Source organism: Streptomyces sp. NPDC032940, from assembly GCF_040636935.1.
In the GTDB taxonomy this organism is placed as follows: Bacteria; Actinomycetota; Actinomycetes; order Streptomycetales; family Streptomycetaceae; genus Streptomyces.
In genome coordinates this window covers 103,122-160,792 of sequence record NZ_JBEZVJ010000009.1, presented here as the reverse complement: position 1 = coordinate 160,792, position 57,671 = coordinate 103,122, and the positions used below count along the sequence as shown (strand labels likewise).

The 57,671-nt window shown below is 70.7% G+C and carries 48 protein-coding genes (1 of these 48 only partly in view); 23 read left to right on the top strand and 25 right to left on the bottom strand.

The window, feature by feature from the left end; all coding sequences use genetic code 11:
* Together AB0E77_RS14860 and AB0E77_RS14855 are read right to left on the bottom strand one after the other, a co-directional pair.
* Positions 1–372: the beginning of a hypothetical protein gene (locus tag AB0E77_RS14860; RefSeq protein WP_361569860.1), read on the bottom strand. It extends 1,797 nt beyond the left edge of the window; only the first 372 of its 2,169 coding nucleotides appear in the window; it begins with the start codon at positions 370–372; the stop codon falls past the left edge of the window.
* 64 nt (positions 373–436) lie between these two features.
* Positions 437–862 (bottom strand): hypothetical protein, encoded by a 426-nt coding sequence (locus tag AB0E77_RS14855; RefSeq protein WP_361569858.1) that lies wholly within the window; start codon positions 860–862, stop codon positions 437–439.
* Between the two features lie 461 nt (positions 863–1,323).
* On the opposite strand from AB0E77_RS14855, the gene AB0E77_RS14850 reads away from it, so the two are divergent.
* Positions 1,324–1,923 (top strand): N-acetyltransferase, encoded by a 600-nt coding sequence (locus AB0E77_RS14850; RefSeq protein WP_361569856.1) that lies wholly within the window; start codon positions 1,324–1,326, stop codon positions 1,921–1,923.
* Between the two features lie 12 nt (positions 1,924–1,935).
* Here AB0E77_RS14850 and AB0E77_RS14845 read toward each other — a convergent pair whose 3' ends face one another.
* Positions 1,936–2,622, bottom strand: a complete 687-nt coding sequence (locus AB0E77_RS14845; protein WP_361569854.1) for a hypothetical protein — start codon at positions 2,620–2,622, stop codon at positions 1,936–1,938.
* Between the two features lie 208 nt (positions 2,623–2,830).
* Here AB0E77_RS14845 and gcl point away from each other — a divergent pair, with 208 nt between their 5' ends.
* Positions 2,831–4,615, top strand: a complete 1,785-nt coding sequence (gene gcl / locus AB0E77_RS14840; protein WP_361569852.1) for a glyoxylate carboligase — start codon at positions 2,831–2,833, stop codon at positions 4,613–4,615.
* 93 nt (positions 4,616–4,708) lie between these two features.
* Here gcl and AB0E77_RS14835 read toward each other — a convergent pair whose 3' ends face one another.
* The 5 genes from AB0E77_RS14835 to AB0E77_RS14815 form a co-directional block, all read right to left on the bottom strand.
* Complete coding sequence (locus tag AB0E77_RS14835; RefSeq protein ID WP_361569850.1) at positions 4,709–5,308, bottom strand: TIGR04222 domain-containing membrane protein; 600 nt, start codon at positions 5,306–5,308, stop codon at positions 4,709–4,711.
* A 56-nt stretch (positions 5,309–5,364) separates the two neighbouring features.
* Complete coding sequence (locus AB0E77_RS14830; protein WP_361569848.1) at positions 5,365–5,655, bottom strand: hypothetical protein; 291 nt, start codon at positions 5,653–5,655, stop codon at positions 5,365–5,367.
* A gap of 493 nt (positions 5,656–6,148) precedes the next feature.
* Complete coding sequence (locus tag AB0E77_RS14825; protein WP_361569847.1) at positions 6,149–7,627, bottom strand: catalase; 1,479 nt, start codon at positions 7,625–7,627, stop codon at positions 6,149–6,151.
* A gap of 176 nt (positions 7,628–7,803) precedes the next feature.
* A complete protein-coding gene (locus AB0E77_RS14820; RefSeq protein WP_361569845.1) occupies positions 7,804–8,694 on the bottom strand; it encodes a 2-hydroxy-3-oxopropionate reductase in 891 nt (296 codons plus the stop codon).
* Positions 8,695–8,724: 30 nt separating this feature from the next.
* Positions 8,725–9,564 (bottom strand): TIM barrel protein, encoded by an 840-nt coding sequence (locus AB0E77_RS14815; protein WP_361569843.1) that lies wholly within the window; start codon positions 9,562–9,564, stop codon positions 8,725–8,727.
* A 141-nt stretch (positions 9,565–9,705) separates the two neighbouring features.
* Here AB0E77_RS14815 and AB0E77_RS14810 point away from each other — a divergent pair, with 141 nt between their 5' ends.
* The 8 genes from AB0E77_RS14810 to AB0E77_RS14775 all read left to right on the top strand — a co-directional run bounded on the left by AB0E77_RS14810 (position 9,706) and on the right by AB0E77_RS14775 (position 16,935).
* Entirely contained in the window at positions 9,706–9,957 is a 252-nt protein-coding gene (locus AB0E77_RS14810; protein ID WP_361569841.1) for a hypothetical protein, read from the top strand.
* Positions 9,954–10,322 carry a helix-turn-helix domain-containing protein gene (locus AB0E77_RS14805; RefSeq protein ID WP_361569840.1) on the top strand — a complete coding sequence of 123 codons (369 nt, stop codon included), beginning with the start codon at positions 9,954–9,956 and terminating at the stop codon, positions 10,320–10,322. The genes AB0E77_RS14810 and AB0E77_RS14805 overlap by 4 nt, the downstream gene beginning before the upstream one ends.
* Positions 10,323–10,471: 149 nt before the next feature.
* Complete coding sequence (gene uraD, locus AB0E77_RS14800; RefSeq protein WP_361569838.1) at positions 10,472–10,978, top strand: 2-oxo-4-hydroxy-4-carboxy-5-ureidoimidazoline decarboxylase; 507 nt, start codon at positions 10,472–10,474, stop codon at positions 10,976–10,978.
* Between the two features lie 48 nt (positions 10,979–11,026).
* Positions 11,027–11,428 carry a hydroxyisourate hydrolase gene (gene uraH / locus AB0E77_RS14795; RefSeq protein WP_361569836.1) on the top strand — a complete coding sequence of 134 codons (402 nt, stop codon included), beginning with the start codon at positions 11,027–11,029 and terminating at the stop codon, positions 11,426–11,428.
* A 7-nt stretch (positions 11,429–11,435) separates the two neighbouring features.
* On the top strand, positions 11,436–12,371 hold the full coding sequence (pucL, locus tag AB0E77_RS14790) for a factor-independent urate hydroxylase (protein ID WP_361569835.1): 936 nt from the start codon (positions 11,436–11,438) through the stop codon (positions 12,369–12,371).
* A gap of 65 nt (positions 12,372–12,436) precedes the next feature.
* Entirely contained in the window at positions 12,437–13,849 is a 1,413-nt protein-coding gene (locus AB0E77_RS14785; RefSeq protein ID WP_361569833.1) for a nucleobase:cation symporter-2 family protein, read from the top strand.
* 68 nt (positions 13,850–13,917) lie between these two features.
* The gene (locus AB0E77_RS14780; protein ID WP_361569831.1) at positions 13,918–15,306 is read left to right on the top strand and encodes an 8-oxoguanine deaminase; all 1,389 of its coding nucleotides are present in this window, start codon (positions 13,918–13,920) and stop codon (positions 15,304–15,306) included.
* A gap of 240 nt (positions 15,307–15,546) precedes the next feature.
* The gene (locus AB0E77_RS14775; RefSeq protein ID WP_361569829.1) at positions 15,547–16,935 is read left to right on the top strand and encodes a nucleobase:cation symporter-2 family protein; all 1,389 of its coding nucleotides are present in this window, start codon (positions 15,547–15,549) and stop codon (positions 16,933–16,935) included.
* 80 nt (positions 16,936–17,015) lie between these two features.
* Here the strand turns inward: AB0E77_RS14775 and AB0E77_RS14770 are convergent, their stop codons facing one another.
* From AB0E77_RS14770 to AB0E77_RS14760, 3 genes are all read right to left on the bottom strand, one after another.
* Positions 17,016–17,438, bottom strand: coding sequence for an acyl-CoA thioesterase (locus tag AB0E77_RS14770; protein WP_361569827.1), 423 nt, complete (start codon positions 17,436–17,438; stop codon positions 17,016–17,018).
* Between the two features lie 79 nt (positions 17,439–17,517).
* Positions 17,518–18,162 (bottom strand): hypothetical protein, encoded by a 645-nt coding sequence (locus AB0E77_RS14765; protein WP_361569825.1) that lies wholly within the window; start codon positions 18,160–18,162, stop codon positions 17,518–17,520.
* A 62-nt stretch (positions 18,163–18,224) separates the two neighbouring features.
* Positions 18,225–18,824, bottom strand: coding sequence for a histidine phosphatase family protein (locus AB0E77_RS14760; protein ID WP_361569823.1), 600 nt, complete (start codon positions 18,822–18,824; stop codon positions 18,225–18,227).
* A 253-nt stretch (positions 18,825–19,077) separates the two neighbouring features.
* On the opposite strand from AB0E77_RS14760, the gene AB0E77_RS14755 reads away from it, so the two are divergent.
* From AB0E77_RS14755 to AB0E77_RS14745, 3 genes are all read left to right on the top strand, one after another.
* The gene (locus AB0E77_RS14755) at positions 19,078–22,872 is read left to right on the top strand and encodes a LamG domain-containing protein (RefSeq protein ID WP_361569821.1); all 3,795 of its coding nucleotides are present in this window, start codon (positions 19,078–19,080) and stop codon (positions 22,870–22,872) included.
* A 147-nt stretch (positions 22,873–23,019) separates the two neighbouring features.
* Positions 23,020–29,577, top strand: a complete 6,558-nt coding sequence (locus AB0E77_RS14750) for an RHS repeat-associated core domain-containing protein (protein WP_361569820.1) — start codon at positions 23,020–23,022, stop codon at positions 29,575–29,577.
* A gap of 92 nt (positions 29,578–29,669) precedes the next feature.
* Positions 29,670–30,122: a hypothetical protein gene (locus AB0E77_RS14745; protein ID WP_361569819.1), complete on the top strand. Its 453-nt coding sequence runs from the start codon at positions 29,670–29,672 to the stop codon at positions 30,120–30,122.
* 22 nt (positions 30,123–30,144) lie between these two features.
* Here the strand turns inward: AB0E77_RS14745 and AB0E77_RS14740 are convergent, their stop codons facing one another.
* On the bottom strand, positions 30,145–31,353 hold the full coding sequence (locus AB0E77_RS14740; protein WP_361569818.1) for a pyridoxal phosphate-dependent aminotransferase: 1,209 nt from the start codon (positions 31,351–31,353) through the stop codon (positions 30,145–30,147).
* An 87-nt stretch (positions 31,354–31,440) separates the two neighbouring features.
* On the opposite strand from AB0E77_RS14740, the gene AB0E77_RS14735 reads away from it, so the two are divergent.
* On the top strand, positions 31,441–32,079 hold the full coding sequence (locus AB0E77_RS14735) for a helix-turn-helix domain-containing protein (RefSeq protein WP_361569816.1): 639 nt from the start codon (positions 31,441–31,443) through the stop codon (positions 32,077–32,079).
* Between the two features lie 62 nt (positions 32,080–32,141).
* On the opposite strand, the gene AB0E77_RS14730 is transcribed toward AB0E77_RS14735, so the two are convergent.
* From AB0E77_RS14730 to AB0E77_RS14720, 3 genes are all read right to left on the bottom strand, one after another.
* Positions 32,142–32,942 carry a hypothetical protein gene (locus AB0E77_RS14730; RefSeq protein WP_361569815.1) on the bottom strand — a complete coding sequence of 267 codons (801 nt, stop codon included), beginning with the start codon at positions 32,940–32,942 and terminating at the stop codon, positions 32,142–32,144.
* The gene (locus AB0E77_RS14725) at positions 32,942–34,216 is read right to left on the bottom strand and encodes a VWA domain-containing protein (protein ID WP_361569813.1); all 1,275 of its coding nucleotides are present in this window, start codon (positions 34,214–34,216) and stop codon (positions 32,942–32,944) included. The genes AB0E77_RS14730 and AB0E77_RS14725 overlap by 1 nt, the downstream gene beginning before the upstream one ends.
* 62 nt (positions 34,217–34,278) lie before the next feature.
* Positions 34,279–35,778, bottom strand: coding sequence for an IucA/IucC family protein (locus AB0E77_RS14720; protein ID WP_361569811.1), 1,500 nt, complete (start codon positions 35,776–35,778; stop codon positions 34,279–34,281).
* A 104-nt stretch (positions 35,779–35,882) separates the two neighbouring features.
* Here AB0E77_RS14720 and AB0E77_RS14715 point away from each other — a divergent pair, with 104 nt between their 5' ends.
* Positions 35,883–37,421, top strand: coding sequence for an IucA/IucC family protein (locus AB0E77_RS14715; protein ID WP_361569810.1), 1,539 nt, complete (start codon positions 35,883–35,885; stop codon positions 37,419–37,421).
* Here the strand turns inward: AB0E77_RS14715 and AB0E77_RS14710 are convergent.
* The gene (locus tag AB0E77_RS14710) at positions 37,407–37,658 is read right to left on the bottom strand and encodes a DUF397 domain-containing protein (protein ID WP_361569809.1); all 252 of its coding nucleotides are present in this window, start codon (positions 37,656–37,658) and stop codon (positions 37,407–37,409) included. The two genes, AB0E77_RS14715 and AB0E77_RS14710, sit on opposite strands and share 15 nt — an antisense overlap.
* Positions 37,655–38,497: a helix-turn-helix transcriptional regulator gene (locus tag AB0E77_RS14705; protein ID WP_361569807.1), complete on the bottom strand. Its 843-nt coding sequence runs from the start codon at positions 38,495–38,497 to the stop codon at positions 37,655–37,657. Before AB0E77_RS14705 ends, AB0E77_RS14710 begins: the two co-directional genes overlap by 4 nt.
* Before the next feature lie 150 nt (positions 38,498–38,647).
* Between AB0E77_RS14705 and AB0E77_RS14700 the strand changes: the two genes are divergently transcribed.
* The 5 genes from AB0E77_RS14700 to AB0E77_RS14680 all read left to right on the top strand — a co-directional run bounded on the left by AB0E77_RS14700 (position 38,648) and on the right by AB0E77_RS14680 (position 43,467).
* On the top strand, positions 38,648–39,115 hold the full coding sequence (locus tag AB0E77_RS14700; RefSeq protein WP_361569805.1) for an ATP-binding protein: 468 nt from the start codon (positions 38,648–38,650) through the stop codon (positions 39,113–39,115).
* Between the two features lie 73 nt (positions 39,116–39,188).
* Complete coding sequence (locus tag AB0E77_RS14695) at positions 39,189–39,884, top strand: response regulator transcription factor (RefSeq protein WP_361569804.1); 696 nt, start codon at positions 39,189–39,191, stop codon at positions 39,882–39,884.
* A gap of 96 nt (positions 39,885–39,980) precedes the next feature.
* Complete coding sequence (locus AB0E77_RS14690; RefSeq protein WP_361569802.1) at positions 39,981–41,741, top strand: GAF domain-containing protein; 1,761 nt, start codon at positions 39,981–39,983, stop codon at positions 41,739–41,741.
* A 168-nt stretch (positions 41,742–41,909) separates the two neighbouring features.
* Positions 41,910–42,980: a zinc-dependent alcohol dehydrogenase family protein gene (locus AB0E77_RS14685; protein ID WP_361569800.1), complete on the top strand. Its 1,071-nt coding sequence runs from the start codon at positions 41,910–41,912 to the stop codon at positions 42,978–42,980.
* A 46-nt stretch (positions 42,981–43,026) separates the two neighbouring features.
* Positions 43,027–43,467 (top strand): pyridoxamine 5'-phosphate oxidase family protein, encoded by a 441-nt coding sequence (locus tag AB0E77_RS14680; protein ID WP_361569799.1) that lies wholly within the window; start codon positions 43,027–43,029, stop codon positions 43,465–43,467.
* Between the two features lie 82 nt (positions 43,468–43,549).
* Here AB0E77_RS14680 and AB0E77_RS14675 read toward each other — a convergent pair whose 3' ends face one another.
* Together AB0E77_RS14675 and ppdK are read right to left on the bottom strand one after the other, a co-directional pair.
* Positions 43,550–44,008 (bottom strand): cyclic nucleotide-binding domain-containing protein, encoded by a 459-nt coding sequence (locus tag AB0E77_RS14675; protein WP_361569797.1) that lies wholly within the window; start codon positions 44,006–44,008, stop codon positions 43,550–43,552.
* Between the two features lie 159 nt (positions 44,009–44,167).
* Positions 44,168–46,879: a pyruvate, phosphate dikinase gene (gene ppdK / locus AB0E77_RS14670; RefSeq protein ID WP_361569796.1), complete on the bottom strand. Its 2,712-nt coding sequence runs from the start codon at positions 46,877–46,879 to the stop codon at positions 44,168–44,170.
* Positions 46,880–47,054: 175 nt separating this feature from the next.
* On the opposite strand from ppdK, the gene AB0E77_RS14665 reads away from it, so the two are divergent.
* Together AB0E77_RS14665 and AB0E77_RS14660 are read left to right on the top strand one after the other, a co-directional pair.
* A complete protein-coding gene (locus tag AB0E77_RS14665; protein WP_361569794.1) occupies positions 47,055–47,753 on the top strand; it encodes a CBS domain-containing protein in 699 nt (232 codons plus the stop codon).
* A gap of 78 nt (positions 47,754–47,831) precedes the next feature.
* Positions 47,832–48,824 (top strand): nitroreductase family protein, encoded by a 993-nt coding sequence (locus AB0E77_RS14660; protein WP_361569792.1) that lies wholly within the window; start codon positions 47,832–47,834, stop codon positions 48,822–48,824.
* A gap of 327 nt (positions 48,825–49,151) precedes the next feature.
* On the opposite strand, the gene AB0E77_RS14655 is transcribed toward AB0E77_RS14660, so the two are convergent.
* From AB0E77_RS14655 to AB0E77_RS14645, 3 genes are all read right to left on the bottom strand, one after another.
* Complete coding sequence (locus AB0E77_RS14655; protein ID WP_361569790.1) at positions 49,152–49,622, bottom strand: SMI1/KNR4 family protein; 471 nt, start codon at positions 49,620–49,622, stop codon at positions 49,152–49,154.
* Between the two features lie 140 nt (positions 49,623–49,762).
* A complete protein-coding gene (locus AB0E77_RS14650; RefSeq protein WP_361569789.1) occupies positions 49,763–50,146 on the bottom strand; it encodes a hypothetical protein in 384 nt (127 codons plus the stop codon).
* Positions 50,147–50,218: 72 nt separating this feature from the next.
* Entirely contained in the window at positions 50,219–50,521 is a 303-nt protein-coding gene (locus AB0E77_RS14645) for a hypothetical protein (RefSeq protein WP_361569787.1), read from the bottom strand.
* A gap of 138 nt (positions 50,522–50,659) precedes the next feature.
* Here AB0E77_RS14645 and AB0E77_RS14640 point away from each other — a divergent pair, with 138 nt between their 5' ends.
* Entirely contained in the window at positions 50,660–51,748 is a 1,089-nt protein-coding gene (locus AB0E77_RS14640; protein WP_361569785.1) for an IS630 family transposase, read from the top strand.
* A 96-nt stretch (positions 51,749–51,844) separates the two neighbouring features.
* Here the strand turns inward: AB0E77_RS14640 and AB0E77_RS14635 are convergent, their stop codons facing one another.
* The 3 genes from AB0E77_RS14635 to AB0E77_RS14625 form a co-directional block, all read right to left on the bottom strand.
* On the bottom strand, positions 51,845–52,204 hold the full coding sequence (locus AB0E77_RS14635; RefSeq protein WP_361569783.1) for a DNA/RNA non-specific endonuclease: 360 nt from the start codon (positions 52,202–52,204) through the stop codon (positions 51,845–51,847).
* 303 nt (positions 52,205–52,507) lie between these two features.
* Positions 52,508–53,026: an SMI1/KNR4 family protein gene (locus AB0E77_RS14630; RefSeq protein WP_361569938.1), complete on the bottom strand. Its 519-nt coding sequence runs from the start codon at positions 53,024–53,026 to the stop codon at positions 52,508–52,510.
* Positions 53,027–53,260: 234 nt separating this feature from the next.
* On the bottom strand, positions 53,261–57,433 hold the full coding sequence (locus tag AB0E77_RS14625) for a LamG-like jellyroll fold domain-containing protein (protein WP_361569782.1): 4,173 nt from the start codon (positions 57,431–57,433) through the stop codon (positions 53,261–53,263).
* Between the last annotated feature and the right edge of the window lie 238 nt (positions 57,434–57,671).

Here is a 57,671-nt window from a genome sequence, read left to right as displayed (position 1 = left end):
CTTCGCCTTGCTGGTATCGAGGTGTGCCTGCCCCTTGGCGTCTATATGTATATGTGCTTCCTTGGCCGACTCGACCAGGTTCTTGACTGCCTGTATGCGCTCGGTGAACTGTGCATGGATGTCTCGAAGGATGCCCCCGATGGCTCGTGCCTCGACGGCACCGGCGTCGAACTGCTTCCGCGTCGCGGAGAAGCGCGTCTCGGCGGTTCCTGCGCTGATCCCTACCCAGCCACCGTCCGAGGCAACGGCTTGAACATTGTCCCCGTATAGTTCGCCCAGGTCCTCGAAGCCGTCCGCCATCTGCTCCCATGAGACGGCTGCCGTGGTGAGAGGGGCCAGTCGGATCGTCATCACGTCTTGATACGTCAGCATGTCTGTCTCCCCGTAGTCTCGGTGCTGAAGCCGCTCCGTGTGTGCGAGCAGCGGGATGTCGAGATCAGACGTCCCTGCGTGGATCTGGCCCAAGCGGGTTTATGCGTGCGAGGGAACTCTCCACGTCGTGTTCGACGAACTGGAAGCCTTTCTTCGTCTTGCTCAGAGCGGCCTGGTCGTGGGCGAGGCGTTCTTGAAGCCCCTTCACCTGGAGGGCCCATTCGTCGTGTGCGTCCTTGAGGCCGGATCCGGTCGCCCAGCCGTTGAACGTTCGCTCTGCCGCGTCGGTGTCCTCGTCGGCATGGGTTCCCGTCTTGTCCAGACCGGGGCGGATCGCTTCTACAAGGGCCTTGATCGCCTTCTGCTTGCCCTGGGAGTTCGTCTTGAGGTCGGGCCGGCCGGTGGCGCCTTGCGCGCTGTTCAACTGCGTGTGACGGTCCTGACGTTGTGCTACCGCAGCCTTGATCTGCTCCCATTCATCCCAAGCCATCGGATCCTCCGTACTCATCGAGGTATGTGATCGCGTCGCCAGTCCGACCACTGGCAAGGCAGGAGCATGCGAAGCCACGGATGGGAGCGGCGGTGAATGGGGCACGCCGCGATCCTGCCGGCAGCACCGGATAACCCTGTCGTCCTGATGGCGACGGCATCGTGCGAACGGCTCGGGCCGGTGCCTCGTCGGGCCCGTGTGTCCACTGCACGACACGTGCCGGACGACGCCTCCGTGGTCGTGACGAACCCGTCTCCCCCCTCCGCCACAGCAGCCCCTCCCGTTGGCCTGGCGTGAACGAACATCCTAGCGAGAGGCGTGTTCGTCCGGCGTTGCAGTGTCTCGGGGCGTGCCGGCGGACGGAGCAGGAGGGGTACCGGGGCGCGGCCGGCCGTGATGCGGTACTCCCACGGTGCGTAATTGCCTCGCACCGTGCCGGCTCCCGGTCTACCCTCTCGGCCATGACGTCAGACGAGGCGCTCGTGGCATCCCGTATCGCTTCCGCCGGCGCGGGGCTCGCGGTCCGCGACGAAACCGCTGACGATCAGCGAGACGTGCGCGATCTGCATACGCGGGCCTTCGGTGACGGTGAGCGGGTTCCCGGGCTCGTGGAGGCGCTGCGCGTCGCCGAGGCCGAGCTCGCGCCGATGTCCTTTGTCGCCGTCCTCGGCGGCCGGGTCGTCGGGCACGTCCTGATGAGCGCGGCGCGGCTGGACGCTCCGCGCCGGATCGTGGACGTCCTGACGCTGTCACCGCTGGGGGTGCTTCCGGAGCACCAGGGGCGGGGGATCGGGACGCGGCTCGTCGCCCACGCCCTCGCGGCGGCCGACAGCCGGGGTGTGCCGCTGGTGTTTGTGGAGGGTTCGCCGCACTACTACGGCGCGCGCGGCTTCGAGGGGGCTCGCGCGCTCGGTTTCCGGTCGCCGTCGCTGCGTATCCCGGACGCCGCGTTCCAGGTCGCCCGGCTGTCCGCGCACGAGCCGTGGATGACGGGCACCTTCGTCTACTCGGACGTCTTCTGGACCCTCGACTGCGTCGGCCTGCGCGACCCCGAGGACTGACCGGCGCGCAGCTCAGCCGGCCCTCGCGTCCAGTGCGACCGCCGGCGCGTTGACCGGGCGGACCGTGCCCGAGGGGTCGAGGAGGAACAGCGGGACCTCCAGCCGCCCGGCGCGGGTGCGGGCCTCCTCGGTGTACCCGGCGAGGGAGAAGTAGAGGCCCTGCGCGGGTTCCGCCATGGCCGTCAGCCACAGGCACTCCACGTCCCGCACCGTGGCCGGGCCCGCCGTCGCGTCCACGTGGACCACGACGCCCGGTGCCGCCAGTCCGATCCCCGCCGGGGGACGCTGGTCGGCGCGGCGTACGTCCCGGTGGCCGAGGCCCCGCAGGTACAGCACGGCGGCGGTGACCGCGTCGCGGGCCGTGCGGATCGGGACCGCCCGGTGGGCCGGCACCCGTGAGCCGGGAGGCCGGCCGGTGCGGCCCGCGGCCGTCGGGTCCACCGGCACGCACAGCACCGTGCCGCACGGACACCCCAGTTCCGGACGCGGCCACCGGCTCTCCGCCCCGCAGGCCGTGCAGCGCACCCCGATCCACTCCTCCTCCCAGACCCGCCGGGTGACCACCGTCGGGGTCCCCCGGGGATCCAGCGGCGGGGCGACGGGCGTGCCGCACGCGCACGGATACGTCGGTGCCGTGTAGCGGTGCCGGCGCCCGCAGGCGGCGCAGCACACCGGGATGGTCTCGGCCATGGCCCCCATCGTCCTCCGGACACCCTCGTCCTGTCCGTGTCTTGGCGGCATGCGTTCCGGCTGTCCCGGACGCCCGTGTCTCTTGACTGCCCCCTGCCGTCCACTTACATTACTTCCAGATCGTAGAAAGCAAATTTCGCTATACGGAAAAGCTAAGGATCTGCTCACCGCGGGGCGCGCCGGGAGTGAAATCCGACAGCCGAAGCAGGAGTACTCGATGGCTCGTATGACCGCTGCCCGAGCGGCAGTTGAGATCCTCAAGCGCGAGGGCGTCACCGACGCGTTCGGTGTGCCGGGCGCGGCGATCAACCCCTTCTACGCGGCGCTCAAGGCCTCCGGCGGCGTCAACCACACCCTCGCCCGGCACGTCGAGGGCGCCTCGCACATGGCCGAGGGCTACACCCGGACCCACGCCGGCAACATCGGCGTCTGCATCGGCACCTCCGGGCCGGCCGGCACCGACATGATCACCGGTCTGTACTCGGCGATCGGCGACTCGATCCCGATCCTCTGCATCACCGGCCAGGCGCCGACCGCGGTGATCCACAAGGAGGACTTCCAGGCCGTCGACATCGCCTCCATCGCCAAGCCGGTGACGAAGATGGCCGTCACCGTCCTGGAGGCCGCGCAGGTCCCGGGCGTCTTCCAGCAGGCCTTCCACCTCATGCGCTCCGGCCGCCCCGGCCCGGTCCTGATCGACCTGCCGATCGACGTCCAGATGACGGAGATCGAGTTCGACCCCGAGACCTACGAGCCGCTCCCGGTCTACCGGCCGGCCGCCAGCCGTGCCCAGATCGAGAAGGCCATCGGCCTGCTCAACGCCTCCGAGCGCCCCCTGATCGTGGCCGGCGGCGGTGTCATCAACGCCGACGCCGCCGACCTCCTCGTGGAGTTCGCCGAGCTGACCGGCACCCCCGTCGTGCCGACCCTGATGGGCTGGGGCCTGCTGCCCGACGACCACGAGCTGAACGCCGGCATGGTCGGCCTCCAGACCTCGCACCGCTACGGCAACGCGACCTTCCTGGAGTCCGACTTCGTCCTCGGCATCGGCAACCGCTGGGCCAACCGCCACACCGGCAAGCTGGACGTCTACACCGCCGGACGGAAGTTCGTCCACGTCGACGTCGAGCCCACCCAGATCGGCAAGATCTTCGCCCCGGACTACGGCATCGCCTCCGACGCCAAGGTCGCGCTCGAGCTGTTCGTCGAGGTCGCCAAGGAGCTGAAGGCGGCCGGCAAGCTGCCCGACCGCTCCGCGTGGGCCGCCTCCGCGCAGGAGCGCAAGGCCACGCTCCAGCGCCGTACGCACTTCGACGACATCCCGATCAAGCCGCAGCGCGTCTACGAGGAGATGAACAAGGCCTTCGGCCCGGAGACCCGGTACGTCTCCACCATCGGCCTCTCCCAGATCGCCGGCGCCCAGATGCTGCACGTCTACCGTCCGCGGCACTGGATCAACTGCGGCCAGGCCGGCCCCCTCGGCTGGACGGTCCCGGCCGCGCTCGGCGTCGCCAAGGCCGACCCGGATGCCCAGGTCGTGGCGCTCTCCGGCGACTACGACTTCCAGTTCATGATCGAGGAACTGGCCGTCGGCGCGCAGCACAAGATCCCTTACGTGCACGTCCTGGTCAACAACTCCTACCTGGGCCTGATCCGTCAGGCGCAGCGGGCGTTCGACATCGACTTCCAGGTCAAGCTGGAGTTCGAGAACATCAACTCGCCCGAGCTGGGCGTCTACGGCGTCGACCACGTCAAGGTCGCCGAGGGGCTGGGCTGCAAGGCGATCCGCGTGACCGACCCGAACGAGCTGGGCGCGGCCCTGGAGCAGGCCAAGAAGCTGGCCGCCGAGCACCAGGTCCCGGTCGTCGTCGAGGCCATCCTGGAGCGCGTCACCAACATCTCCATGTCGGGCACCAACGACATCAGCAACGTCGTGGAGTTCGAGGAGGTCGCCACCGAGCCGGGGCACGCCCCGACGGCGATCCGCACGCTGAAGGTCTGATCCACAGCGGTCTGCCGGGCTCACGGAAGCGGCCCGTCCCCTCGGGGGCGGGCCGCTTCTCCGTGCGGGCGTGTGCCGTGCGCGGGTGCCGGGTCAGTCGGAGCCGCCGCCCCCGCCCCCGCCGCAGTAGTAGACCCCGCCGCCCCCGGAGCCGCCCCGCGGGGAGTGCCGCAGCATGCCCTTGTCCGCCACCTCGACGCGCTCGGTGAGCCCGGCGCGCAGCGCGAAGCGGGGCAGGAGCACGCGCAGGGCGGCCACGTCGTGCAGGGCGACGGCGAGGAGCTTGTCCGCGTCCGGCAGGCCGCGCCGGCTCCCGGGCAGCGGATGCCGCTCCTGCAGGGACCGCACCGTGCGGCGGGCGGCCCGTGTCGGACCGAGCAGCGGGTATCTCAGCAGCCCGGCCTCCGCGAGCGGGATCCGCAGCAGGGACACCGCCAGGCGGACGCCCGTGTGCCGGGCCAGCTTCCGCGGGCTCAGCGGTTCGTCCCGGCACGCCAGCCGCACCGCCTCCGCCAGCGGCGGCACCGGGGCGGCCGGCACCGTCCTCGTCGCCCGTACGGTGCCCGGCGGGCCGGCGTCCACCGCTCCGCGCAGGTAGAGATCCACGACGGCGACCGTCACGGCGGCGCGCGGTCCGCCGCGCAGCAGCGCGATCTCGTAGGGATCCCGTCGGTCCGTCGCCGTGTCCTCCATGACACCACCCCCGTGTGCCGGAGGTTGTGCCCGCTGCCGGGCCCGCCTACGCGCGCTCAGGCGTCGTGGTGTTCATGGTGTTCGTGCAGCCCCGGCCAGTCGTCCGGGCCGCCGCCCTGCCACTCGACGAGGTCGGTGGTCGCCACGTCGGTGACGTACAGGTCGGCCAGGCGCAGGATCTCGGCGACGTCGTCGAGGTGGGAGGCGACCCCGAGCGTCTCCTCGCCCGAGGTGACCCGGCGGGAGCCGTCCAGCGCCGGGGGACGGACCACGACGTGGGAATGCTCCGGTGGATCTGCTGGGCTTGCTGGGCCTGCTGAATGCGCTGGATGTACTGGATGTGCCATGACTCCAGACTGCTGCGCGCGGACGCCGCCCGCACCCCGGTCCCGGACACGGAGGAACGCCGGACACGGAGAGGCGCCGGACACAGAAAGGCGCCGGATGCGGGACCGTCCGCATCCGGCGCCTCTCGGCCCGGTGAGGGTTTCTGGGGTGGGGAGGGATTCCGGGTGGTGCCCGTCCGACGGCGCGAGGCTGGGCGCGACAGGTCGTTCGCGCCGCCGGACGGAGTTCAGGGGGCCTTGACGGCCCGGAAGGCCGCCGGAGGCGAGTGGCTGGGACCGCGGCGGTTCACGACGGGACCGGCGGCTCCTCCCCTCAGGTCGTAGGAGAAGCTCCGGGCCCTTCACCACCGCACTGGCTCGCAGGCCGCCGCGGTCCTCGCCCTGCCCGCGCCGGCACCGGGCGGCCACCCCTCATCCGGGCCGTTCCGATGCCTGCGCGGGCCGCGCACACGGTCTTGACCTCCCCGTCAAGTCCCGTGGGCGAGCTGGTGGATCAGTCCTCGCGCAGGGCGCGGACCGCCTCCTCCACGCGCTTGCCGTACTCCGTGTCGGCGGCGTGGAAGTGCGCGAGGTTCTTCTGGATCACGTCCTCGCGGGAGACCTGGGACAGGCCGCCGGCGATGTTGGCGATCAGGCGCTTCTTCTCGTCCTCGGACACCAGGCGGTACAGCTCACCGGCCTGGAAGAAGTCGTCGTCCTTGGTGTGCAGCGGCGCCTCGTGGGTGCCGGTGTGCCCGGAGACCGCCAGCGGCGCGGCGAGCGGGCGGCCGGTCTCCACCGGGCCGTCGTACGAGTTCGGCTCGTAGTTCTTGGCGGCGCGGCCCTGCGCGTTGGACGCCATGAAGCCGTCGCGGCCGTAGTTGTCCGCCCCGCCGGGCACGGCCTTCGGGGCGTTCACCGCGAGCTGGGTGTGGTTGACGCCCAGGCGGTAGCGGTGTGCGTCCGCGTAGGCGAACAGACGGCCCTGGAGCATCTTGTCGGGGGAGGGGCCGATGCCCGGAACGAAGTTGTTCGGGGAGAACGCGGCCTGCTCGACCTCGGCGAAGACGTTGTCGGGGTTGCGGTTCAGCATCAGCCGCCCGACGCGGCGCAGCGGGTAGTCGCTGTGCGGCCACACCTTGGTCACGTCGAACGGGTTGAAGCGGTAGTTGGCCGCGTCGGCCACCGGCATCAGCTGCACGTGCAGCGTCCACGACGGGAACACGCCCCGCTCGATCGCCTGCACCAGGTCCGTCTGGTGCGAGGTCGGGTCCTGGCCCGCCAGCTCCGCGGCCTCGCCGGCGGTCAGGGTCCGGATGCCCTGGTCCGTCTTGAAGTGGTACTTGACGAAGTAGGACTCGCCCTTGGCGTTCGTCCACTGGTAGGTGTGCGAGCCGAAGCCGTCCATGTGGCGGTACGAGGCCGGGATGCCGCGGTCGCCCATCAGCCAGGTCACCTGGTGCGTGGCCTCGGGGGAGTGCGCCCAGAAGTCCCAGACGTTGTCAGGCTCCTGACGGCCCGTGAACGGGTCGCGCTTCTGCGAGTGGATGAAGTCGGGGAACTTGATCGGGTCCTTGATGAAGAACACCGGGGTGTTGTTGCCGACGAGGTCGTAGTTGCCCTCCTCGGTGTAGAACTTCACCGCGAAGCCGCGCGGGTCGCGGACCGCGTCCGCGCCACCGAGCGAGTCGGCCACGGTGGAGAAGCGCAGGAAGACCTCGGTGCGCTTGCCCACGGTGCTCAGGAAGTCGGCGTGCGTGAAGCCGGTGACGTCGTCGGTCACCTCGAAGTGGCCGTAGGCGCCGGAGCCGCGGGCGTGCACCACGCGCTCCGGGATGCGCTCGCGGTTGAAGCGGGCGAGCTTCTCCAGCAGGTGCTGGTCCTGGATCAGGAGCGGGCCGCCGATGCCGGCGGAGGCGGAATTCTGGTTGTCTGCGACCGGGGCGCCGGACTCCGTGGTGAGAGTCCGCGTCGTGAGCGCGCGCTGCGACATCGGGGACCTTCCGTGCGAGGGGTCAGCGGAAAACTGTTTCCGCTTCGTGGAGCCTAGATTTGGGGTGCTGAGCACGTCAACAGTTTGTTGAAGTGGGTTCCGGGCGGCGCCACCGCTCGGGCGCGACAGGACAGGTGTCAGCGGCGGCGCCGCCCGGAGGTCTCGGGGGCGGTGCCTCAGACCTGGGCGCCGGAGAGGCGCTCCACGGCCCGCAGCAGGGCCGAGTGGTCCAGGCCGCCGTCGCCCTGGGCGCGCAGGGAGGCGACCAGCTGGGCGACCACGGCGCCGACCGGCAGGGCGGCGCCCACGTTGCGGGCGGCGTCGGTGACGATGCCCATGTCCTTGTGGTGCAGGTCGATGCGGAAGCCCGGCTTGAAGTCGCGGGCCAGGAAGTTGTCCTTCTTCCGCGTCAGCACGGTCGAGCCGGCCAGGCCGCCGTTCAGGACGTCGAGGGCGGCCTTCAGGTCCACGCCCGACTTCTCCAGGAAGACCACGGCCTCGGCGCACGCCTGGATGTTCACGGCGACGATGAGCTGGTTGGCGGCCTTCACGGTCTGACCGGAGCCGTGCGGACCGCACAGCACGATGGTCTTGCCGAGGGCCTCCAGGATCGGCTTGGCCTCGTCGAAGTCGGCCTGCTCGCCGCCGACCATGATGGACAGGACGGCCTCGATCGCGCCGGCCTCGCCGCCGGAGACGGGGGCGTCCAGGACGCGGATGCCCTTCTCCTTGCCGGCCTTCGCGAGGTCGACGGAGGTCTGCGGGGTGATCGAGGACATGTCGATCAGCAGCGCGCCGGACTTCGCGTTCTCCAGGATGCCGTCGGGGCCGTAGGCGATGGCCTCGACCTGTGGCGACGCGGGGACCATGGTGATGACGACGTCGGCGTCGCGCACGGCCTCGGCGATGGAGCCGGCCGAGGTGCCGCCGGCGGCGGACAGGCGGTCCAGCTTCTCCTGCTCCAGCGTGAAGCCCGTGACCTGGTATCCGGCCTTGATCAGGTTCTCGGACATGGGGGAGCCCATGATGCCGAGGCCGATCCATGCGATCTTGGGGAGGTTGCTCATGATGGGTGCCTCTCGAAAAAATCAGGGGTGTCAGCGGGCGGCGCGGGCTTCGCGGGGCAGCCAGTCGAAGGCCTCCGCGCTCGGGCGGTCGCCGGGCTTGTACTCCAGGCCCACCCAGCCCTGGTAACCGGCCTTCGCCAGCCGGTCGAGCAGCTCCTCCAGGGGGAGCGAGCCCGTGCCCGGGGCGCCGCGGCCGGGGTTGTCGGCGATCTGCACGTGGCCGGTCTTGGCGGCGTACGCGTCGATCACCTGCGCGAGGTCCTCGCCGTTCATGGACAGGTGGTAGAGGTCCATGAGGAACGTGGCGTTGCCGAGTCCGGTGGCCTCGTTGACCTTGTCGACGACCTCGATCGCGGCCGGCGCCGACACCAGCGGGTACAGCGGCGACTCGGGCTTGTTGAGCGCCTCGATCAGCAGCACCGCCCCGATCCGGTCGGCCGCGCGGGCGGCGAGGACCAGGTTCTCCAGAGCGAGCCGGTCCTGCTCGGCCGGGTCCACGCCCTCGACGCGGTTGCCGTACAGGGCGTTGAGGGCCTTGCAGCCCAGGGACTGGGCGAAACCGGCCGCCACGTCGATGTTGGCGCGGAAGCGGTCCGACTCCTCGCCGGGGACCGACAGGGCGCCGCGGTCGGGGCCGGGCAGCTGTCCGGCGTAGAAGTTCAGCCCGGTGAGCTGGACGCCCGCGTCCTCGATCGCCTTCTTCAGGGCGTCGAGCTCGGACTGCTCGGGGGTGGGGGAGTCGATCCAGGGCCACCACAGCTCGACCGCGGTGAAGCCGGCCGCGGCGGCGGCCGCGGGGCGCTCCAGGAGCGGGAGTTCCGTGAAGAGGATCGACAGGTTGACGTTGAAGCGCTGGTCTGCGAATCCCATCGGGTGCCGCGCTCCCTTCCGTTGCGAGGGTGTTTCCGTATTACGGAAGTTTGTTTCTGCTTAACGGAAGATTGCCGAAGTCGGGCGCGGCTTGTCAAGAGGGGGCGGCGGAAAACGGTCACCCCGCGTTAGGTTGACCGGGTGCGATTGAGAGTGGAGTTCACGACCGAGCCCTTCGATCTCGACGAGGCGCCCGCCCACGCGGTGGTCGCCCGGGATGTCGTCGAGGCCGCGGAGCTGGACGAGGTCGACGTCGGCCCGTTCGGCAACACCGCCGAGGGCGGCGCCGACGCGGTGCTCACCGCCGTGGACGCGCTGCTGCGCCGCTCCCTGGAGGCCGGCGCCACCCGGATCACGCTCCAGGTCAACGTGGTCGAGGAGGGCGGGCGGTGACCGGCCCCGCCGAGGAGCCCTTCCTCGCGGCCGTGAAGCCCCTGGTCGACGCCATCGGCGGCGAGATGCTCCCGCCGGACGAGGCGGGCCAGGACGATGTCGTCCTCGCCTGGGAGGGTGCCGACGTCGTCGCCGTGCGCCTGCCCCAGCTGGCCGACTCCCTGGACCACATCCTCGCCGCCATGGAGCGCCGGCAGGGCAGGCCGCTGGCCGAACTGGACCGCAGGGCCAAACAGGAGGTCGTGCGCACCCTGGAGGCGCGCGGCGCCTTCTCCGTGCGGCACGGAGTGGAGACCGTGGCGGGCGCGCTCGGCGTCAGCCGTTTCACCGTGTACAACTACCTCAACCGCGAGAAGGACGCCTGACCTGCACAGGAGCCTCACAACGCGCGCCGCCGTCCGGTAACCGGGCGGCGGCTTTTGTTACCCCGAATTTTCAACAAAGTGTTGACGCGTTGTTTCCGAGGGCGTTAGCTATCGGCACGCCCGTTCAGCACAAGGCCACGGAGGCTCCCGTGACGTCCACTTCCGCGTCGGGCCTGGCCCGTTTCAACGCCCTCGAGGAGACCGCGGCACTCGCGGAACTCCACGAGGCTTGTGCCGCCACGGCGTGGGCCCGGCAACTGATCACCGCCCGTCCCTTCGCCTCCCCCGAGGACCTCTATGCAGCGTCCGACGCCGCCATGGCCGAGCTGACCGCGGCGGACCTCGAGGAGGCGATGGCCGGGCACCCGCCGATCGGCCGCCCCAAGCCCGGCGACCCCACCTCCTCCCGCGAGCAGGCGGGCATGGCCGGGGCCTCCGCCGAGCTCAAGGCCGAGATGCTCGAACTGAACCTGGCCTACCAGGAGAAGTTCGGCCATGTGTTCCTCATCTGCGCCACCGGCCGGACCGGCGAGCAGATGCGGGACGCGGTCAAGGAGCGGATCGGCAACTCGCCCGAGCAGGAACGGGAGATCGTCCGCACCGAACTGGGGAAGATCAACCGTATCCGGCTGGCCCGGCTGCTCGACGCCGCCTGACCCGCCGCACGCCGACCGACGTCGCTGCACACCGCAAGAGGACATCGCATGAGCACCGATACGACCGCTTCCGTGTCCACGCACATCCTGGACACCAGCGTCGGCCGCCCCGCCGAGGGCGTCGCCGTCCACCTCTCCGCCCGCGGCGGACCCGAGGCGGACTGGCAGACGCTCGGCGGCTCCGCGACCGACGCGGACGGGCGGTGCAAGGACCTGCCGGCACTGCCGGAGGGCACCACACACGTACGGCTCGACTTCGAGACCGAGACGTACTTCGCCAAGAAACAAGCCGCGGCCCAGCAGGACGCCCCCGCGCTCCGGGACAGCGAGAACGGCCGGCCCGTGTTCTTCCCCGAGGTCACCATCACCTTCGCGGTGGTGCCCGGCGAGCACTACCACGTTCCGCTGCTGCTCAACCCGTTCGGCTACTCCGTTTACCGAGGGAGCTGACCGACACATGACCCGTTTCGTCCTGGGACAGAACCAGTACGGCAAGGCAGAGAACCGCGTCGTCAAGATCGTGCGTGACGGCGACACGCACCACATCAAGGACCTGAACGTCTCCGTCGCCCTCTCCGGCGACATGGAGGAGGTCCACCGCAGCGGTTCCAACGCGAACGTCCTGCCCACCGACACCACCAAGAACACGGTGTACGCCTTCGCCAAGGAGCACGGGATCGAGAGCGCCGAGGACTTCGGCGTCAAGCTCGCCCGCCACTTCGTGGACAACACCGGGTCCATCTCCCGGGCCCGCATCCGCGTCGAGGAGTACGGCTGGGAGCGGATCGAGACCTCCAAGGGCGGCGCCCGCTTCGTCGGCTCCGAGGAGATCGCCCACTCCTTCGTCCGCAAGGGCCAGGAGACCCGCGTCGCCGAGATCACCTACGACGGCCACGGCATCCAGGTGCTCTCCGGGTTCAAGGACCTCACCGTCCTGAACACCACCAACTCCGAGTTCTGGGGCTACCTGAAGGACAAGTACACCACCCTCAAGGAGGACTACGACCGGATCCTCGCCACCACCGTCTCCACCTGGTGGCGGCACAACTGGGACGGCGTCGACTCGCACGCCCCGGACTGGGACCGCTCGTACAACGGTGTGCGCAAGCACGCGCTCCAGGCCTTCGCCGAGACCTACTCGTACTCGCTCCAGCAGACCCTCTTCGAGATGGGCGTGCGGGTGCTGAACTCGCGCGACGAGGTCGACGAGATCCGCTTCTCCATGCCCAACAAGCACCACTTCCGCTCGGACCTGTCGCCCTTCGGGATCGACAACGAGGCCAAGGACGGCGCCGTGTACTACGCCGCCGACCGCCCCTACGGCCTGATCGAGGCCACCATCCTGCGCGACGGCGCCGAGCAACTCATCCCGGTCGACATGACCAACCTCTGACGCGGGACGCGCGCCACCGGCCGGACCACCCGGGGCCGGTGGCGCGCCACACCGGAGGGAACACCATGGCACAGCCTGCAACGGAGCCGGCGAAAGGCTCCTGTTCCACCCCGCCGGAGCACACCGAGGACGCCGTCACGTCCGTGCACCCGGTGGACGAGAAGCTCCACCCCTCGCGGCTCGTCCCCGCCGCGCTCCAGCACATCGCCGCCATGTACGCGGGCGTCGTCACACCTCCGCTCATCATCGGGCAGGCCTGCGGACTCGACCTCGAGGCCCGCACCCGGCTCATCGCCGCCTCGCTGCTCATCGCCGGCATCGCGACCATCCTGCAGACCCTCGGCGTCAAGGGCTTCGTCGGCAACCGGCTGCCCTTCGTCAACGCCGCCTCCTCGGCCGGCATCGCCCCGATCCTGGCGATCGCCGAGACCAACTCGAAGGGCGACCAACTCCCGGCGATCTACGGCGCGGTGATGGTCGCGGGCGTCTTCTGCCTGGCCGTCGGCCCCTTCTTCGGACGGCTGCTCAGATTCTTCCCGCCGCTGGTCACCGGAGTGGTCATCACCCTGATCGGCGTCACGCTGATGCCCGTGCCGGTGAGCTGGGCCCAGGGCGGCGACAAGACCGCCGCCGACTTCGGCGCCATGCGCAACCTCGCGCTCGCCGCCTTCACCCTCGCCGTCATCCTCGTGATGCAGCGCTTCGCCAGGGGCTTCTTCAAGCAGGTCGCGCTGCTCTTCGGCCTGCTCATCGGCACCCTGGCCGCCATCCCGTTCGGCATGGCCGACTTCAGTGCCCTGAAGAGCGCCCCGGTCGCCGCGCTGCCGACGCCCTTCGCCTTCGGCGCCCCCGAGTTCCAGCCCGCGGCCATCCTGTCGCTGTGCATCGTGATGCTGGTCCTGATGACCGAGTCCAGCGCCGGCATGCTCGCCCTCGGTGAGATCTGCGACCGGCGCGCCGACGCCGAGGTCATCACCCGCGGCCTGCGCACCGACGGCCTCGCCACCCTGCTCGGCCCCGTCTTCGGCGGCTTCCCGACCTCCGCCTTCGCGCAGAACGTCGGCGTCGTCTCGCTGACCCGGGTCCGCAGCCGCTACGTGGTCGCCGTCGCCGGCGGCGCCCTGCTGATCCTCGGCGCCTTCCCGGTCCTCGGCGCGGTCGTCTCCCTGGTCCCGATGCCGGTCCTCGGCGGCGCGGGCATCGTCCTCTTCGGCTCGATCGCCGTCAGCGGCATCCGCACGCTGTCCGAGGCCGGACTGGACGACAGCTCCAACATCATCCTGGTCGCGGTGGCGCTGGGCGCGGGCATCATCCCGCTGGCCGCGCCGACCTTCTACGCCGACTTCCCGGCCTGGGCGCAGACCGTGCTCGGTTCCGGCATCAGCGCCGGCGCGCTCGTCGCGGTCGCCCTCAACCTGTTCTTCCACCATCTCGGCACCCGGAGCAGCAGCACCGTTCCGGCACTCAAATCCTCCTAGGGTCCTGCCGTGCCCCCCTCGTGGGTACCCGAACCGCCCACGGGCCGCACCGAAGACAAGGAACCAGCATGGCAGCAGCATCGCCGGCCGAGCGCACGGTCATCGAGAACTGTGCGATCGCCACCGTGGACGCGAGCGACACCGAGTACGCGCGCGGCCATGTGGTGATCGCCGGCCATCTGATCGAGTCCGTCGGCGCGGGACGGGCGCCCGAGGGCATGGAGAACGTGGTGCGCCGGATCGACGCGGCCGGCCACCTGGCCACGCCCGGCCTGGTCAACACGCACCACCACTTCTACCAGTGGCTCACCCGCGGCCTGGCCGCCGACCACAACCTGTTCGACTGGCTGGTCGCGCTGTACCCGACCTGGGCGCGCATCGACGAGCCGATGGCGTACGCGGCGGCCCAGGGGTCGCTCGCGATGATGGCCCGCGGCGGTGTCACCACCGCCATGGACCACCACTACGTCTTCCCGCGGGGCTCCGGCGACCTGTCCGGCGCGATCGTCCGCGCCGCCCGCGACATGGGCGTCCGCTTCACCCTCGCCCGCGGTTCCATGGACCGCGGCGCGTCGGACGGCGGCCTGCCGCCGGACTTCGCGGTGGAGAGCCTGGACGACGCGCTCGCCGCCACCGAGGCCACCGTCCGCGAGCACCACGACACCTCCTTCGGCGCGATGACGCAGGTCGCCGTCGCGCCCTGCTCGCCCTTCTCCGTCTCCACCGAACTGATGCGTCACGGCGCCGAGTTGGCCCGGCGGCTCGGGGTGCGGCTGCACACCCACGGCTCGGAGACCGTGGAGGAGGAGAAGTTCTGCCACGAGCTGTTCGGCATGGGCCCGACCGACTACTTCGAGTCCACCGGCTGGCTCGGCGAGGACGTGTGGATGGCGCACTGCGTCCACATGAACGACTCCGACATCGCCGCCTTCGCCCGCACCGGCACCGGCGTCGCCCACTGCCCTTCCTCCAACGCCCGCCTCGCCGCCGGCATCGCCCGCGTCCCCGACCTGCTCGCCGCAGGCGTCCCGGTCGGCCTCGGCGTCGACGGCACCGCCTCCAACGAGTCGGGCGAACTCCACACCGAACTCCGCAACGCCCTGCTCATCAACCGCCTCGGCGCCCACCGGGAGGCCGCGCTGACCGCCCGCAAGGCGCTCCGCCTGGGCACCTACGGCGGCGCCCAGGTCCTCGGCCGGGCCGCCGAGACCGGTTCCCTGGAGGCGGGCAAGCTCGCCGACCTGGTGCTGTGGCGGATGGACACGCTCGCCCACTCCTCGATCGCCGACCCGGTGGCCGCCCTGGTCCTCGGCGCCGCCGCCCCGGTCACGGCGTCGTTCGTGAACGGCCGCCGGATCGTCGAGGACGGCAGGCTGCTCACCGTCGACGAGGACGCCATCGCCCGCTCCACCCGCGCCGAGGCCGAGCGGCTGGCACGGATCGCCGGGCAGGGCTGACCACCGCACGACCGAACACCCTAGTTCTCCGGCCAGGAGGGACGGCTCCCGGCCGGTAGCCGTGGACCCGAGCGGGGTCCATGGCGGCCGTCTCCGGGGCGTGTGCCCATGCACACGCCCCCGGAGCGGTCACCGTTTCACGCAACCGGAACGGTCCGTCCCGGTCCCGCACGACCATATGCACCACCTCCCTGACAGATACGTCGACGCCGACGTGTAACCGACCGGAGGAACGCCGCCGTGGCCGACCACCCTGTTGACGAGAAACTCCCGCCGCTCAAGATGGCGACGACCGGCCTGCAGCATGTGGCCGCGATGTACGCCGGAGTAGTGGCCCCGCCCCTGATCGTGGGCGCGGCCATCGGCCTGAGCGCCACCGAGCTCACCTTCCTCACCGGCGCCTGCCTGTTCACCGCGGGCCTCGCCACCTTCCTCCAGACCCTCGGGTTCTGGAAGATCGGAGCCCGCCTTCCCTTCGTCAACGGCGTCACCTTCGCCGGTGTCGCCCCCATGACGGCCGTCGTCGCCTCCACCGAGGACAAGTCCGACGCGCTGCCGATCATCTTCGGCGCGGTCATCGTCGCCGGACTGCTCGGCTTCCTGGCGGCACCCGTCTTCTGCAAGGCGATCCGCTTCTTCCCGCCGGTCGTCACCGGCACCGTGATCACCCTCATCGGCATATCCCTGCTTCCCGTCGCCTTCGGCTGGGCGCAGGGGCCGAGCCCCACGGCCGAGGACTACGGCTCGGCCACCAACCTCGGCCTGGCGGGCATCACGCTCGTCATCGTCCTGGTCCTGCGCCGCTTCACCCGGGGCTTCGTGAAGCAGATCGCCGTGCTGCTCGGCCTGGTCGCGGGCACGCTCATCGCGATCCCGTTCGGCGTCACGGACTTCGGGCCGGTCGCCGACGCCGACGTGGTCGGCTTCCCGACGCCGTTCCACTTCGGTGCCCCGCAGTTCCAGGTCGCCGCGATCCTGTCGATGTGCGTGGTGATGGTGGTCTCGATGACCGAGTCCACCGCCGACATGCTCGCGCTCGGTGAGATCGTGGAGCGCCCGGCGGACGAGAAGACCATCGCGGCCGGCCTGCGCGCCGACACCCTCGGTTCGGCGCTCAGCCCGGTCTTCAACGGCTTCATGTGCAGCGCGTTCGCCCAGAACATCGGCCTCGTCGCGATGACGAAGATCCGCAGCCGGTTCGTCGTCGCCGTGGGCGGCGGCTTCCTGGTGCTGATGGGCCTGTGCCCGATGGCCGCCTCGCTGATCGCCGTCGTGCCGCGCCCGGTGCTCGGCGGCGCCGGCGTGGTCCTGTTCGGCTCGGTCGCGGCGAGCGGCATCCAGACGCTGGTCCGGGCGAGCCTGGACAAGGACAACAACGTCCTGATCGTGGCGGTCTCCCTGGCCGTCGGCATCATCCCGATCGCGGCCCCGGAGTTCTACCACGCCTTCCCGGAGAACGCGAAGATCATCCTGGACTCGGGCATCTCGACGGGCTGCGTGGCCGCCGTCCTGCTCAACCTGGTCTTCAACCACATCGGTGGCAAGGGCCGGGACGCGGAGGACGTGACCCACCCGATGGAGGCGGGGGAGGAGATCAGCGAGACGTCCCGCACCGCCGTCGCACCGTGACGACGGGACCCGGGACACCCGGGGCATTACCCGGGCCGGCGCCTCCCGAAGGGGGCGCCGGCCCGCACACTTCGGTCGTCCTACAGCCCGAACCGCGCCGGGTCCGAGGCCAGTTCCTTGAAGCGCTGCCGTGGATCGGGCACCAGCCGGCGCTCGCGCAGGTCCATGAGCCCGCCGACCGCCTCGATCTCGGCGGCCACGGTGCCGTCGGCCTTGAGGACGCTCTGCCGGATCCGGAACGTCTTGCCCTCGCCCCACTCGAAGACGCACGTCACCTCGACCTCGTCACCGGCGAGCAGCTCCCGCCGGAAACGGATCGTCGTCTCCAGCGCCACCGGCCCCACACCCCGGGCCACCAGATCGGCCTGCCGGACCCCGGCCGCCTGGAGCAGCGACCAGCGGGCGTGCTCGGCGTAGTTGAGGTACACGGCCTGGTTCAGATGTCCCTGCGTGTCCGTCTCGTACCCGCGGACGGTCACCGGGACGGAAAACGGCTCGCTCACCACAACTGCCTCTCCTCGTGGACGCACTGCGCGGACGTACCGGGTGGACGTCCTGTCCGGACGATCCTGACACGGGCGCTCACGCCCTCCGCGGCGAGGCCAGCAGATAGCGGGCCCGGGTGCGCGGCTCGGTGTGCTCCCCGGCCTGCCAGCCCGCCGCCTCCAGCGTCGCCGCACAGGCCGCGAGCGCCGTGCCGTCGGCCGCGTGCACGGCGACGGCCTCGGGCTGCGGTGTCGCGCGCACCCGGTACCCGTCGTCGCCGGAGGGACCGGCGGGCCGGTGTCCGGCGGCCTCCAGCGCGAGCGCGGCGGCCCGCACGAGATGCGTCCGCTCCCACCCGCACGGCAGGTCCGCGGACCCGTCGGGGCGGGTCATCCGGCGCAGCTCCAGCAGCCCTGCCCAGGCCGCGCGCACCTCGCGCAGCCGCGCCGGCCCCGCCGCGCCCGGCGCCTCCTCCTCACCGCCGGCCCGCGCGGCGAACACGCCGTCGGCGGCGGGTGCGGCGGGCGCGGGAGCCGGTGCCTGAGCGGCCTCGGCGGGAGACTCACGTACGCGGTGCCCGGCCGGGGTGAGGAAGCAGTCGTGCGGGGGCCGCGGGTGCCGGAAGGCGAGCCCGCGTTTCACCAGCGCCTCGAGCTGCGCCGGCGTCCCCCTCAGCCGCCCGGTGACGGGGTCGGCGCCGTCAATGACGCGCCGCTGCGCGGCGGTCGGCGGTCGTGTCACGGCGTCCCCTCCTCCACCGGTCCCTTCCTCGCCGGTCCCTCACCGGCAGGCACCTTCGAAGACTACGACGGGGGTCTGACATTCCACGCGGCGATCACCGGACGCCCGTGCTCCGTCCCCAGCCGGCACAGCGTCCCCGTGCCCAGCTGGAACAGCGCACCGTGCGACGGCGCAAGCCCCAGGTGCCGGGCGGCGAGGACGCGCAGGAAGTGTCCGTGCGCCACCAGCACCACGCACCCCTCGGTGTCGGCGAACGCGGCGTCCACCCGGGCCAGCACCCGGTCGGCCCGCTCACCCACCTGCTCCGGCGACTCCCCGGGGTGGTCCGGCGGTCCGGCCGCGACGCCGTCCGTGAACAGGAACCAGTCCGGCCGGGTCCGCTGGATCTCGACCGTGGTGATGCCCTCGTAGCCGCCGTAGTCCCACTCGTGCAGGTCCGGGTCGACGCGCACCCCGTGCAGCCCGATCAGCTCGGCCGTCTCCCGGGCCCGCTGCGACGGACTGACGAACGCCGCCCCGATCCGGTGCGACCGGATCAGCGGCATCAGGGCGCGGGCCTGATCGCGGCCGTTCTCGGTCAGCGGGACGTCCGTCAGCCCGGTGTGCCGTCCGGACCGCGACCATTCGGTCTCACCGTGCCGGACCAGAAAAAGATCACCCATGGACACCCGCCCTTTCCGTCGTGCTCGTCAGCACGGTGTCACATGGACACCGCGACCCACGGAACCGACTCGGCCCCGGAGACGGGACTCGGGGCGGTCCTCGAGCATTTCTCGTGCATTCCTCGTGCATGATGTGACGTCATTTGATCGATATGTCACACGAGTTGGCTCTCTGTGATCACGAACACGCTTGCCGTTAGCCGCGGGACGCTATTTACTGACGCGGCCATTGTGAAGATTGCATGAGGAATTCATGGGGGGCGCACGAGTGCGCGGCTACAACTCGGCTGGCGGAGACCGGCCCAGACGGATCGTCAGTCCCGTCGGACTGGCAGCCGGAATCACCTCGGTGGCCCTGGTGGCCTCGCTGACGGCGTTCACCGCGCCCGCGGCCGCGGTTCCCGCGGCTCCCGCGGCCCCGGCGGCGGCGACCTCGGCCGCCGCGGACGCGGGGATCGACCACGCCACGGCCGCCGAGCGCGCCGCGGCCAGTGGTGAGCAGGTGGAGGTGACCGGTGAGCGCACCGAGTACTCCACCACCACGGCCAACCCGGACGGCACCTTCACCCTGGTGCAGTCCGCGGTCCCGCAGCGGGCCAAGGCCGACGACGGCACCTGGCGTGCCGTGGACGCCACGCTGGAGCGCAGGCCGGACGGCACCATCGGCCCCAAGGCCGCCGTGGTCGACCTGTCCTTCTCCGGCGGCGGCGACGGCAAGGGTCTGATCCGCCTGGGCAACGACGAGGGCAGCCTGCACCTCGACTGGCCCGGCCGGCTGCCCGAGCCCCGCCTGGAGGGCGCCAAGGCCGTCTACCCCGAGGTGCTCGACGGCGTCGACCTGGAGCTGACCGCCACCGCCGAGGGGTACCGCGAGGTCCTCGTCGTCAAGACGGCCGAGGCCGCCGCCGATCCGGCCCTGGAGCAGATCGAGCTGACCGCCTCCACCACCGACCTGCGGCTGACGCCCGGCGCCGGCGGCGGTGTGCGCGCCGTCGACACCGACGGCAACACCGTCTTCAAGGGCCCGGCCGGGCAGATGTGGGACTCCGCCGGCCAGGACGCCCGTCCCGGCACCGACGGCGTGCACACCCAGCTGGCCACCTCCGGCACCGCCGACGGCGAGGTCCCCGACCCGGTCGAGGAGGGCACCCAGCCCGGCGCCGGCGACACCAGCGCCGTCATGCCCGTCCAGGTCGACGCCGACAGCGTCACCGTCGAGCCGGACCTCGGCCTGCTGCGCGGCGCCGACACCGTCTACCCCGTCTACATCGACCCCTCGGTCGGCCTCGGCGTGTCCGAGCGCACCGTGCTGTCGTCCGACGGCGACAAGTTCTGGCAGTTCAACGGCGACTACGGCGTCGGCCGGTGCAGCGTGTCGGGCCCGTACTACTGCGGCAGCAACTACACGAACCGCATGTACTTCGAGTTCTCGCCGTCCAAGCTCGCCGGCAAGTACGTCCTCGACGCCACCTTCCGCGCGTACGAGACCTGGTCGTTCAGCTGCTCCCCGAAGTGGGTGGACCTGGAGCGCACCAACAACATCTCCGAGGGCACCCGGTGGCCCGGCCCGACGCAGCTGGACCAGATGGGCGACCGGTACGTCTCGGCGGGCCGCGGCAGCCAGTGCAGCCCCGACCAGCCCGACCAGTGGATCGAGTTCAACGACAACCCGGACGAGACCGACGAGAACCTCGCCTCCACGGTGCGCAAGTTCGCCGACGGCAAGATCAGCCGGCTCACGCTGATGCTGCGGGCCAAGGACGAGTCCGACCCCGAGGCGTGGAAGCGGTTCGACGACAACGCCGAACTGAAGGTGACGTACGCCTTCAAGCCGGGCGTGCCCACCAGCGTCGGCGTCATCCCCGGTGACGGCACCACCGCCTACTGCCGGACCTCGTCCTCCGACCCGCTGATCGTCACCCGCGTCGACCCGATGGTGCAGGCCCGGGTGCAGACCCAGGTCGAGCACCACATGGGTGACGAAGAGGGCTCCCTCCAGGCCGAGTTCGTCGTCGAGCGCGGTGACGACGCCGCCTGGCACCAGGTGTGGTCCGGCTACCGGCCCGACTCCGGCTGGGACCCCGACGAGACGCTCGAGAAGATGCGCACCTCCAACCGGGCGGACGGCGGCCTGTACCGGCTGCGCTCGCGCACCCAGTCGCACTGGTCGTACAGCGGCAAGTCCGGCGACCTGTTCTCCTCGTACTCCTCCTGGTGCTACTTCAAGATCGACTCGACGGCGCCCAAGGCCCCGGTCGTCACCTCGGTCTCGCCGTACACCCAGTGCACCGCCAACCTCTGCGAGGGCAAGGGCGGCCCGGGTGTGGCCGGTACCTTCACCTTCAAGCCCAACGCCGCCGACACCGACATCACCGGCTACCGCTGGCGGCTGCTGACCACCTCGGCCAAGGAGGCCAAGGCGGTCACCGGCGCGTCGGTCACCGTCTCCGACGTGACACCGTCGCTGTCGGGCACCCAGGTGCTCTCCGTGGAGGCCAAGGACGTCCGCAGCCGCTGGGGCGCCCCGGCGGAGTTCAGCTTCAAGGTCGCCCCCGCCGCCGGCGCCACGGGCACCTGGCACTTCGACGACGCCGCGCCCGGCTCGGGCGTGACCACGGCCAAGGACACCGCGACCGAGGGCACCCGGCACGACGCCACCCTCTACACCGCAGGCGCGGGCTGGTCCACGCTGGCCCGGCGCGGTGACGCCGACGCCTCGCTGTGGCTCAACGACACGTCGGACACGACGCAGCAGGCGGGCTACGCCGCGACCGCGTCCCCGGCCGTCAACACGCGGGACTCCTTCACCGTCTCGGCGTGGGCCTTCCTGACCGACACCTCCCAGACCCGGGTGGTGATGGCGGCCCCCGGCACCTACGGATCGGCGTTCACGCTGTACTACTCGGCCTCGTACAAGAAGTGGGTCTTCAACCGGACCGCCGGGGACGTCAAGGACAAGCCGGTCTACCTGCGGTCGCTCGGTGACGCCACCAACCCGCCGCTGAAGGTGTGGACGCACCTGGCCGGCGTGTTCGACACGAAGAACGACGCGGACCGGACGAACGACACCATCCAGCTGTTCGTCAACGGCCGCCCGCAGGGCAAGCCCGTCGTCCTGAACACCCTGTCGACCGCGTACCAGCCGTGGGTCTCCGCCGGCGGTCTCCAGATCGGCCGCTCCCTGGTCGGCGGCGTCTACGGTGAGCACTTCCGCGGCCGCGTCGACGAGGTGAGCGTCTGGCAGCGCGTGCTGACCCCGGACGAGATCGCCCAGCAGGCGCAGCTCCTGGAGGAGGGGGTGCCGGCCAACGAGCTCGTCGCGCAGTGGGACGCCGCGTCGTCCACCGGCACCACGGTCAAGGAGGTGTCCTCCTACGGCACACCGAACCTGACGCTGTCGGCGTCCGGGGCGGTGCTGGACCCGGAGAACAACGCACTCGTCCTGGACGGCACGGCGGGCTACGCCTCCGCGACCGGCCCGGTCGTCGACGAGACCGGATCCTTCACGGTCTCCGCGCGGGTCCAGCTGGACTCGGCCAAGCTCGCCTCGAAGCCGGTCGGCTACAAGGCCCTGGTCGCCGGGCAGCAGGCGAGCGCGGGTGAGTCCTCCTGGGCGCTGTGGGCGGTGAAGCCCGCCGACGGTGTCTACCAGTGGAAGTTCACCCGCACCGCCGTCGGCGCCGACGGCAAGGTCACCCAGTCCGCCGAGGCGCCGGGCGGCGACATCGCCGAGACCGACACCTGGGTGCAGGTCACCGGCGTCTTCGACGCCCAGGAGTCCTGGGAGTGGACGGACCCGGCCGACCCGGCGAAGACGGAGACCCGCTACGGGAAACTCCATCTCTACGTCGGCGAGTTCGACCAGCCCTCGGAGACCGCGTCCGGGTTCACCACCCCCCAGTACGGCACCGGGGCCCTGACCGTGGGCCGCGGCAGCCAGGGCGGCACCACCGGGCACCACCTGCCCGGCGCCCTGGAGGAACTGCGCGTGTGGACCGGCGCGATGAGCGCCGACCAGGTCCGGTCGCAGATCCTCGGCGGCGTCTGAACGGCGCCCTTCCCTTCCTGAGCCGGTCCGGGGGCGCGGTCACCCGCGCCCCCGGACCGGCTCGCTCCGTCCGTCGGAGCGGCGCCCGCCCTCGGCACCGCGTCCCTTCGACGTTCCTTCGACGTTCCTTCTCGGACAAGGAATCCCATGAGACACCAACCCCTGGGGGTCCCTCGCGCGGGGACCGGACCCGGCGCCGACCGGCGCCGGACCGTACGCCCCTGGCTGCGCCGCGTCAGCGCGGTCGTCGGCATCACCCTGCTGCCCGGCCTGCTCGCCCCCGCCGCCACCGCCGACGACGTGGATCCCCTCGGCAGGCCCGAGCTGTCCACGCCGAACGCCCAGCAGGTGGCGCCGTTCAAGGCGAAGCAGGACGCCCGCACCGCGGCCGTCGTGCGCGACGCCGCCCGAGCCGACCAGACGGCAGCCGACCGTGCCGTCAAGGACCAGTCACGCAAGGCCAGCTGGCCCACCGGCGGCTCGGCCCGCCTGACCGCGTCCGGCACGAGGACCGCCGAGGCCACCCCTGGCCGGCTGCCCGTCACCCTCGCACCGCCGGCGGCGAAGAAGGCCAAGCGCGCCGGCAGCGTCAAGGTCGACGTCCTCGACCAGAAGGCGGCCGGCGCCCTCGGCGTCAAGGGCGTCGTCCTGAAGGTCACCGGCCCCGCCGACGGCGGCGCGGCCCGGCTCGGCATCGACTACTCGGCGTTCGCCTCCGCCTACGGCGGCGACTGGGCCGGCCGCCTCCAGGTGCTGCGCCTGCCCGACTGCGCGTCCGCCGGTGCGGGCGCCTGCCCGCCCGCGACGCCGGTGGAGTTCACCAACGAGCGCGGCGACGAACGGCTCACCGCCGACCTCGCCTTCGCCCCGAAGGCGGCCTCCGGGCAGACCATGACCCTGGCCCTGGCGGCCGGCACCGCCTCCGCCGACGGCGACTACAAGGCGACGCCGCTCGCGGCGTCCTCGACCTGGGAGGCCGGCGGCAGCTCCGGCTCGTTCACCTGGTCCTACCCGCTGAAGGCACCCGAGCCGGCCGCCGGCGAGGCCCCGAAGCTGGAGATCTCCTACGACTCCGGCAGCGTCGACGGCCGCACCTCCACCAGCAACAACCAGGGCACCGACGTCGGCGAGGGCTTCGACATCACCTCGTCCTACATCGAGCGCAAGTACGGCTCGTGCACCGACGACGGCCAGAAGGACCGGCACGACCTGTGCTGGAAGTACGACAACGCCTCCCTCGTCCTGAACGGCAAGGCCACCGAGCTGGTCAAGGACGACACCACCGGCCGGTGGCGGCTGAAGAACGACGACGCCTCCAAGGTCACCCACTCCACCGGCGCGGACAACGGCGACGACAACGGCGAGTACTGGACCGTCACCACCGGCGACGGCACCCGCTTCGTGTTCGGCCAGAACAAGCTCGACGGCGCCGCCGCCGACGTCCGCACCAAGTCGGTGTGGACCGTGCCGGTCTTCGGCGACGACGAGGGCGAGCCCGGCTACGCCGACGGAACGGGCTTCACCTCGCGCGACAAGAAGCAGGCGTGGCGGTGGAACCTCGACTACGCCGAGGACACCCACGGCAACGCCACGACCTACTGGTACGAGGACGAGGCCAACAACTACGACAAGCTCGGTGACGACAACACCGGCACGTCCTACATCCGCGGCGGCTACCTCAAGGAGATCCGCTACGGACAGCGGGCCGGCGCCCTCTTCTCCGGCACCCCCCAGGCCTCGCACAAGATCGTGTTCGGTCACGACGAGCGCTGCCTGGCCTCCGGCACCGGCTGCGACGCGCTGACCGAGGACACCCGGGACAACTGGCCCGACGTGCCGTTCGACCGGATCTGCAAGGACGGCGACAAGTGCCCGTACCTGGACAGCCCGTCGTTCTTCACCCGCAAGATGCTGACCTCGGTCAGCACCTACGCGTGGGACGCCGCGGCGGCCACCCCCGCCTTCTCGCCGGTCGACACCTGGACCCTCAAGCACCTCTACCTCGACCCGGGCGACACCGGTGACTCCACCGACCAGTCGCTGTGGCTGGACGAGATCAAGCACACCGGCAAGCGGGGGACCGACCTCTCCCTGGACGCGGTGAAGTTCTCCCACGTCTTCATGCCCAACCGGGTGGACAGCCCCAGCGACGACATCCTCTCCTTCGAGCGGCCCCGCCTGAAGACCGTCGTCTCCGAGACCGGCGCGCAGACGATCGTCGACTACCTGCCCGCGGACTGCGTGGCCGGGCAGACCATGCCCAAGGCGGACGAGAACACCAAGCGCTGCTTCCCGGTGTACTGGTCGCCCTACGGCCAGGAGGAGCCGATCCTCGACTGGTTCCAGAAGTACCCCGTCAGCTCCGTGCGCACCACCGACCCGCTGGGCGGCTCCGAGGCCGTGCAGCACACCTACGAGTACTCCGGCGGCGGTGCCTGGCACTACAACGACGACCCGCTGACCCCCGCCAAGGAGCGCACCTGGTCCCAGTGGCGCGGCTACGGCAAGGTCACCCACTACACCGGGCCGTCCGACGGCACCCGGGCCAAGACGGTCACCGTGTACCTGCGCGGCATGGACGGCGACCGGCTCCTCGGCAGCGACGGCAAGACCCCCGACCCGGACCGGCGCAGGAAGGTGGAGGTCGCCGGCGTCACCGCCCCGGCCGTCACCGACTCCGACCAACTCGCCGGCTTCCAGCGCGAGAGCGTCTCCTACGACGGCGACAAGGAGGTCTCCGGCACCGTCAACGACCCCTGGTCCAAGCGGACGGCGACCCAGCACAAGTCGTACGCCGACACCGAGGCGTACTACGTGCGCGTGGGCGCCTCGCACGCCCGCACCCGCGTCACCAGCCGCCTCACCCCCTACGACCGGGTGCGCACCACCAAGACCGGTTACGACGACTACGGCATGCCCGTGTCGGTGGAGGACACCGGCGACGACTCCGTCACCGGCGACGAGAAGTGCACCCGCACCTGGTACGCGCGCAACGACGCCGCGGGGCTGACCGCCCTGGTCTCCCGGACCCGGATCGTCGGCCGGGCCTGCTCGGTCACCGACTCCGCCCTGGACCTGCCGGCGGACGCCACGCGCCCCGGCGACGTCGTCTCCGACAAGGCCACCGCCTACGACACGACCACCTGGTCCGCCACGCAGAAGCCCACCAAGGGCGACGCGCGCTGGGCCGGCCGCGCCAAGGGCTACGGCAGCGACGACCAGCCGCTGTGGCAGATGACGGCCGTCACCGACTACGACACGCTGGGCCGCCCGGTCCAGGTGAAGAACACCAGCAACGTCGTCACCTCCAAGACCGAGTACCAGCCGCCCGCGGCCGGTCCCCTCACCTCGACGGCGGTCGTCAACGCCAAGGGACACCGGACCGTCACGGTCAAGGACTTCGGGCTGGGCGTGGACCTGAAGGTCACCGACGCCAACGGCAAGGTGACGGAGACCGCCTACGACAGCCTCGGCCGCGTCACCTCCGTGTGGCTGCCGAACCGCTCCCGCGCGCTCGGCAAGACCGCCAACTACGTCTACGGCTACAGCGTGAAGTCCACGTCCCTGCCGTGGGTCTCCAGCGCCACCCTGAACGGTGACGGTTCCGGCTACAACACCACGTACGAGATCTACGACTCACTGCTGCGCACCCGGCAGGTGCAGGCGCCCTCGGCGCAGGGCGGCCGGATCATCGCGCAGACCCTCTACGACGGCCGTGGCCTGCCGGTCACCGCGCAGTCGGACATCTGGGACGACACCGCGGCCCCGTCCGGCAAGATCGTGCAGATCGACGGCGGCCAGGCGCCCCGGCAGACCGACAGCGTCTACGACGGCATGGGCCGCGTCACCAAGGCGGTCACCAAGAGCTACGGCGTCACCGAGTGGACGGTCGACACGACGTACCAGGGCGATCTGGTCCTCACCAGCGCCCCGGAGGGCGGCTCGGCCAACGCGGTCGTCACCGACGCGTTCGGGCGGACCGTCGAGCGCCGTGACTACGCGGGCACCCGCCCGGCCGGCACGGACTACATGACCACCCGGTACACCTTCGACGCCGCCGACCGGCAGAAGTCGATCACCGCGCACGACCAGTCGGCGTGGACGTACACGTACGACCTCTTCGGCCGCCAGGTGTCCGTCACCGACCCCGACAAGGGCACCACGGTCACCGAGCACAACACGCTCGACCAGGCGGTGAAGTCCACCGACGGCCGCGGCGAGGTGCTGCTGTTCGAGTACGACGTGCTCGGCCGCAAGACGGGCATGTGGCAGACCTCGAAGACCGACGCGAACAAGCTGGCGGCCTGGACCTTCGACACCCTCGCCAAGGGCCAGCAGGACACGGCCGTGCGCTACGAGGGCGGCGTGGCCGGCAAGGCCTACACCCAGCAAGTCACCCGCTACAACGCCCTGTACAAGGTCACCAACAACGAGCTCACCCTCCCCGCGGACGACCCGCTGGTCGCGGCCGGCGTGCCCGCCAAGCTGGCCTTCTCCACGGGCTACAACCTCGACGGCACCGTCAAGCAGGCCGCCGCGCCCGCGGTGGCCGGCCTGTCCGCCGAGACCGTGTCCTACACCTACGACGAGCTCGGCCAGGTGCTGACTGCCAAGGGCACCACCGGCTACCTCCAGCAGGCGGCCTACTCTCCCCTCGGCGACCTGCGCCAGATGACGCTGGCCACCGACCCGGCCGGCGCCAAGAAGGTGTACCTGAACAACGACTACGAGGCCGGCACCCGCCGCCTCACCCGGTCGTACGTCACCGACGACGTCCACGGCTTCATGCTCCAGGAGCTGAAGTACCAGCAGGACGACGCCGGCAACATCACCTCCGTCTCCGACGCCACCACCCTCGGCGGTACCGGCAAGGCGGACCACCAGTGCTTCACCTACGACGGCTACCGCCGGCTGAGCGAGGCCTGGACCCCCAAGACCGCCGACTGCGCCACGTCCGGCCGCACCGTGGCCAACCTCGGCGGGGCGGCGCCGTACTGGACGAGCTACCAGTACAACGACTCGGGGCTGCGCTCCAGGCAGACCGAGCACAGCGCGTCGGGCGACGTCACCACCGAGTACAAGTACGGCACGGCCGAGGGCCAGCCGCACGCCCTGTCCTCGACGGTGACCGGCACCAAGACCGCGTCGTACACCTACGACGAGACCGGCAACACCGAGACGCGGCCCGGGGTGCAGGCCACCCAGACCCTGGACTGGAACGCCGAGGGCGGCCTCGCCACCGCGAGCGAGCCGGCCGCGGCCGGGAAGCCGGCCACCGGCACCGCCTACGTCTACGACGCCGGCGGCGAGCTGCTCATCCGCCGCCCCACCACCAAGGACGGCGAGACCGTCCTGTACCTGGGCACCACCGAGGTCCACCTCAAGGTGAGCGGCAACGGTGCGACCAAGGCGCTCTCCGGCGCCCGCACCTACAAGGCGGGCTCGGCCGTCATCGGCGTCCGCACCTCCACCGCGGGTGTCTCCGGCACGAAGCTCACCTTCCTCGCCGGTGACCACCACGGCACCTCGAGCCTGGCGGTCGACGCCGGCACGCTGGCGTTCGTCAAGCGCTGGTCGACGCCGTTCGGCGCCCCGCGCGGCACGGCCTCCGGCGCCTGGCCCGACGACAAGGGCTTCCTGGGCAAGCCGGCCGACGCCACGACCGGCCTCACCCAGCTCGGCGCCCGCCAGTACGACCCGGGCACGGGCAGGTTCCTCAGCGTCGACCCGCTGCTCGAGCCGGACAAGCCCAACACCCTCAACGGCTACGCCTACTCCAGCAACAGTCCCGTCACCAACTCCGACCCGAGCGGCACCAGCGACGGTCTCGGCGGTCTCCTCGGCCTCATCGGGGCGATCGTCGGCGGTGTCGTGGGTGCGGTGCTCGGCGTGGTCGGCGCCGCGATCACCGCCGCCGGCGGTGGCGGCGGCGGTGGCTGGGGCGGCACGGCCCCGACCTCGTCCGGTGGCTGGACCCAGCCGCCGGTCAATCAGTGGACGCCGGGCGCGACCTACAACTACATCACCAAGTCGTGGGACCTGCCCTTCAACCCGCCCACCCAGAGCCTGGAGGAGATGCTCGCCTCCATGCCGGACTGGGGCATCGTCAGCGACCCCAAGGCCGCCAACCGCTGGGAGACCTCGCGTTCCCTGTTCATGGGCTGGCTGTGGGGCGGCGGCTACCCGCTGCGCGAGCACCAGGACTTCCGCGGCGGCGACGCCTTCACCTCCATCCTGGCGCAGGACGGGACCATCTCCGGCATGCGGGCGAAGATGGTCGGCCAGGCCCGCAAGGGCACGAAGGGGGCCTTCGCCAAGGAGGTCGAGTTCATGTACGAGGACAAGGGTCCCGAGCCGGGTCACCCCTGGTACGCGTTCAAGTTCAACACCGTGCGCGGCATCGCGAACGACGTCGCCGGCGTGCTGACCAACGGTGCCATCGGCACCAGCAACCAGGCCGACGCCTTCCTGGGCACGTACACCGCCACGGCCAAGATCAGCTCGATCAACAAGAAGAAGGGTTCGGTCACCCTCAAGTTCACCGCCTGGAACGTCTCCGACTGGCGGTCCGCGACCCACGCGATCCCCCGCTCGTGGAACCCCGCGTTCGAGGACACCTTCGGGGCGGCGGTCCGCGAGGACTTCTCGTGGGAGGAGAAGTGGCCCATCAACGAGTGCGTGAACTACTCGGAGTGGCTGGAGTAGCACCACCGCGCCCGTGACAGACACCCGGTGGTCCGGGGCGGCCCCGCTGCCCCGGACCACCGGCACATCCGGCACCCTTCTAGGATTCCCCTGTGCTCAAGACACCCTCCGCACCCGCCGTCCGCCGGACGGCCGCCGTGCTGATCACCCTGCTGGCGGCCACGGCGTGCGGCGGCGCCGAGACCGCGACCGTCTCCGCCGACCGGGTCACCGGCAGCTGGCAGGCCGGCGACGGGGCGTCCCTCGCCCTCACCGCCGGCCGCACCTTCACCGCGTCCGGGCTGGACGCGGGCAAGCTCGCCGACACCGGCTGCCCCGGCGGGCACAGCGACGGCGACTGGGCCTTCTTCGCCGACGACGACGGCCTGTACATGACCTCGCCCGAGGCCACGTCGGGTTCCGAGATCGGCCTGTCCTTCACCGAGGAGTCCGACGAGCCCTGCCGGATCACGCTGACGGTCGTCGACGACGGCGACACCCTGTGCGCCACGTCAGACCCGGAAACCCCCTGCGACCTGGGCGTCCGCTTCACCCGCAAGGGCTGACCACACCGGCTGCCCCCGGCCGCTACTGGCGGTACCCGCTCAGGAAGCGCCCGATCCGGCCGATCGCCGCCTCGAGGTCGTCCGCGTACGGCAGGGTCAGGACGCGGAAGTGGTCGGGGGAGGGCCAGTTGAAGCCCGTGCCCTGGACGACCTGGATCTTCTCGCGCAGCAGCAGGTCCAGCACGAACTTCTCGTCGTCGTGGATCGCGTGCACCTTCGGGTCGATGCGCGGGAAGGCGTACAGCGCGCCCTTGGGCTTCACGCACGAGACGCCGGGGATCTCGTTCAGTTTCTCCCAGGCCACGTCGCGCTGTTCGCGGAGCCTGCCGCCCGGGGCGGTCAGGTCGCGGATGGACTGCCGGCCGCCGAGCGCGGCCTGGATGGCGTACTGGGCGGGCGCGTTGGCGCACAGGCGCATGGAGGCCAGCATGGTCAGGCCCTCCAGATAGTCCTTCGCGTGCTGCTTGGGCCCCGTCACCACCAGCCAGCCGGAGCGGAAGCCCGCGACCCGGTAGGTCTTGGACAGGCCGCAGAAGGTGAGGACGACCAGGTCGGGGGCGAGGGCGGCGGCCGCGTGGTGGACGGCGTCGTCGTACAGGATCTGGTCGTAGATCTCGTCGGCGAAGACCATCAGGCCGTGGCGGCGGGCGAGGTCGAGGATGCCCTCGACGATCTCCTTGGGGTAGACGGCGCCGGTCGGGTTGTTCGGGTTGATGATGACGACCGCCTTGGTGCGGTCGGTGATCTTCGACTCCATGTCGGCCAGGTCCGGGTACCACTCGGCCTGCTCGTCGCACAGGTAGTGCACCGCCTTGCCGCCGGCCAGGGTCGTCACCGCCGTCCACAGGGGGAAGTCCGGGGCGGGGACGAGGACTTCGTCGCCGTCCTCCAGCAGCGCCTGTACGGCCATGGAGACCAGCTCGGAGACGCCGTTGCCGAGGAACACGTCGTCCACGTCCACCTCCAGGCCGAGGGCCTGGTAGCGCTGGGCGACGGCACGGCGGGCGGAGAGGACGCCGCGCGAGTCCGTGTAGCCGTGCGCCTGCGGCAGCATCCGGATCATGTCCTGGAGGATCTCCTCCGGCGCCTCGAAGCCGAAGAGGGCCGGATTGCCGGTGTTCAGGCGCAGCACGCTGTGCCCCGCCGCCTCCAGCGCGTCGGCGTGCTCGATCACCGGGCCGCGGATCTCGTAACAGACCTCGCTGAGCTTGTTCGACTGCCGGAACTCCATGCGCCGCATCCCCTCCGCCATCTGGTGTCACTTGGTTTTACCAAGTGGCAGCTTGGAAAGTCCAACAACTTGTCTACACTGCGTCGCATGTCACCTCGCCGAAGCTACGACCAGTACTGTTCCGCCGCCCGTGCGCTCGACGCCGTCGGCGACCGCTGGACCCTGCTGATCGTCCGGGAGCTGCTCGCCGGCCCGCGGCGCTACACCGACCTGCACGCCGATCTGCCCGGCGTCAGCACGGACGTCCTCGCCTCGCGGCTCAAGGACATGGAGCGCGACGGGCTGACGACCCGGCGCAGGCTGCCGCCGCCCGGAGCGGCGTACGTCTACGAACTCACGCCGCGTGGCCGCGCGTTGCTGCCGGTGCTGGAGGCGCTCGGGGCGTGGGGCGCCGGGGAGCTGGGGGAGCGGCGGCCCACGGACGCGGTGCGGGCCCACTGGTCCGCGCTGCCCCTGGGGCGGGCCCTGCACGCGGCGGGCGTGACGGAAGGGCTGGTCGAAGTCCGGCTGGACGAGGGCGACTTCCACCTGTACGCCGGTGCGCAGGAGGGGCCGGTGTACGGCGACGGGCCCGCGCCGGGGGAGCCCGACGCCCGGCTGACGCTGGACGCCGGTACGTGCGCGGCCCTCAGCCGAGGAGAGCTGGAGCTGCGGGAGGCGGTGCGGGCCGGGCGGGTCGAGGTGACCGGCGAGGGCACGGCGGCCAAGGCGCTCAGGGCGGGCTGAGACAGCAGGAGGCCCGCCGCCTGCGGGCCTCCTGACGGTCACTCAGGTGTGCTCACGGTCGCTCAGGCGCCCGGCGGCACCCTTGACGGGCGTCCGGAGCCGCGCGTCAGCGCGTACCCGCCGATGCCCGCGAGCGCGGCCAGCACGGCGCCGATCCCGGTCCACACCCAGCGGTCGGACCACCAGCCCGACGACCAGCCGTCCTCGGGCTCGATCGCGGACAGCACCGCGCCGCGCTCCGAGCCGTCGTCCTTCTCGGAGGTCACCGCGATGCCCGGCACCAGCGGCTCGGACAGCGAGCCGTCCACGGCGGCGGCTCCGCCCATGTCCTTCGAGTCGACCCGCACCTCGGCGCCGACCGGCACACCGAGGTCGGACGTCGGCAGGTTCACCACCGTCAGCCGCACGTAGTACGTGCCCGGCAGCGGGTCGTTCGCCCACGGCTCGGACCAGGCGCGGACCGAGCGCAGCACGCACGCCAGTTCCACGGTGGGCGCGCCCTCGGCCGCCGTGCGCGTCTGCGCGCCCCACTGGCAGGCCTGGCGGCGGCGCAGACCGTCGTACACGTCGATCCGCCAGGTCTGGGCGGCGTGCGTCTCGGGCAGCTTCACCGTGGCCTTCACGGTCGGCCGCTGCTCCGCGTCCGCCGGGAACGACCAGTACAGGTAGTCGCCGGCGGAGCCGCTCGCGGTGGCCTCCTGGCCCTGCTCGATCTCCGTAGCCGTACGGAAGGACGTGCCCGCCGTCCTCGGCGCGGCGTCGTCGTCCGACGGGCTCGCGGAGGGCGAGGCGTCGGCCGCCGCGGGGGCCGCGGCGAGACCGAGCAGCAGCAGGGCGGTGCCCAGCACTCGGGTGATACGCATCAGTGGGTCCTCCAGACCGCGAACCGCCAGCGCGACAGCCAGCCCCACAGCAGACCGGCGAGGAAGCCGACGAGCACCAGCACGCCGAGCAGCCACCAGCCGCGCCCGAGGCCGAAGGCGGCCACGTCGTCGGCCTGGCTCGGGCCGTCCACGACGTCGACCGTCAGCTCCAGCGGCAGACCGGGCGTGGTCTTCACGCCGGGAGCCACGGAGAAGGAGTTGGTGACCTGGAGACAGACGGTCTCCGCGGCCGGCTTGTCACCGTCCGCGTCGTCGATCTCCGGCTTCGGGTAGCGCAGACCGGTCGAGATCACGTCGGTACGGCCGTTGTCCGCCGCCTCGCCGCGCACGATCTCGCGGCCGTGCACCGTGACCGCCCGCAGCAGCACGCCGTAGGACGGGTTCACGGCACGGTCGGCGGAGACGCTCACCGAGGCGCGCAGCTCCTCGCCGGGCAGCACGTCCACCCGGTACCAGCGCTGCTTGCCGAACTCCTCGCGGTCGGTGTAAAGCCCCGACTTCAGCTCGGGTGCCTTCGCGCAGGCGTCCGCGCCGTTCACGGCCACCGGGGTCACCACGGGGTCGGCGGCGCGGTCCACCAACTGGTTCACCTTGTCGGTGAGTTCGTCGGTGTGCTCCACGGAGGTGTAGGTGCCGCCGGTCGCCTCGGCGATGCAGCTGAGCTGCTGCCGCATCTTGGCGTTGGGGACCAGGCCGAGCGTGTCGATGGTCAGCCCGATGCCCTTGGCGGCTATCTCGCGGGCCACCTCGCACGGGTCGAGCGGGGCGCAGGTGTCCTCGCCGTCGCTGATCAGCACGATCCGCTTGGACCCGTTGCCGCCGTCGAGGTCGTCGGCCGCCTTGAGTAGCGCGGGTCCGATCGGCGTCCAGCCGGTGGGCGACAGGGTCGCCACCGCCGTCTTGGCCTCGGTGCGGTCCAGCGGGCCGACCGGGTAGAGCTGCGCGGTGTCCTTGCAGCCCGTCTTGCGGTCGTCGCCCGGGTAGTCGGCGCCCAGCGTCCGGATGCCGAGCTGCACCTCCTCGGGCGTCGCGTCGAGCACCTCGTTGAACGCCTGCTTCGCCGCGGCCATCCGGGTGCCGCCGTCGATGTCCCGGGTGCGCATCGAGCCGCTGACGTCGAGCACGAGGTCGACCTTCGGCGCGTCCTCGCCCGTGGGTTCACCGGCGGCAGCACCGGCCGGCAGGGCGACCCCGGCCGTCAGTGCGGCGACCAGGGCGCAGACGCCCGCCGCCAGCCGTTTTCTTGTGATCATCGGCGGATCCTATTGATCCGGGGTGCCGTGCTCCAAAACGAGACCGCACGGGCACCACAACGTCACCTCCACGACAGCGGATTGGGCAGCTCGGCCCACAAGTCCCCGCTCCGCTCCCGCGACATGCGCATCAGCGTCAGCGCCTTGACCGGCAGCCGCTCCTCGCGCAGGGCCACGAGGTCCGGCGTGGACGGCAGTTCGCCGAGGACCGGTTCCAGCACCGCGCCCAGCACCGGCCCCGAGCCCGCCGCCCCGGCGAGCGCGCCGGCGACCAGCGAGCCGAACAGCTTGCGGCGCAGGGCCGCCGGATCGTCGGTGAACATCCGCGCAGGCAGCTCCGGGACCGGTGTGCCGTGCCGGGCCAGGCGGGCCGGGCTGACCCGGATGTCGGCCAGATCGCGGTAGACCAGGCGCAGCGGTTCGCCCGACGCCGAGAGCACCACCAGCAGGTTCTGGCCGTGCGCCTCCAGGGCCACGCCCAGTTCCAGCAGACCCAGCCCCACGGTCAGGCACAGGCGCGCGAAGCGTTCGAGCCACCCCGGCGACCGGGGCAGCCCGGTGGTCGCCACCGCCGCCACCGGGACGACGTGCTCGCCGGGCGCCGCGTACGCCCCGGGCGGTTCGCGCAGGACGGCGGCCAGGTCGGGGGAGTGCGCGGTGGCCGCGCCCAGGGTGCGGGTGACGTGCAGCAGACCGTCGGTGCGGGCCGCCAGGGCCTGGCCGAACGCCGACAGGGTGTCCGACGCGGCGACCGAGGCGACGGAGATGTCCCGCACCGAGGACGTCAGCCGCGCGCTCAGCGCCGTCTTCACCTGCGGGCCGCCGGGCACGGCGAGCGTGCGCAGCGACATCAGCGGATGCGCGGCGAGCGTCGCCTCGCCGTGCCGCTTCAGCACGTGCGCCGCCTGCCACGGGTGCACCGGGAGCAACAGCCGCCCGCCGTACCGCAGTTCCGCGGGCCACGCCCCCGTCAGCAGGCACTCACCGGCCGGGACGGGCAGCAGCCCCAGCTCCACCACCGGTCCGTGCTCGGGCCCGTAGGCGAGCTGCTCGGCCACCGAGAAGCCCGGCCGGGAACGACAGTTGGGATGGAAAGGATGACCGTCGACCACCCGCTGCTCCCAGCCCCACTCGCTCTCCGGCCACTCGTCCGGGTGATTCTCCCGGCCCGCCCGCGACAGGGCCATGGACGCGGCGCTGTGCCCCAGTTCGGCGGCGAGGCCCGCGGAGTGCGGCACGGCGAGGTCCGTCATCAGCCGTGCCGGATCGTCGTACGGGGTGCCGTGGAGGCGTACGGCGGTGACGTACGCGTCGGTGCGGTACGGGTCGGCGTCCGGACCGTACAGCCGCCGGCCGTCCCCGAGCCGCAGGACGAGCCCGCCCCGCGCGGACTCCCGTCCCGTGATCCACGGCAGCGGCTCGTACGCGAGCGCCCGCCACAGCCTGGTCAGCACGGCCGCGCGGGCGCCGGACAGCCCGGCCGTGTACCGGGACAGGAGACCGGGCCGGACGGCGGCCAGTTCGTCGGCGACCTCGGCCTCGGCGGTGGCGGGAGGGTGCACGGGCGGCTCCTCGGGTACGTGACGGGAACGAGCGGGACGTCACGACGATGGGACCACGGGAGACATACTGATCGCCCCGCCCTCTGACAGACCGTAGGGAACGAGTGGAACGCGTGGATCTCCTGCCCCCGTCCTCCGGCACCGACGCCGCTCCCCGGGACGACGTCGCGGAACGCGCCGACGCCCACGCGGTGGTGCCCCTGCTGAACTGCCTGCTGCGCGAGGTGGCCGAACCACAACCGGCCCCCGGCGACCGCCCGGTGTACCGGCTGCCCGGCGGACGGCTGCTCCGGGTCCGCGGCGGCCGGCGCCCCGCCGACCCGGAGGTGTACGCGGTGGACCGCTGGCAGCGCGTCGGCCACGACGGACTGGTGGCCCTGGTCGCCGAGGCGCTGCGCCACCACACCGGCTGGGCCAACCACGAGCTGCCCGCCGAGATGACCGGCAGCCGAAACGCGGTCGCCGCGCTGCTGCGGGCACGCGCGGCGGCACTCCCGCCCGGCGACCCCTATCTGCTCTCCGAGCAGTCCCTGCTCACCGGCCACCCCCACCACCCCGCCCCCAAGGCGCGCGGCGGCGGCCCGCACACCGCGTGGCTCCCCTACGCCCCGGAGGCGTACGCCCGGTTCCCGCTGACGGTGCTCGGCGTGCGCGCCGACACGGTCGTGGAGGAGGGCGACACCGCCGCCCTGGACGCCCTCGGCCAGGCCCCGCCCGGCTACCGGCTGCTGCCCGCCCACCCCTGGCAGCTCGACCTCACGGCGACGGCCCTCGCCCCGGCCTTCGCCGACGGACGGCTGATCCTGCTGGGCACCACCGGCTTCCCGGTGTGGCCCACGGCGGCCATCCGCACGGTCTACGCACCGGAGTACCCGCCCGGCCAGGACCTGTTCCTGAAGTTCAGCCTCGACGTGCGCATCACCAACGACATCCGCCGCCTGTGGCGCCACGACCTGCTGAAACTGCGCCGCACCGACACGGCCGTCACGGAGGCCTTCGAGTCGGTCGGCCCGCCCGCCGCCTGGCTCGCCGACCGCGGCTACCGCACCGCCGACTTCGCCTTCGAGGAACTCGCCGTCGTGGTCCGCGACGGACTGCGCGCGAGCCTGCTGCCCGGAGCGACCCCGCTGCTCGCCGCCGCCCTGGCGGAGGGCTTCCCCGGCAGCCCCCTGGCGGCCACGCCCGACCCGGCCGCCTGGTGGGAGGCGTACCTCGACGCGGTCGTCCCGCCCGTCCTGACCGCCTTCGCCGACGACGGCGTCGTCCTGGAGGCACACCTCCAGAACACGCTGGTCGCGGTGGACGCGACGGGAATCCCGGTGCAGGCCCTCTTCCGGGACGCCGAGGGCGTCAAACTCCTGCCGGACACGCCCCGCGCGGCGGGCTGGGAGCGACTGGTGTACTGCCTCGTCGTCAACCACCTGCTGGAGATCGCGGGCGCCCTCGCCGAGCATCACCCGGACTATGACCCGCGTGGTGCCCTGCGCACGGCTCTGGCCCGCCACGACCTGCCCGAGATCCCGGCTCTCCTCACCGCGCCGACGCTGCCCGCGAAGACCAACCTGCTGCTCCGCTGGACCGACGCGGACGGAGCGGCGGCACGGTACCGGCCGCTGGCCAACCCGTTGTCAGCGGGTGACTGACGCGGCGTAGGTGAGGAAAGGTGCCCACGCCGTGGGGGAGAGGGCGAGCTGTGCGGCGTGGGGCGCCTTGGAGTCGCGGACGTGGATCGTCTCCGGGCAGGTCGCGACCTCGACGCAGTCGCCTTGGCTGCCGCTGCTGTAGCTGGACTTGTGCCAGGACAGGGCGACCTCGACGCAGTCGCCGTCACTGCCGCTGCTGTAAGTGCTTTTGAACCAGACCAGGTCGGACGTGTTCACAGCGCTCCTCGCATTCGCTTCAACAGGCCCAGGGAGTCCTCGGGGGTCAGGGCCTGTGAACGCATCTTGGCATAGCGCTGGTGAAGTCGGCTGATCTCTTTCGATGCGGTGATGAGCCGCCCGTTCTCCTGCCCCTCCGAGTAGCCGAACCACCGGTTCTCGGGTGTTTCGGCCAGCTGCATCGGACCGTCCAGCCCCGCATGCACCGGCTGTCGCAGCGGCATCAACTGAAACTCCACGTTCCAGTGACGCTCGACGACGGACAGCAGGTGGTCATACAGTTCCCGCGTCACCTCCACGCCACCCGTGCAGCGTTCCAGGACCGCCTGCTCCACGATGAAACTGAACGCAGTCGGCGGTTTCCGGCTCGTCGCCAGGAGTTCGTGCCGGGCCATGCGCGCGGCGATCCGCTCGTTCATCTCCTCCTCGGCGGGCAGCGGCGGCACGCTGAAAGACACCGCCCGCGCATACGCCTCCGTCTGCAACAACCCCGGCACCACCCGGCATTCATAGGTGTACAGACTCACCGCCTCCGCCTCGAAGCGTGCCCACTGCCTGAACCAGCTCGCCAACCCCGGTTGCCGTGACAGATGCCGTGCCGCACCCCGCAGCGCTCCGAACGCGTCCAGGACCTCCTCCGCGCGGGCCACGAAATCCCCCGGAGGGAACCGACGCCCCTGCTCGATCGAGGCCACCGTCGGCACCGAGTACCGCACGCGTGGCGCGAACTCCTCCTGTGTCAGCCCCGCGCGTTTGCGGAACGCCTTGACGACCTCGCCGAACGCCTTGAGGCTGTCCGACGCCTCCGGTTCCCCCGCGCCGCCCGTGCCGTCCGTCATCCAGGACACCTCCCACCCGTCACGCCCAGCTCAACGGGCCCATCGTCACGGACGGTTACTCCTACTGTCCACCGTCCGTACCCGTACGCTGACCCTGCGTACCGGTCGTTGATCTGGTGGCAGGGCGTCGCCGCAGGTGGGATGGGCGGCATGAGACCAGCTTCCACCCCCCGACTCCCGGTCACCGCACGTGTGTTCACCCAGCGGTTCAGCTCGACTCCGCGCGGCGCCCGCCTGGCCCGGCATCTCGCGCTGCACCGGCTGGACGCGTGGGGCGTCCCGTACGGCTCGGCGATTTCGGAGACGGCCGCGCTGCTCGTGGCCGAGCTGGCGGCGAACGCCGTGACGCACGGGCGGGTGCCGGGGCGGGACATCGAGGTGCTGCTGCGGCTGGACGCGTACACGCTGCGGATCGACGTGTCCGACAGCAGGGGAGAGCGCCGCCCGTCCGCCCCGGAGGGAGCCGCCCCAAAGGCGGACGCGGAGGGCGGCCGGGGCCTGCTGCTCGTGGAGGCGCTGGCCGACCGGTGGGGCGTCTTCGACCGGGTACCCGTCGGCAAGACGGTCCGCGCCGAGCTGGACCTGCCGGGGTGGGGCCCGGTGCCCGAAGAGGGCTGACCGGCCCTGGCCGGTGGTCCCGGGCCGGGGGAAGACTGACCCTTGGACGGACGGCACCCTTGAGGAGCGATCGATGACGGACAGCGAGCAGGCCGGCCGGGCAGGCGTGATCAAGGTCTTCCTCCTGGACGACCACGAGGTCGTCCGGCGAGGGGTGCACGACCTCCTGGACGACGAACCGGACATCACCGTGGTCGGTGAGGGGGCCACCGCCGAGCAGGCGCTCGTGCGGGTGCCCGCGCTGCGGCCGGACGTGGCGGTGCTGGACGTACGGCTGCCGGACGGCGACGGGGTGAGCGTGTGCCGGGAGCTGCGGTCGGCCATGCCCGACCTGGCCTGTCTGATGCTGACCTCGTTCGACGACGAGGAGGCGCTGCTCGACTCGATCATGGCGGGCGCGGCCGGGTACGTGCTGAAGCAGATCGAGGGCTCGGACCTCGTCTCGGCCGTGCGCACCGTGGCCCGCGGCCAGTCGCTGCTGGACCCGAGCGCCACCGCGAAACTGCTGGCGCGGCTGCGCGGCGGCCGGGAACGGGAGGAGGCGCAGCCGGAGGCGCTGGTCGGTCTGACCGAACGGGAGCGGGACATCCTGGACCTCATCGGCGAGGGGCTCACCAACCGCCAGATCGGGCAGCGGCTCTACCTGGCGGAGAAAACCGTCAAGAACCACATCTCCCGCCTGCTGGCCAAACTGGGCGTGGAGCGCCGTATCCAGGCCGCCGTCATCGCCACCCACGCACAGGACCGCGCGCGGGAAGCGGGGCACTGACCGTCCGACCCACGTGTCGGGAGCATTCCCGAGCCGTTACCGTGACAGAAGGGCGGCCCGGTGGTGCCGCCGTCCATGGGCGCACGGAGGCCGGCGGTGGGAAGGTCGGGACGGGCGAGGGAGGCCGGCGTACGGCTGCCGCAACTGAGGCTGGACGAGTTGCTGGGCGAGCTGCAGCTCCGGCTGGACGCGGCCCGCGGCACCCAGGACCGGGTGCACAGCCTGCTGGAGGCGGTGCTGTCGGTCGGCAGGGAACTCGACCTGGAACAGGCACTGCGCCGCATCGTGGAGGCCGCGGCGACCCTGGTCGACGCCGAGTACGCGGCGCTGGGCGTGATCGGCCCGGACGGCGTGCGGCTGTCCGCCTTCTACACGGTGGGGATCGGCGAGGAGGAGATCGCCCGCATCGGCCACTATCCCGAGGGGCACGGCATCCTGGGCGAGCTGATCCGGCACCCCGAGCCGCTGCGCCTGGCCAAGCTCTCCGACCACCCCGCCTCGTACGGCTTCCCCGCCCACCACCCGCCGATGAACACCTTCCTCGGCGTTCCCATCCGTGTGCGCGACCACGTCTTCGGCAATCTGTACCTGACGGAGAAGCGCGGCGGGCTGGAGTTCGACGAGGACGACGAGTCGGTGCTGGCCACCCTGGCCGTGGCGGCGGGCGTGGCGATCGACAACGCGCGGCTGTACGAGGAGTCCCGGCTGCGGGAACGCTGGCTCCAGGTGAACGCCGAGATCATGCACACCCTGATGTCCGGCGCCGAGCAGGGCGACGTGCTGCGGCTGATCGCCGAGCGGGCCCGGGAGATCACGGTCTCCGCCCTCGGCGTTGTGGCGCTGCCGGTGCCGGGCACCGAGAACCTGGCCGTCGAGCTGGCGATCGGGTGTGAGGCCGAGAGCTGGCACGGACTGGTGCTGCCGGTGCGGGGCAGCCTCATGGGAGAGGCGTTCACCCGGGGCACGCCCGTGAGCAGCCAGGACGTGTCGGACGACGCGAGGATCACGGCGGGGCCGCCGCGCTTCGCCGGACTCGGCCCGGCGGTGGCCGTCCCCATCGGCTCCGACGACCGGCTGCGCGGCGTGGTCCTGCTCGTGCGCGAGACGGGCGGACCCGCCTTCACCGAGAAGGAGACGGAACCGCTCCAGGTGTTCGCCGCGCAGGCCGCCGTCGCCATGGAACTGGCCGAACGCCGTCGGGACGCGGAGCAGATCGCGATCCTCGAGGACCGCGACCGCATCGCCCGCGACCTGCACGACCTGGCCATCCAGCGGCTCTTCGCCACGGGGATGACCCTCCAGAGCGCGGGACGCTTCATCGAGCACGACAGGGCCGCGGCACGCGTGCAGCGCGCCGTGGGCGACCTCGACGAGACGATAAAGATCATCCGCTCGACGATCTTCGGGCTGCGGTCCCGGGAGGACGACACGACGTCGCCGACGGCGTCGATGCTGCGCACCCGTGCGGTGCGCGCCGTCGGCGAGGCGGTGCCCGTGCTGGGCTTCGCGCCCGGCCTCCGCATGGAGGGACTGCTCGACACCAACGTACCGAGGGAGACCGCCGACCACGTCGTGGCGGTACTGACGGAGTCCCTGACCAACATCGCCCGGCACGCCCACGCGAGCCATGCCGACGTCGTGCTGGAGACCGACGGCACGTGGGTCCGGCTCACGGTGTGTGACGACGGGGTCGGCATCGCGCCCGACGGCCGCCGCAGCGGGCTGCGCAACCTGGAGGAACGCGCCCGCAAGCTCGGCGGGGAGATGCGGCTGGAGTGCCCGGAGGGCGGCGGCACCCGGCTGGTGTGGCGGGTGCCGGTGGATCAGCGAGGTGAGGGCGCCGCGCCGCGGTCGTGACGGTCGGGCGGGCGCGAGGGCCGACCGGCCCCATGCGCGCGCACGGTGCCGGGCCCACTCTGGAGTCATGGGGCAATCCCCGTCGCACCGACGGTCGAGGACCCGCCCGCCGAGCAACGGTCACCGGGACCCCGGATGCTCCCGAGCGCAGAAAGGGTGAGCCTCACGATGAAGGGTTACGTGTTCCACGGGCCGGGCCAGTCCGCATGGGAGGACGTCCCCGATCCGGACCTCAAGGAACCCACCGACGCCGTGGTACGGGTCGATGCCGTCACCATCTGCGGAACCGACCTGCACATCCTCAAGGGCGACGTCCCCGAGGTGCGCCCCGGGACCGTCCTCGGCCACGAGGCGGTCGGCGAGATCGTCGAGGTCGGCGGGGACGTGCGCACCGTACGCCCCGGGGACCGCGTGCTGATGTCCTGCATCACCGCCTGCGGACGGTGCCGCTACTGCCGCGAGGGCGTCTACGGGCAGTGCCTCGGCGGAGGCGGCTGGATCCTCGGCCACCTGATCGACGGCACGCAGGCCGAGTACGTCCGCGTCCCCTTCGCGGACCTCTCCGTGCACCCGCTGCCGGGCGCGGTCACCAGCGAGGACGCCGTACTGCTGGCCGACATCTTCCCGACCGCCTACGAGGTGGGCGTGCTCAACGGGTGCGTCCGTCCCGGGGACACCGTCGTCGTGGTCGGCGCCGGACCCATCGGCCTGGCCGCCATCGCCACGGCACGGCTGTACGGCCCCGAACGGATCGTCGTCGTGGACGTCGCCGCCGCCCGGCTGGAGGCCGCCCGCAAACTCGGTGCCGACGCCGTCGCCGACGCCGCGGAGGCGCCGGAGCAACTGGTCGCGGACCTCACCGGGGGCCTGGGCGCCGACGTCGTCATCGAGGCCGTGGGCGTGCCGGAGACCTTCGAGATGTGCACCCGCATGGTGCGCCCGGGCGGGCACGTCGCCAACGTCGGCGTGCACGGCAAGCCGGCGACCCTGCACCTGGAAGACCTGTGGATCAAGGACGTCACCATCACCACGGGCCTGGTCGACACCCGGACCACCCCGACGCTGCTGCGCATGGCGGCGGCCGGGAAGCTGCCCACCTCCCAGCTGGTGACGCACACCTTCCCGCTGGAGCGCATGGAGGAGGCGTACGAGGTCTTCGCCGGCGCGGCGGACACCGGAGCGCTGAAGGTGGTCCTCGGCGGCCCCCGGCGCGACGTCGTCGCCGCCGACACGGTGTGACACCAGCCGTCACAAGACGGCACCCCACGCGAGAGACGACCGGCTCATGTACCGCAACGACGGATTCCGCGAACTGGACCGGCAGGAATGCCTGCACCGGCTGGCGCTGGCGGACGTGGGCCGGGTCGTCTTCACGCACGACGCGCTGCCCGCCGTCCTGCCGGTCCACTTCCTGATCGACCGGGACGGCTCCGTGCTGCTGCGCACCTCGGCGGCGTCCGAGATGGCCCACGCGGTCGACGGCTCGGTGGTCGCCTTCGAGGTCGACCGGGTCGACGCGGCGGCCAACACGGGCTGGAGCGTCGTCGTCACCGGACTCGCCGCGGTGGTCACCGACCCCGCCGAGTGGCAACGCCTGACGAGGAGCGGACCGCGCTCGTGGCTGTCGTGGCCGGCCGAGATCTTCGTCCGTATCGAGCCCGGACTCGTCACCGGCCGCGAACTGCTGGGCGGCCGGACCATGTACGGGGTGTACGTGTTCACCTGAGCCGCCGGGCATGAATGTGCGCGGCCGGATCGCTCCGGCCACGCTTCTTTCACGTCCTCAGGCGCTCACAGTCCTCAGGCGCTCACAGCAGGGTGCCGCTCCCGTGGGGTGCGTACAGGTCGAGCAGCCGGATCCGGGCCACGTGCAGCCGGTCGGAGATCACCGCGCCGACCCAGACGGCGACCGCCCGGCCGAACCCCGGGTCCCGCTCGCACAGCGCCCGCACGGCCGCCGCGTCGAACTCCCAGGCCCGCACCGGGGTCATCGCCTCCGCGCCCAGATGCCACAGGTACGGCGGGAAGTGCCAAGACCAGCCGACCAGTTCGCCGTGGCCCAGCGACTCGATGACGGCGGGGCGGCGGTCGGGCACGCTCAGGTCGAGGGTGACGGTACCGGTGCGGACGATCCAGAAGCGGTCGGCGGGCATGCCTTCCTCGAAAAGACGCGCACCCTCGTCGAAGGACACCTCGCGGGCGAGGCGCATCAGCCGCTCCCGGTGTTCCACCGGGAGGCCCGCGGCCAGTGTGGTGGTGGAGGTCATGGCACCGCTCCTTCTCTTCCCGGGGCGCGGCCGGTCAGCGGGGGCGGGTGGCGCGCGCCATCACTGCTTCCAGGTTGCCTCCGTCCGGCGCCGGAGGCCACGGGCCACCCGGGCCCGGCCCGCGGGGCCGTTCGGCCCTCACGGAGTGCTCCGCGCGGCTCACCGGCTGTCGCTCGGCCCGGCCCCCTCCAGCGCGACCCGCCCGGCCTCCAGCCGCGCCACCGGGACCCGGAACGGCGAGCAGGAGACGTAGTCGAGGCCGACGCCGTGGAAGAAGTGCACCGACTCCGGGTCCCCGCCGTGCTCGCCGCACACGCCCGTCTCCAGGGCGGGGCGGACGGCCCGGCCCTCGGCGACCGCGATCTCCACCAGCCGTCCGACCCCCACGCGGTCGATCGTCTCGAAGGGCGAGGCGGCGAAGACGCCCTTGTCGAGATAGGCGGAGAAGAAGGCCGCCTCGACGTCGTCGCGGGAGAAGCCCCAGGTGGTCTGGGTGAGATCGTTGGTGCCGAAGGAGAAGAACTCGGCGTCCTCGGCGATCCGCCCGGCGGTGAGCGCCGCCCGCGGCAGCTCGATCATGGTGCCGACCGGGCAGACGACCGGCGTGCCGGCCGCCTCGGAGACCTCCGCCAGAACCCGGTCCACCTCCGCGCGCACCAGCCGGAACTCGGTGACGTCGCCGACGAGCGGCACCATGATCTCCGCCCGGGGGTCACCGCCCGCCCGGAGCCGTTCCACCACCGCCTCGCCCACCGCCCGGACCTGCATGGCGACCAGCCCCGGCACCACCAGGCCGAGCCGGACGCCGCGCAGCCCGAGCATCGGGTTCTCCTCGTGCATGCGGTTCACGGCGTCCAGCAGCGTGGCGTCGTGCGCGTCCGGGGCCTCCCCGCGGGCCTCGGCGGCGGCGAGGCGGGTGGCGAGTTCCAGACGGTCGGGCAGGAACTCGTGCAGCGGCGGGTCGAGCAGACGGATGGTGACCGGCAGCCCGTCCATCGCCGCCAGGATGCCCGCGAAGTCCTCGCGTTGCAGCGGCAGCAGGGCCTCGAGCGCCCGGTCGCGTCCGGCGTCGCTGTCCGCCAGGATCATCCGCTCGACCAGATGGCGCCGCTCGCCCAGGAACATGTGCTCGGTACGGCACAGCCCGATGCCCTGGGCACCGAACCGGCGGGCGCGCGCGGCGTCCTCCGGCGTGTCGGCGTTGGCCCTGACCTCCAGCCGCCGTACCGCGTCCGCGTGGGCCAGCGCCCGGCCGACGGCGTCCGCCACCCCGGCCGACGCCTCGTCGGCGCCGGCGCCCTCGTCCGCACCGGACTCCAGCCGGCGCATCACCGCGGAGTCGACCAGCGGCACCGCGCCGAGGTACACGGTGCCCGCGGAGCCGTCCACGGACAGGACGGTGCCCTCCTCGACGACGGTGCCGTCCGCGGTGGTCAGCCGCCGGGCCACGGTGTCCACGGCCAGCTCCTCGGCGCCGCAGACGCAGACCCGTCCCATGCCGCGGGCGACCACGGCCGCGTGCGAGGTCTTGCCGCCCCGGCTCGTCAGCACCGCCTGGGCCGCGACCATGCCGGGCAGGTCGTCCGGGGTGGTCTCCTGGCGCACCAGCACCACCGGCTCACCGGCGGCGTGGCGCCGTACCGCCTCCGCCGAGTCGAAGACCGCCGCGCCGACCGCGGCGCCCGGCGAGGCCGGCAGGCCGCGGGCCAGGGGTTCACCGGTCGCGGAGGCGTCGAAGCGGGGGAACATCAGCCGCGCCAAGCCCTCCCCGCTCACCCGCGCGAGGGCCTCGTCCGCGCCGATCAGCCCCTCGTCCGCCAGCGCGGAGGCGATGGCGAAGGCCGCCTCGGCGGTGCGCTTGCCCACCCGGGTCTGGAGCATCCACAGCGTCCCGCGCTCGATGGTGAACTCGATGTCGCACAGATCGCGGTAGTGCCGCTCCAGGGTCTCCATGTGCGCCAGGAGCTGCCCGTAGGACCGCGGGTCCAGGCGCTCCAGCTCCGCCAGCGGGACGGTGTTGCGGATGCCGGCGACGACGTCCTCGCCCTGCGCGTCGGGCAGGTAGTCCCCGTACAGGCCGCGCCGTCCCGTGGCCGGGTCGCGGGTGAAGGCGACGCCGCTGCCCGAGTCGGAGCCGAGATTGCCGAAGACCATGCGCTGCACGTTCACGGCGGTGCCGAGGTCGTCGGGGATGTGCTCGCGACGCCGGTACAGCCGCGCCCGTTCGACGTTCCAGGACGCGAAGACGGCCAGCACCGCACGCCGGAGCTGCTCCGCCGGGGACTGCGGGAAGTCCTCGCCGGTCTCGCGGCGGATCAGCCCCTTGTACTCCTTCACGAGCCGGGCCAGGTCCGCCGCGTCCAGGTGCACGTCGTCCGGGACGCCCCGCAGCTCCTTCAGCCGGTCCAGCGCCCCCTCGAACAGGGCCGCGTCGACACCCATCACCGTGCTGCCGAACATCTGTACGAGTCGACGGTACGAGTCCCAGGCGAAGCGCTCACTGCCGGAGACCTCCGCCAGACCGGCCACCGAGTCGTCGTTCAGCCCCACGTCGAGGATCGTCTCCATCATGCCGGGCATGGAGAACCGGGCCCCCGACCGTACGGACACCAGCAACGGGTCGTCCCGCTGTCCCAGCCGCCGCCCGGCCGCCCGCTCCAGCGCGGCCAGGTGGTCGGAGACCTCGGCGGTCAGTCCCGGGGGTTCCGCACCGGACGCGAGACAGGCGCGGCACGCCTCGGTGGTGAGGGTGAAGCCCGGGGGGACCGGCAGGCCGAGCCGGGTCATCTCGGCGAGGTTCGCGCCCTTGCCGCCGAGCAGACCGGCCAGCTCACGCCCGCCGTCGGTGAAGTCGTACACGTATCGGTCCATGACGCCAAGCTCCTCGGCTCGCAGGACGGTGTGCCGTCTCCAGCGTCACCCCGCCGACCGGCCCGGTGCGAGTCCGGCCGGTCCCGACAGCAGAGGGCCGTTCGGCCCATGCCCGCACCGGCGGGGCGGGCAGATGCTGGACACGTCGGCAGCGCCGTCACCCCTGGAGGAAGCGATGTACGGCTCCGCATGCACCGTGAGCGGCGTGATGACCCGCTCCGTCGTCGCGCTGGCCGCCGGGGCGGGCTTCAAGGAGATCGTGCGGACCCTGCGCACCCAGGGGATCAGCGCCCTCCCCGTCCTCGACCCGGACAACCGGGTGGTCGGCGTCGTCTCCGAGGCCGATCTGCTGCGCAAGGAGGAGTTCCGCGACAGCGACGAGGCCGCCCACACGAGGACCGGACCCGTCGCCGGTCGCGAGAAGGCGAGGGCGGGCACGGTGACGGAACTGATGACGTCCCCCGCCGTCACGGTGGACCCCGACGCGCCCCTGGCCGCCGCCGCCCGCCTCATGGCACGGCGCGGCGTCAAACGCCTGCCCGTCGTCGACGCCGACGGCGTGCTCCAGGGCATCGTGAGCCGCGGCGACCTGCTCCGGGTCTTCCTCAGGCCCGACCAGGAGATCGCCGACGAGGTCCGCCACCGGGTCGTCGGCGGCCGCTTCCCCGACGGCATCGGACCGGTCCGGGTCCAGGTGAACGAGGGCGTGGTCACCCTCGCGGGCCCGGTCCGCGACGTGTCGGTCGTGCTGCTGGCCGAACGGCTGGTGCGCTCCGTCGAGGGCGTGGTCGACGTGCGCTGCGAACTCACCGGACCCCGGCACCGCCCGGTGCCCGAACCCGGCCTGGCGGCGGAACAGCCGACCGGCACCTGATGACACGCACATGCGGGACCCAAGACCCACGATCCACGACCCAAGGCCCTGGGTTCCCCGGAAGACACGGAGAAACCGGTGAACGTCCGCACCCCGTCCGACGAAGACGTGATCAGTCTGGTCGGTGACGCCGTCGCCGCCCCCTCGCTGCACAACGCGCAGCCCTGGCGCTTCCGCTACCTGCGGCACCTGCGCACCTTCGAGCTGTACGCCGACTTCGACCGCGCCCTGCCGTACACCGACCCGCGCGCCCGCAGCCTGCACATCGGCTGCGGCGCCGCCCTGCTGAACCTGCGGGTCGCCCTCGCCCACGGCGGCTGGCACGTGAGGACCCGGCTGCTGCCCGACGCCGCCGACCCCACGTTCGTCGCGGCCGTGCGCCTCGTCGGGCCGGGCACCGGCGACGCCGACCTCGCCTCACTGCACCCGGCCGTCACCGAACGCCACAGCAGCCGCTTCCCGTTCGACGAGGACCCCATCCCCGACGACCTGCGCACCACGCTCACCGAGACGGCCCGCCGCGAGGGCGCCGAGTTGGCCTTCCCCTCCCCGTGGCACCTGCAATACCTGCTGGAACTGGTCCGGGAGGCCGAGACCAGCGAACGCGCCGACCCCGCGGCCCGCCGGGAACTGGCGGAGTGGACCCGCACCGACGCCCCGTCGGTGAACTTCGCGGACGACGGAGTCCCGGACTACGCCTTCGGCCCCGCCCGCAGCGGGGGCGGCGCGGCCGTACGGGACTTCGCGGGCACCCGCCAGGTGACGGGCCGCGCCACCGCGGTCTTCGAGGCGGAACCCCAGATCGCCTGCCTCAGCACGACCCACGACCGCCCCGAGGACTGGCTGCGGGCCGGCCAGGCCATGGAACGCCTCCTGCTGCTGGCCACCACCGAGGGCCTGGTCGGCTCCCTCGTCACCCAGCCCCTCGAACGCCCCGACGTCCGCTGGCTCCTGCGCGACCCGGTCACCGGCGCCGGCCACCCCCAAATGCTCCTCCGCCTCGGCCACGGCCCCAAGGGCCCCCGCACCCCGCGCCGCCCGGTCTCCGAGGTACTCGACATCTGGCCCTGACCGGAACCGGCCCTGTGCTCCCTCTGTCAGGGTCCAGCCGGGCGGCCCCGCCTCAGTGAGGTGGGAATTGGCTTCTGAGCCCTGCTCTCTCCACAACGCCAGACGCGCGGCATGTTGATCAATGGCTGCCCCAGGCTCACCCAGGAAGGACCTGTGCTGGTGAGCGTGTTGGAGTCGCGGTGGGTCCGGACATACGGCCAGGCGGCAGGGATGTTCGGGGCCCTGAACGGTCGGCGTCTGCACGGTGGCGGGGGGCCAGCCACACTGGTGGGAGTCAGGCATCTCGCATGCATCATGGACGCCAAGCGTCCAGCCAGACCGGCCGTGTCAGTCGCCGAACATCCCCGCGTACGGGTCGGGCTCTCCCGTCCACGGATTGATTCCGGAGTCCCGGAGTCGCTGCTGCTCGTCGCGATGGAGGAATCGTGGCGCAGAGGCACCCCACAGAGTCAGATCGCCCAGGGGGCAGCGGTCGAACTCCATGCGAAACACGTGGCACAGGAACTCGGCCATTCCGCCCGAGTGTTCCGTCCAGCATCCCCCGCCACGGCTCCATACCACAACGGGCCACTTGCCCGGATTGTCGTCGTCGGCCTTCCAGCACAGAATGTCTGCGCTGGAGTCCAGGCCCCACGCGATGAGCCGTGGCCGGCCGGGCCCAGCCGGCCAGAGGTCCTCTGCGTTCCGTGACTCATCAGCCATCCCCATGTAGTCGGGAATGCCATCGAAACCGTCGTGGGGCTCGGCGAGCAGCACGCTCAAGTAGTCGTCGATCGCACCCTCACCGTACTCGGCCATGAACATTTGAAGTCGTAGGGAAAGGGAGTGCCCCAACTCGACTCCACGGCAGCCCAGTCCACGACATCACCAGCCCCGGAGTGAGAGGGCATCACGGCCATCAGCTCATCGAACCAGCTCATAACTGCCCCTTCTCATGCCTAGGGTAGCGGGCCGGTCGGTACCGGAAGGCCGGTGCGGCTGTCAGTCACCGTGCCCATGCTCTTCCAGCCACTGCGTGGACTGTAGACAGAGTTTGGGACGGGTTGGCGGAACGCTATGCCGGGAGAGCCGTCGGGCATGATACCCCGGGCTGAGATCTCGAAGGAGACTGGCACGGTCCATGCGTCCGAGTACTTGGGTGTCACCGTGTAGTGGACCACCTGACCGTTTTCGACTGCCTCCTTCACCCGGCTCTCGTAGGAGAACATATGGTCGTTTATCCGGCCGTCGCCGCGCGCGGCAGTGTTTGCCTGGCGCGAGCAGGTGGCCAGGTTACGCAGGTCCGTGCCCGAGCCGGTGAGGTCGTGAGTCGGCAGCGCCACGCCCCCAATCTATTCCCCGAAGGCGATCCGTCAACTCCTACGACTCCACGAGTTCAACGCCAGTAGCCGTTGTCAAGCAGGTTCGAACCAATGATCCCTCGGCCACTCTGGCATCCACTCGCTGGCCGTATGCCCATGGAAGACTCCGAGCAGCCAGTTGACCAGGGTTTCATCGGACTCATACCAGTCACCCCAATTTCTACGAAAAGCGGAAACCGTCCATTTCCCCCCACCCCGATCCTCAAGAAAGAATTGATCACCCTCGATAGAGTGTCCCCAGTGGAGCATTCCGCCTACGTCAGGAAGTACTTTCCTCGGAATAGCCGGATGCCCCTCACGCACAAAATCACTCATCCATTGATTCTTCTCGATCATGAAGCGAGGTCCCGGAATGAAAAGGAAGTCCGAAATGAGGAAGTCCCCATAAGTCGAACATACCTTTTTTACCTCCAGGGGTGCACCGATCCCTAGCGTCCTGAGTCGTTAGTTCATTGGCGGTTGTAGGGTGGGGGGATGCCGGGTCCGAAGCCGTTGTCGTTGGAGTTGTCCGAGCGTGAACGTCGCGTGCTGCGGGGCTGGTTGCGCAAGCGGACCGCGGGGCAGGCGCTGGTGCTGCGCGCGAGGATCGTGCTGGCGTGCGCCGAGGGCCGTCCGAACGCGCAGGTCGCGCAGGAGCTCGGCATCTCGCGGGAGACGGTGCGCAAGTGGCGGTCCAGGTTCGCGGCCGACCGTCTTGAAGGTCTGGTCGACGCTCCGCGCTCCGGAGCCCCGCGCAAGATCACGGACGAGCAGGTCGAGTCCCTGGTCGCAAAGACCCTCGACCAGGCGCCCCCTTCGGGGGACTCGCACTGGTCGACGCGGTCGATGGCCCAGGCCGCAGGCATGTCGCAGTCGGCCGTCTCCCGGATCTGGCGGGCGTTCGGCCTCAAGCCGCACATCGTGCAGACCTGGAAGCTGTCCACCGACCCGCAGTTCGTGACCAAGGTCCGTGACGTGGTCGGCATCTACCTGTCCCCGCCGGAGAACGCCCTGGTCCTGGCGGTGGACGAGAAGTCGCAGATCCACGCTCTGGACCGCACCCAACCGGTGCTGCCGCTGGCACCGACCCCGCCGGCGCGGATGACGCACGACTACGTCCGGCACGGCACCACGAGCCTGTTCGCCGCCCTGGACATCGCCTCCGGCTCGGTCATAGCCCAGCACTACCGACGTCATCGCCACCAGGAGTTCCTCCGTTTCCTGAAGACCATCGACGCCGCCGTGCCCAAGAACCTCGACTTGCACCTGGTCCTGGACAACTACGCCACCCACAAGACCGAAGCGGTCAAGAAGTGGCTGCTGCGACACCCCCGCTTCCACCTGCACTTCACCCCCACCTCCGCCTCCTGGCTCAACCTCGTCGAGCGCTGGTTCGCCGAGCTGACCAGCCGCAAACTCCGCCGCTCGGCCCACCGCAGCGTCGTCGAACCGGAACGGGACATCCGCGGCTGGATCAACGAGTGGAACAAGAACCCCAAGCCGTTCGTGTGGGCCAAGACCGCAGACGAGATCCTCGAAACCCTCGCCGCATACTGCACACGAACTAACGACTCAGGACACTAGCGCGTCCTGCACTGCATCAAAATCCCCTGTTGGTGCCGGTTGGGGCACTCCAAGGACTTCGATCAACTGCTCAATACTACTCATGCCGACTCCCAACTACCGGCACTTATACGTGGCTTCTTCGTTATTATCGAATTCGCAACGGACATCCACGGTGCCATGAGACATGAATCTAACCTTGGTTGGCACCACCGATTTCGGGTTGCCGTAAATGGGGGTAACTTGCACGAATTGATAACCTCCCGACTTAATGGACTTCACCACCTTATCTTCAGCTTCCGCATACATTCGATTGTTCGCAGTTTGATACATGGGGACGAAGTTCCTGGTGTCCACGTTGGAGCCGCCCATAGCGAACCCGATCAGATGCCCGCGAGCTCGGTTGAGCGTCGGAAGCCCTCTCAAACCAGGGCAGCGCAAATGATAGGCCAGGGAGAGGCGGTGGGGTGTAATCACCTTGTGTCAGCTCTGCGTAAGCTCCTGTTGCGACGCACTCCCCCGCGATCTCTCTGTGCGGTAGATACACGATGTTGCCGCCAGGGCTATGGCCAGCTCCCGTATCGCAACGATTGCTTCGGTCACGATCTGGCCCCTCGATGGCTCCAGCTCCGCTTCCTTCTGCATCGGTGGCCTGATCCGGAGTTGCCTGGGCCAAGTTGTCCGGGGTGTAACTCGTGATGACGTCCGGTGCAGCTTGCAGCATTGCCCTGTGGTCGAAAACCGCTCACTCACCGCAACTATCACGTTGCCGAGAAGACCTCAATCGAATAGTTGCCTCGGACTGTATGAGAGGGGATCTGTCACGTAGGTCAGAAGATCTCGGAAAGTGCGGAAGAACATGTCGTCCCCGGCGCCAGTCCACCAGAATTGCTCGGCGGCGGTGTCACCGGTGTGAAGCATCATGATCCCTGCGGATCCCTCGGAATTAACGAAGATCGGGAAAACGCAAGTCTCCTCTTGGAGACCGACCTCTTCCAGAGATCCGGTTTCCAAGACGATGTCACGGAACATTGCGGCGATACCACTTTGTTGCGGGTTCTCCCAATCGCGGCACCCGAGAAGTGGCATGGCGTACTGAAACCCGTCGAATCCATCGGTTAGCGACAGGAACTTCCGGTATTCCGGATTCAAAGGCTGGCCGGCAAAGGATTGCAGCGATTCTATTTGCGCAGGACTTGCCGGGGGCCTGAGCCTGGGCATTCCTTCCGGGTACAGGGGTGAAGCGGCGAGATACTCACGTGTCCTCGCGCGCATCAGTTCACCAATAAGGGCCCACATTTCCGTCACTCTATTCACGACCCCTCTCAAGGGCGGCTTATTTTACAGATTCCGTACTGGCCACGCGATACTGACCCTGTAGGTTTCTCTGTCGTGTACGTGCTGGGATCCTTATTCACCCCAGCGTAGTAGAAGCCGGTCGGCTGGTACCCGACTTGGTACTTCCGGCCACTGTATGAACCAACAAGCGAGTTCACGCGCCCGTCCTGCTGGTGCCAGCAATAAGGAGACCACTTACCAGACCAGGTGGTGTCGGGGAGATGGCCGGCTACTTGACTCTGCCAGGTCGCCGTTGGGGTAGTAACGGTAGGACGTCTTCGCACCGCCGGGCGTGGTCTGAGTCAGCGCCAGCCCTGCAGGGGCAGTCCCGCCGCCGACCGCAGCCTCACTGCCAGTGGTGTAGGTGGTGGTGGCGGTGCTGTTGTCCGGCCTGACCACTGTGGTCGGCAGGCCCAGGCTGTTGTACGTGTACTGGGTGCGGTAGCGGCTGTCCCTGGCGTCGCTGGAACGCTGGTCGCGGTAGGCCAGCGGCTTGTCGTTGCGCGGGTCGAGCGGCTCGTCTGCGTTGAGGTAGTAGGAGGTGAAGCTCGTCCAGCAGGAGTCGGCGTCGCGACAAGTCGTGGCCGACACCGTGTTCCCGCGTAGGTCGTGACCCGTGACCGTGGCGTGGCCGTTGGGGTCGGTGACCGTGTGCAGGTTGCCTGCCGTGTCGTAGGCGTACGACGTGACCGCGCCCGTCTCGTCCCTGTGCGAGACCATCCGCTGGCCGTGCAGGGCGTCATAGCTGGTGCTGCTGGTCTTTCCCGTCGGATCGGTCAGCGAGACCGTTGACGTCAGACCCGATGAGGATGCCTCGGCCTGGGCTCGGTAGTGGGCGGAGACCTGGTCGGCGGACAGCGAACTGCGGTAGAAGGCGACCTCGTCGAGGGTTCCACTGAAGTAGTAGGTGTCTCGGGGCTGGTCCATCCAGCCAGGGCTGCCGTAGCCGCCGCCGATGTAGGCGTAGGGGGCGGACTGATCCACCAGAGTGCCGGTGCCGGAGCCGACCTTGACACCGTCCAGGTAGAGGTACTGGGTGGTGCCGGCGGCCGTCAGTACCGCGTGGTGCCACTTTCCGTCCGTCACCGATTGCGCGGAGACGATCGGCGTCGCCCCGCCGGCGACGAAGAACTCCCCGCGGAGTTTGCCGTTTCCGTCGATGTTCAACACAGGGTGCCACGACGTCGGCGTCTGGCCGATGGGAGCGTCCTGGAAACTCATCAACACGGCCGACGGGTCGGACGTCTTGAACCACAACTCGGCCGACAGGTCGGTGCTGCCAGCGGCAATCGAACCGGGTATGTCGATGTGTCCGGTGCCGCCGAGATCGATGGCACGGTCGTCACCGGTCCCGAACACGCCAGGCTGATCCTGCCTGGAGTAGTGCACGGTGCCGCTGTCCGGCTGGTACGTGGCGTTCATGCCGGGGCCACCGACCTCGCTGTGCAGCGTGGTCCCCTCGGCTTCGCCGAGCCGCCAGTACGCAGCAGGTGCGTCCGCGACGGCAACGCCCTGGTACTGGGCCCCTGTGCCCTCTGTCAGTGCTTTCCGTGCCTGGATGTGTCGGTTCGGTGTGTCCGTGTAGCCGGCCAGATTGAGGTAGGGGAAGTAGCTCCAAGTCTCGACGCCCTTGGGGCTTGTTGTCTTACGGAAAGTCACCAGGGGCTTGTCGTAGAAGGCGACCTCGTCGATCTGACCGGTGAAGTTGCGGTATCCGGCAGCCTGTCCGTCCCAGCCTGGCGACGAGTAGCCACCGCCGATGAAGGCGTGAGCGAAGCGGACTGTGTCGACTCCTGTCGAGGTTGTGGCCTGGTGGACGCCGTCCAGGATCAGGGTCTGGATACCTTCGTTGCCGGTCAGCAGTACGTGATGCCATTGATTGTCGGTGACAGACTGCTTCGACAGCAGCGCGCTGGCGTCAAAGGAGAATCTGCCCCTCAGTATGCCGTCGGAGTCGATGAGCAGCATCGGCGTCCAGCCTGAGGCCGGTGTGTCGCCGAAGTCGGCGTTCTGGTTGGAGACCAGCACTCCGCCTGGCTCACTGGTCTTGAACCACAGCTCCAGCGACATCGACGTCTTCGTGCCCAGAGACTCCACGGGTACTTCAACGGCTCCGTCGCCGGTGAACGCCGCGGCGGTGTCGTCGCCGTCGGCGAAGATGCCCGCACTGCCGAGCCGTACGTTCTCGAGGTAGGTGCCGGCGAGTCCGTCGGCCAGTGGGCTTGTGGCCTGGGCGCCGCTGCGCTCGCCCAGGCGCCAGTACCCGGTGGGGCCGCTGCGCTGGATCGCGTCGGCGTAGGAGGAGGAAGCGGTCGAGTAGGTGGGGGCAGCGACCTGCCAGGTGCCGCCGTTGTTGTCGGTGTGTTCGGTCAGCCGGCCGGTCACCCGGTCGTAGGTAGCCGTGGCGTGCACGCGACCGGACGGGAGCGTGACCTTGGTCATCTGCCCGATGGCCGAACGGGCCGCGTAGTGTTCGCTGATGGTGGCTCGGTCCAGTGGGTGGTTGTAGAGGGCCACCTCGTCCATCTGGCCTTTGAAGCGGTAGGTTCCTGCGGCCAGTCCGTTCCACCCGCCGCTGGTATAGCCGGCACCCAGGTAGGCGTAGTCGCTGCCCTGCTCGATGAGGGCGCCGTCGAGTGATCCGACCAGCACGCCGTCGAGGAACAGGCTGTGTTGGGTTGCGCCGCTGGTCAGCACGGCGTGGTGCCACTGCCCGTCGGTCACGGGCTGCGCGGACACGAACGGTGTTGCGCTCGCGGCACCTGCCGGGGAGAACCCGCCTCTCAATTTGCCGGCCCCGTCGATGTTCAGTACCGGCCGCCACGAGGTCGGCTTCTCGCCCAGTTCGGCGTCCTGGACGCCCACCAGGACACCTGAGGGCGTGCTGGTCTTGAACCACAACTCGATAGCCGGGAAGGCGGTGGCCTTCAACGTGTCATAGGGCAACTCGATCACGGAGTTGGTGCCGTCGAAGCCGGCCGAGGTGTCATCGGTGCCGCCCAGCGCGGACTCCGTTCCCAACTGCACGTCCCGATAGACGGCCTTGCTCAGACCCGTACGCGAGACCGCCTCACTGGCCGCCGCAGACCCTTCACGCTCGCCCAGCCGCCAGTACGCGTCAGGGCCCGCGTCCAGGATCCCGCTGCGGTAGACCGAACCGTCCCCGTACTCGTAGAGCGAGCACTTGGTGGTCGACGACGGAGGACACACCTTGGTCAGCCGGTCACCGGTGTAGGTGTAGCGCCACGTCAGGCCGGGAGTGTTGGTGTCGATCGCGGTGGTTGCGACCGTGCTGACGTGGTTGCCGGACCAGGTGAAGGACAGCGAACGGCCGGACAGCACGTCGGTGACCGTGCGCAGTTGCCCGCCGCTGGCCGGCGCGTGGGTCAGGCGCTGTGCCCGGCCGGAACTGTCGGTCACCGATGCCAGGGCGCCGCCGGCAAGGAAGGAGTAGGTGGTTCCGGACCGTTCCCGCAGCGTCCATCCGTCGGACCTTTTGGTGAGGGTCAGGCCCCCTCCAGCCGGGCCGTCGTAGGTGCCGTCGGCGTTGGCACCGAACCGGGCCTGCGAGCCGTCTGCGAGCGTGACCAGTGCCGTGGCGGTCTCCGGTTCCTGCCGTATCCGCATGTCCCAGCGTGTTGACCAGCCTTGACCGAAGGCGCCGTCGCGGCGGGGGTCGAGGGAGTTGTAGGTGCGGGTGACCGCGAGTTCGGGGCCGACCGTGGTGACCGCCGCGTCGGTGGCCGCGGTGACGTAATTGCCCGTGCGGGTGCCGATCTCCTTGCCCTCGTCCGAGCCGCCGAGGTGGCTGGTCACGGTCGGCTGCGGGACCTGGGTCGTCAACAGCGCCGCACCCGGACGCGCAGAAGTCGCGGAACCGTCGTAGGCGTAGCCGTACCAGGCGTACGTCTTGCCCCAGGAGAGCCAGCCCGAAGGAACGGCCCACTGCTGCTCGCTGACGCGGGGGCCGGTCTTGCAGTTCTTGCGCAGGTTGCTGCCCTCGACCTCGCATATCTCGAAGCTGTACTGCAGGACCGCGTAGACGAAGGTGCTGACGCCTCCTTCATCCATCGTCCACTGCACGGTGTACGTAGCCGGCACCAGAGGCGCGATCTTCGCATCGAGTGTCACCGTCTCGCCGGGGGAGACGTCTTGCGGCATGGCCGTCCAGCGGATCTTCGAGGTGTCGGTGATCTGCTTGCCCGCCGCATCGAACAGGTTGTAACGCAGCTTGTAGTTGCCGCCCTTGGTCCAGGTCTCCTGCCCCTGATTGGTGACAGTCACCTTCTGGACGCCCTCGCTGGTGGCGGTCACCGGAGCGGTGAAGTCACCGAGCCGGTAGGTGGCGCCGTACTTGGTCCACGTCACGTCCAGGCTCGGCTTGCCGTTCGGGTAGTCGTCGGAGCCGAACTGCTTCCACCCCTTGGAGTCAGAAGTGGACGCCTTGACGGCGAGGCCGTAGTTCTTCTGCCGGCCATGCGTCCAGTCGTCGACGAGCTTGCGGCCCGCCGAACCCAGTCGGATGCTCTCCCAGGCCGGCCGGCACGTGTGCGGGACATGGTGCGGATCTCCGACGCCCGGATGAGCGGCACGAGCTACGGCGCGT

Bases quoted from the DNA above. Each gene is read 5' to 3' on its own strand.
- AB0E77_RS14855 (WP_361569858.1), bottom strand. From the start codon at position 862: ATGGCTTGGGATGAATGGGAGCAGATCAAGGCTGCGGTAGCACAACGT.
- AB0E77_RS14850 (WP_361569856.1), top strand. From the start codon at position 1,324: ATGACGTCAGACGAGGCGCTCGTGGCATCCCGTATCGCTTCCGCCGGC.
- AB0E77_RS14845 (WP_361569854.1), bottom strand. From the start codon at position 2,622: ATGGGGGCCATGGCCGAGACCATCCCGGTGTGCTGCGCCGCCTGCGGG.
- gcl (WP_361569852.1), top strand. From the start codon at position 2,831: ATGGCTCGTATGACCGCTGCCCGAGCGGCAGTTGAGATCCTCAAGCGC.
- AB0E77_RS14835 (WP_361569850.1), bottom strand. From the start codon at position 5,308: ATGGAGGACACGGCGACGGACCGACGGGATCCCTACGAGATCGCGCTG.
- AB0E77_RS14830 (WP_361569848.1), bottom strand. From the start codon at position 5,655: ATGGCACATCCAGTACATCCAGCGCATTCAGCAGGCCCAGCAAGCCCA.
- AB0E77_RS14825 (WP_361569847.1), bottom strand. From the start codon at position 7,627: ATGTCGCAGCGCGCGCTCACGACGCGGACTCTCACCACGGAGTCCGGC.
- AB0E77_RS14820 (WP_361569845.1), bottom strand. From the start codon at position 8,694: ATGAGCAACCTCCCCAAGATCGCATGGATCGGCCTCGGCATCATGGGC.
- AB0E77_RS14815 (WP_361569843.1), bottom strand. From the start codon at position 9,564: ATGGGATTCGCAGACCAGCGCTTCAACGTCAACCTGTCGATCCTCTTC.
- uraH (WP_361569836.1), top strand. From the start codon at position 11,027: ATGAGCACCGATACGACCGCTTCCGTGTCCACGCACATCCTGGACACC.
- pucL (WP_361569835.1), top strand. From the start codon at position 11,436: ATGACCCGTTTCGTCCTGGGACAGAACCAGTACGGCAAGGCAGAGAAC.
- AB0E77_RS14785 (WP_361569833.1), top strand. From the start codon at position 12,437: ATGGCACAGCCTGCAACGGAGCCGGCGAAAGGCTCCTGTTCCACCCCG.
- AB0E77_RS14780 (WP_361569831.1), top strand. From the start codon at position 13,918: ATGGCAGCAGCATCGCCGGCCGAGCGCACGGTCATCGAGAACTGTGCG.
- AB0E77_RS14760 (WP_361569823.1), bottom strand. From the start codon at position 18,824: ATGGGTGATCTTTTTCTGGTCCGGCACGGTGAGACCGAATGGTCGCGG.
- AB0E77_RS14755 (WP_361569821.1), top strand. From the start codon at position 19,078: ATGGGGGGCGCACGAGTGCGCGGCTACAACTCGGCTGGCGGAGACCGG.
- AB0E77_RS14750 (WP_361569820.1), top strand. From the start codon at position 23,020: ATGAGACACCAACCCCTGGGGGTCCCTCGCGCGGGGACCGGACCCGGC.
- AB0E77_RS14740 (WP_361569818.1), bottom strand. From the start codon at position 31,353: ATGGAGTTCCGGCAGTCGAACAAGCTCAGCGAGGTCTGTTACGAGATC.
- AB0E77_RS14735 (WP_361569816.1), top strand. From the start codon at position 31,441: ATGTCACCTCGCCGAAGCTACGACCAGTACTGTTCCGCCGCCCGTGCG.
- AB0E77_RS14730 (WP_361569815.1), bottom strand. From the start codon at position 32,942: ATGCGTATCACCCGAGTGCTGGGCACCGCCCTGCTGCTGCTCGGTCTC.
- AB0E77_RS14725 (WP_361569813.1), bottom strand. From the start codon at position 34,216: ATGATCACAAGAAAACGGCTGGCGGCGGGCGTCTGCGCCCTGGTCGCC.
- AB0E77_RS14705 (WP_361569807.1), bottom strand. From the start codon at position 38,497: ATGACGGACGGCACGGGCGGCGCGGGGGAACCGGAGGCGTCGGACAGC.
- AB0E77_RS14700 (WP_361569805.1), top strand. From the start codon at position 38,648: ATGAGACCAGCTTCCACCCCCCGACTCCCGGTCACCGCACGTGTGTTC.
- AB0E77_RS14695 (WP_361569804.1), top strand. From the start codon at position 39,189: ATGACGGACAGCGAGCAGGCCGGCCGGGCAGGCGTGATCAAGGTCTTC.
- AB0E77_RS14685 (WP_361569800.1), top strand. From the start codon at position 41,910: ATGAAGGGTTACGTGTTCCACGGGCCGGGCCAGTCCGCATGGGAGGAC.
- AB0E77_RS14680 (WP_361569799.1), top strand. From the start codon at position 43,027: ATGTACCGCAACGACGGATTCCGCGAACTGGACCGGCAGGAATGCCTG.
- AB0E77_RS14675 (WP_361569797.1), bottom strand. From the start codon at position 44,008: ATGACCTCCACCACCACACTGGCCGCGGGCCTCCCGGTGGAACACCGG.
- ppdK (WP_361569796.1), bottom strand. From the start codon at position 46,879: ATGGACCGATACGTGTACGACTTCACCGACGGCGGGCGTGAGCTGGCC.
- AB0E77_RS14665 (WP_361569794.1), top strand. From the start codon at position 47,055: ATGTACGGCTCCGCATGCACCGTGAGCGGCGTGATGACCCGCTCCGTC.
- AB0E77_RS14655 (WP_361569790.1), bottom strand. From the start codon at position 49,622: ATGGCCGAGTACGGTGAGGGTGCGATCGACGACTACTTGAGCGTGCTG.
- AB0E77_RS14645 (WP_361569787.1), bottom strand. From the start codon at position 50,521: ATGATCGAGAAGAATCAATGGATGAGTGATTTTGTGCGTGAGGGGCAT.
- AB0E77_RS14640 (WP_361569785.1), top strand. From the start codon at position 50,660: ATGCCGGGTCCGAAGCCGTTGTCGTTGGAGTTGTCCGAGCGTGAACGT.
- AB0E77_RS14630 (WP_361569938.1), bottom strand. From the start codon at position 53,026: ATGTGGGCCCTTATTGGTGAACTGATGCGCGCGAGGACACGTGAGTAT.